Below are 57,671 nucleotides of genomic sequence, written 5' to 3' on the forward strand. Positions count from 1 at the left end.
GATAAAGGATTATTACCATATTACGGACAGGGATAATAGTGCAGAGAGAGTATACTCATTTTCTTCACAGAACAAATACAGCGGAGCAGTATTAGATGGCAGATGTTATATATTCGGTGCACCTGAATATGTACTGCTTGATACATATGCAGAATATGAGGATATATTTGAAAGATATTCAGGACACGGAGAAAGAATACTTGTATTTGGCGAGTGTGTGGGTGACCCTTGCGGTAATATTATAGAAGAAGCAGTTAATCCTTATGCTTTTATAATATTGGAGAATGAGATAAGGGATACAGCCAAAGAAACATTTGGATACTTTGCTTCGCAAGGTGTGGATATAGTTGTTATATCCGGAGATAATCCGGTCACAGCTTCAAAGGTGGCTGTGAGGGCAGGAATTAACAATGCAGAGAATTATATAGATGCAACGACACTTAAGAGCAGACAGGATATAAGGGAAGCGATAACTAAGTATACTGTATTCGGAAGAGTTGTTCCAAGCCAGAAGAAGGAGATTATAGAAGCCTATAAAGAAAGCGGCAAGGTTGTAGCTATGACAGGAGATGGAGTTAATGATGTGCTAGCGTTAAAATGTGCTGACTGTAGTGTGGCTATGGCATCGGGAAGCGAGGCAGCAAGCAATGCGGCACAGGTAGTTCTTTTAGACTCAGATTTTTCCAAAATGCCTCAGGTTGTGCTTGAGGGCAGGCGTGTGGTTAATAATATACAGAGGTCAGCTTCTCTATTTCTTGTTAAAAATATATTCTCGATATTAACGACAATATTTACACTTATAGCGGCTAACCTTTATCCGCTTTATCCAACTCAATTGTCACTGCTTGGAGCATTTACAATTGGAACACCGGCATTCTTTCTGGCATTACAGCCTAATAAGAATATAATACGTGGGGATTTCCTTACGAATGTCATTATAAAGGCACTGCCCGCAGGAATAACTGATTTTATTATGCTGGCGGTGATATCGATACATGGTGCAGTTATTGGAATGAGCAATGAGCAGATATCAACAGTTGCAATAATAGTACTTCTTATAATCGGAATGATGTCACTTATAAGAATATGCAGGCCATTTGACTGGCTGAGGGCATTGGTATGTATTGCGATGGGGGTTGGAATTGCAATATGTCTATTATTCTTTAAGAAGATATTTGCAATCGCAGCTATCAATATGGTAATGCTTAATATGATTATTGTGTATGCAGTTGTTGCAGTTGGACTGTTTGTACTGATGTGCAGGATTGTAGGCACAGTAATAGAATATATTGAAGGTCATAGCAGAAGATTTAGAAAGCTTCTTAAGGGGTAGCTGCAAGATTTATAAAGATTGGTGGAGCTCTTGGTTGTATCGGATTGAATATATAAAATGTATATAATATGCAAAGATATATAATATGCAAAAGATATATAATGTATAAAATGTATGGATTATGCCGCTGTGGCTGGATTATAATCCATACATTTTTAATTTTAAAAGGCAGATTTATTTTCCAGCCGCCTTTTTAGAATAGTCAGTTGTTACAAGCTTTTCATAAGGCACATCACTGCCAAGCTCGCCAGACTGCTTTAATATGTCTTTAAGAAGCTCAAAGCTTTTCTTTTCAAAGATAGTGTCGCCATTCCATGTATCCTGCGTCTTGTAACGGTCAACAATGGTTGTTATAGTATCAAGGTCGGTTTCAGGAAACTGTGGAGCGATAACTTCTGCGATTTCACTGCTGGTGTGGGAATTGACGTAGTCAAGGCCTTTCTGGATAGCGTTAGTAAAGCCTTGGATTACATCAGGGTGTTTTTCAATAAAGCTTTTGTTAGCACAGTAGGCAGTATAAGGAACATATCCGCTGTCAGTACCAAGAGAAGCTACTACATAGCCTTCCTTCTGCTGTTCAAGGAGCGTTGCAGAAGGCTCAAATTCTACAGTGTAATCAGCTATTCCTGATGTGAAAGCGGCTGCTGTAGAACCAAAGTCAACATTTTGAAGTATTGTAAGGTCATCTACAGGAGATATTCCATTTTTCTTAAGGATATATTCGAAAAGCATCTGAGGCATACCGCCGGCTCTGCCACCAAGAACTGTCCTGCCTTTAAGATTATCCCATTTAAAATCAGTTTCATTATCGCGGGATACAAGAAAATTGCCTGCACGTTGGGTAAGCTGGGCGAAGTTGACAGCGTAGTCAGTAGAACCTTCCTGATATACATATATAGAACTTTCTGAACCCATAAAACCGATATCAGCTTCTTTTGATACAAGAGCGGTCATTACCTTATCAGCACCAAAGCCTGTGACAAGATTAAGGTCAATGCTCTCATCTTCAAAATATCCAAGCTCAATAGATACATATTGTGGTGCGTAGAATATAGAATGGGCAACCTCGCTGAGTGTAATCTTAACTGTAGAATTATCGGTATCTTTTCTGCACGCAAATGCACTCATTATCATCATTACACATAACAGCATAGCAATGACACGTTTGATTGTCTTCAATAAAATCCTCCATTCTAAATGTATAAAACACATTTTTATCTGTTCAATAATTATATTATTCAGATGAATTAATATATGTGATTAAATCTGTGAAAAATGTTAAAAAAGCTAATTATTTAGTTGGCTAAATATATTAAATATGTTAAAATAAACTATAAAAAGTAGCAATGAATGGAGGTCGTTTTGTTATGTTTGGAAAAAATAGAACAGCACAAGACACATTAGGCAATGACAGAGAATTATTATTGCAGGCTATGGATAAGATAATAGCCGGCGATTTCAGTGAGGTCTCTGCTGAAGGTTTTAGAGATCCTATATATGCAGAAAAGCTTAACCAGATGATTGGTGCATATAAGAAAGCTAATAATAATTATATTATGAGACTTAATGAGGCAATGCAGTCTATAGGAGATAATTCATATGTTAAGAATATGCTTGATCAGGTGTATACACAACAGCAGTCTATAACAGATATGAATTCTTCAAGCCAGATACTTAAGGAGTCAATTGGTAATATTTCAGACGCAATGGGTGAGATTCGTGATAATACCCACGATATGTTACAGGTGTCACAGAGTAGTGCTGCTAATATGAACGACAGTATAACAGTCGTTAATGAATCATCACAGAAGATAGCAGATATTAATAACCAGGTTAATGCATTCCACGAGAAGATTAATAAGATCGGCGAGATTGTTGATATCGTTAAGAAGGTAGCAAGCCAGAGTAATCTTCTTGCACTTAATGCTTCAATTGAGGCTGCAAGAGCAGGTGAAGCAGGAAAGGGCTTTGCAGTAGTTGCTGATCAGGTAAGACAACTTTCAAGCAATACATCTGAGTCGGCAGAAGATATTGTTAAATATGTCAATGAACTTAAGCAGGATATTGAAGTGCTTGCTAATTCAATGAATGAGACAACGGTCAAGTTATCAGAAGGTAATGAAAAGGTAGAGATATCATTAAGAGATATTGAGCGAATGAATGAACAGATGGTAGCAATCAATGCTTCTGTAGAAAGCATTTTCAATGACATTGACAGACAGTCAGAGACAACAACAGAATTTACTAATCAGGTACAGACAATAGCAGATTCTTACGGAATGCTGACTAAGGAATGTACAGAGACTGGTACCCATATATTCAAGATAGGAAGATACATAGATACCTGCCGAAGCGATATGTTCAGGGAAGCTGGTAAAGTAACAACTCAGGATATGTTAAAAATATTCGAGATTGACCACTTTATTGTTATGTGGAGAGTGTATAACAATGTCGCAGATTTCGAGAGATTAAAGATAACACAGCTTAACAATCAAGACAGTTGTAAGCTTGGTAAGTGGATGCATGCACAGACAGATCCTAAGATTACAGGAAGTCAGGAATTCAAGAAGCTTGATTCTGCACACAGACTTGTTCACAAGTATGCTTGTGATTCTTGGATGGCTAAGGATAAGGGAGATGCTGCTGCAGCTATTGCGGCATTTGAAAAGTGCCGTGAAGCTTATGGAGAATTCAAGAAGGCTATCGGTGAGATGAGGAGCTATATGAGAACAATTGGATATACAGATGAGACTAAGATAGTTATCTTCAGGAATTAGTTAAATATAATCACAGATTATAAGATAAGCTGGAATTTACATAGCTGTCTTTAATGCAGGATATGCCTTAAGGATATAAGCTTGTAGAATTCCAGCTTTTTTTTATTTATAAAATTTAATTATTTATATACTATTTATATATGGGATTTAATTAACAAAATTTAACCACATATATAATGGATTTTAATAATAAAACTCAATCATCTATATACTGGACTTTTTAATAATAAGAGTTCATAATATAAGTTATGAATAAATAATGATATATTCGTGATTACTATGACAAGCAGGTATGCATTAAGACTGCCTGTTGTCCCTTCGCAATACAGCAATGTTGTATTAAATTGCGTAAGAATGGAGATTGTTATGAGAGAGGTATATGTAATAGGACATAAGAACCCGGATACAGATTCGGTGTGCTCAGCAATATGCTATTCCAGACTGAAAAATCTGATTACTGGAAGTGAGGATTATATTCCTAAAAGAGCAGGACATCTTAACGAAGAAACTCAGTATGTTCTTGAAAAATGTGGTGTAAAACCTCCTGCATATATTAAAGATGTTAGACCTCAGGTAAGAGATATTGATGTCAGGAAGATAAGTGGAATATCGGAAGATCTTTCAGTAAGAAATGCGTGGAAATTAATGAAAGAAAGAGGTGTTGAGACACTTCCTATCATTGAAGATGATAAGCTGAAAGGACTTGTTACAATCAGTGATGTTGCTAAGTCATATTTTGAAATGTATGACAGTGATATATTATCTGTTTCAGGCACAAGTCTCAGTAATATCGTGGATACCCTTAAGGGCGAAGTTATAACTGGTGATATAGATAAGCATTTTAATAAGGGGAAGATGATTATTGCTGCCGCCAATCCTGATATGATGGAAAATATGATTGAAGAGGGTGATTTTGTAATTCTTGGCAATAGATATGAGTCACAATTATGTGCTATTGAGATGGAGGCGGGATGTCTTATAATATGTGAGGGTGCAAAGGTATCAAGCACAATAACCAAGATAGCTGCACAGCATAATTGTGTTATAATATCGACAGCGTATGATACATATACAGTTGCAAGACTTATTAATCAGGCCATTCCTGTAAGTTTCTTTATGAAGCAGGAAGCACTTATTAAGTTCAAGCTAAACGATTTTATTGAAGATATACAGGATATAATGGCTAAGAAGCGTTACAGGGATTTCCCAATTGAGGACGATACAGGCAGATATGTCGGTATGATTTCAAGAAGAAATATTATTAAGACCGATAAGAAGAAGATAATTCTTGTAGACCATAATGAAAAAAATCAGGCTGTATTTGGTATTGAGGATACTGATATATTAGAGATAATAGATCATCACAGACTTGGCTGCATACAGACGATAACACCTGTATTTTTCAGAAATCAGCCGCTTGGCTGTACTGCAACAATAATATATCAGATGTACTGTGAGCATAATATAGATATTGATAAGACGACAGCCGCACTGTTATGTTCGGCAATAATATCAGATACGCTTATATTAAAATCACCAACCTGCACACACTATGATGTTGATGCCTGTCAGGTATTAGCTGATATAGCTGGTATTGATATAGAAGAATACGGCAGGGAAATGTTCAGGGCAGGAAGTAATCTTTCCGACAAATCAGAAGAAGAGATATTCTATAGGGATTACAAGAAGTTCTCAATTGGAGAGATAACTGTAGGTGTTGGACAAGTAAATTGTATGAGTCAGGAAGAGATAGAGGGGCTTATTAAGAAAGAAGCTTCTTATATCACAAGTGTTACGGATAAGTCAGATGAGATAAATATTGCATATCTTCTTCTGACAGATGTAATGAAAGAGACATCTTATGTTATGTTATCAGGTAAGAATGCTGAACAGGTGCTTATGCAGGCATTTAACCTTGATGAGATAACCAACAATTATGTAATACTTCCTGGTGTTGTTTCGCGTAAAAAGCAGTTCCTGCCAGCTATAGTTGAGGTATTACAGCAATAATGTGAAGATGAGGATATATAGCAGTAATTGGTAATTTGCAGGTATAGTTGATGTAGATATATAGTGGTAATGCACAGGTATAGCTGATGTAAATATATAGCAGTAATTAGTAATTTACAGGTATAGCTGATGCAGATATATTGTGGTATTGCATATGTATAACAGTATTATAAATTGGTATTGTATATATAGTAATATTACAGATTAGAAAGTGTATATATGCACAGAAATGAGGAGTAACAACAATGAAGAAGTTAATGAGAAATGACCCTTGCTGGTGTGGCAGTAAAAAGCCTTATTGTGAATGCCATATGGATTTTGATAAGAAAATTGAAATGTACAGAAAGAAATTCCACAAAGTTCCACCAAGAAGCATTATAAAGAATGAAGAACAGCTTCAGGGTATGAGAGAGAGCAGTAAGATTAATATTGCTGTACTTGATTATGTAGCTGAGAACATTAAAGTGGGTATGACAACACAGGAAATTGATGAGATGGTGTATGAAAAGACAACAGCTATGGGTGGAATTCCAGCACCTCTTAATTATGAAGGATTTCCAAAGAGTGTGTGTACATCTATTAACAATGAAGTATGTCACGGTATTCCATCATCTAATATAGTATTAGCAGATGGTGATATCGTAAATGTTGACTGCTCAACAATTCTTAATGGCTATTTTTCAGATTCTTCAAGAATGTTCTGTTTAGGAAATGTTGCACCAGAGCATAAGAAGCTTGTAGATGTTGCAAAGGAATGTGTGGAGCTTGGACTTGCACAGGTTAAGCCCTGGGGACATCTGGGGGATGTTGCAGATGCAATAAGCAAGCACGCCAAGGAAAATGGATATTCAGTGGTTCGTGAAGTGGGCGGACACGGAATTGGTCTTGAATTCCACGAAACACCATTTGTCAGTTATGTTATTAAGAAGGGAACAGGTATGGTTATGGCACCCGGTATGGTATTCACTATTGAGCCAATGATTAATGCCGGTTACCCGGATGTATATGTTGATGATGACAATGGCTGGACAATATACACAGAAGATGATTCATATTCAGCACAGTGGGAAATAATGGTTCACGTTACTGATGATGGATATGAGGTTATGACATACTAATTAAGAATATATAATTATTATTTGATACAAATTATTATTGGATATAGAAGCTATCTGATGTGGAAGAATTCGTATGGTTCACACGCAGCTTGTATAGACAGGAAATATAAGGAAGATACAGGAGAGCGTACACCTGCCAGACAGCTTTATATATTAATAAAGGGGCTGCCGCACTAAGAAATGTATATATTATATAGATTGATAGTTAAGTCGGTATATCTATATAGTTATATTTTCTTATTGCGACAGTCCAATTTTATGCTATAGACTATGATTTCATATTGGCATAATTATTTCTTGATACAGTTGCAGTTTTTATCAAATTCAGGATTGTATAGATAGTAATTATTACAGTCAAGCTTGCTCTGTATTATAGATAAGGCTTCACCAAAACGTTGGAAGTGGACGATTTCACGCTCTCTTAAGAATTTAAGTGGGTCGAGAACATCGGGGTCATCTTTGGCAAGCCTTATAAGGTTATCGTAAGTTGTGCGTGCCTTTTGTTCTGCCGCCATATCTTCAACGATATCTGTTATAGAATCACCTTTTGATTGGAATTCGCACGCATTAAATGGAATACCACCTGCCGCCTGAGGCCACACGGCTGATGTATGGTCTACATAGTAGGCTTCAAAAGGAGTTCCTTTAATCTGTTCCATTGTAAGGTTTCTTGTGAGCTGATGAACCATTGTGCTAATCATTTCAAAATGCCCCAGCTCCTCAGTGCCGATATCTGTAAGCAGCCCGGCAACTTCCCTGTATGGCATAGAATATCTTTGCGAGATGTAACGCATAGAAGCACCAAGCTCGCCGTCCGGTCCACCATACTTCAATAAGGTATACTGCTGAAAAGCCAGCATATATGCGGGTTTGACAACTTGGTAAAAATATAGTAAGTAAAATGTTTGCTATTTATTTTTGCAGGAAGAAGTACACTTCCAATTTATCATTTTCTTTATCATATACCATATGGTCAACAACACTTCTTATAGCATTAGCCCTTGTAAGAGTATTATTAGAGGTATCTTTTATAATGTCATATACAGTTGATATGCTCTTAAGCATAGCAGCATTGGAGTCTGTACTGGAAGTATTATTAAATGCTTCTAACTGCTTTTCAAGTGCAGCACGTTCATCCTTAAGAAGCTGCTTATTCTCTTTGTATTCCTCTAAGGTGTCGATTCCATCCCGGTATGCCTGTTTAATTCTTGCTTCTTTATCCTCTAGTTTAGATAACTGACTTAAGATAACACTTCTGTCATCTGTATCAGGCTCATTTGAGCCTTTTTTAAGTTCGTAATGCAATTCCACACTTCCATTTAAAGCACGTTCAAATGCTTCATATACAGCCTGTTCAAGTGCGACAGTTTTAATATAGTGACTATGTGAACATTTTCCTTTGCTGTAATTGCCACACTGGTAACGTGTAGCATTAAGTCCAGCCATTAGCGATGCACCACAATCTGAACATTTGACAATTCCACCCAGCCAGTGTTTCATATGCCCTGCAGCTCTTGCTTTGTAAGGACGGCTTCTCAGTGCTATAAGATGCTGGACTTCATCCCAAGTCTCTTTATCAATCAGAGATTCATGTTTGCCTTCTGCTATGATCCAGTCGCTAACAGATTTAATAGTATGGTCATCATGTTTCTGTCTGTTCCATCTTACAGCACCGTAGTAGAATGGATTGGATAATATGTATTCCACAGTACGTCCTTCATATGTCGAACCACGTTTAGTCCGGTACCCAAGAGAATTAAGCTCTCTGGCAATCTCTAAGTAACTATGGCCGGATATATAATCATGATAAATCTTACGTACGATAACAGCCTCATCATCATATATGTATGGAATGCCAGTGTCTTTATTCATCTTATAACCCAGCGGAAGGGAAGACTGGTAGCCACCTCTTAATGCTTTTTCTGTCATGCCACGTAGAACTTCTCCGGAGAGACGGATAGAGTAGTATTCATCCATCCATTCAATTATTCTTTCAATAAGACTTCCAAAAGGACCATCAATCAAAGGCTCTGATATGCTCACAACCTCAACGTGGTTCTTTTTCAGTAAAGACTTATATACGATAGACTCTTCCTGGTTACGCGCAAATCGGCTGAATTTCCATACAAGAATGACATCAAAAGGGTGTTCTTTGCTTTTTGCCATTCCTATCATTTTCATAAATTCTGGTCTTTTATCAGCTTTCTTGCCGGAAATACCATTATCAAGATAGATATTACTTGCCAGAAGTGACATATTATTCTTTTTAGCAAAGTCTATCAGAAGACGTTTTTGTGCATCCGGAGAAAGTTCTTCCTGTTTGTCAGTAGATACACGGATATAAGCACATGCAGATTTCATATTAAGTATATCCTTAGCCATATTAATCATCCTTTCTGTAAAATATATGCAAGTTGCACCGGTGCAACTCAAAAATGGGTACAAAAATAACACCACTTGCAAAAGCGGTGCTATGAATGATATAATATAGCTTGTCTAGGGCGGTATTATATCATAAGCACAGCTTATGTAAGTATCGTGGTAAAAGCTCTTGTGTTGGTAGCACAGGGGCTTTTATTTATTTTTAAATCATAACGGCATTATCACCGAGATGGTATAAAAAGACTCTGGACCCGAAGGACACCAGAGTACATTCAAGAGTAGTGTATCTTGAATGTATATTAGTGTCAATAGTCATTCCCACATCTCCAACACATAAAATGTTGGTTTAAAGCTGATAATTATTCGTCTTCATCATCATCAAGAGAGTATGAGTTAGTATAGTTAGAATCAGAAGAAAGAGATTGACGATATTCGCCAGCTACCATTGTTTTGTTAAATTCTGCCGTTGGTTCTATTTCATCAACTATCTTTTCAAGCTCATCTATAGATATCTTGAAAAATTCCTTACGCATATTAACTTTATTTACACGTCTATCATTAAGTATTTCGTGCATCTTATTTTCAAGAGCTACAGCATCTTTAGAGAATATGAAGCTATGTACATCAAATTTAAAAGGAACGCTGGCGTTTCCGAGCTCATTAATTCTGTCTTGAGGTTCAAGCCTACGTGTCATACCTACTTTAAATACATCTTCACCAAAAGCTCCTAAGTTACTTATTATATAAACAGTACCGGCTTTACCATTTTGTAAGTTAGTTATTTCATCCTTTTTAATAATTACTTCACCTAATTGAGATTGAAGTTCAAGGATTCTTGCCTTGAGTTTATCAATTTCTGATTCATCAGTAGTATTTAACATAGTATCTTGCAACTTACTAATTTCAGTATTGAACTTTTCTTCTTCCTGTTGAATATGTTTCTTTTCACGTTCAAGAGCTTTACGTTCTTCAGCTTCCTGTCGCATTTGTTCTTTAAGAGCCATCTGTTCTTGCTTAGCTTGCTCACGTTTAACATAGTAATTATATTCAATTTTAACAGCATTAATAAAGAGATATTCTAATTCGCCTATGAACTTTGTAAGAGTACCAGCAATAGTCTGATTGCCTTCGCCAGCAATCTTAAGGTATTTTGCAGAAATATCTTTTACATGTTCGATTGCAGTATCTAGCTTTTCATATTTTAGTGCATATAATACATTCTGTAATTCAGCTCTTAATGCTATTACCATTAGGTTGTAGATAGCTTTATTAGCTTTGGTTGTATATCTGGCAGAATATTGCTTTAAAAGATTGTCTATAAGCTTTTCATTATCTTTATAAGCTTTTCGCAGACTCTTTATGTCCATACAATGTAATTTAAGAATTACTGAAGGAGCAATTTCTTCGGCATCTTTTAAATCACTTGTGCTTAATATGCAACTATTATAAGGGATTTCTAAATTTATGAAGTTATCAAATGCATAAGCAAAACTTTTATACAATTCTTTGGAACGTGATATTTTACGCTGCTGGGTTGCAAGAGATTTTTTTAGTTTATCATCCTGTTGTTGCAATTCATTAATTTCAGTTCTCAGTTTATCAATTAATACATTATTACTCTGTATTTCTTCATTGAGAGAATCAAGGTTAGCTTTTGCTTCGCTTTCAGCAGAAGCAATCTTTGTGGATGATTCCTGTTCTATTTGTTCAATCTTTTTCTTTGTTTCTATATATTCAGTAACACCTAGCTCATCACATGTTTGTTTCATTTCAGAATATTCCTGCGATAGTTGATTGTTCTGATTGAATGTTTGTGTAAATAGTTCTTTTTGTTTCTTATCATTTACAGCTTTTATGATAAGAAGAATAATGCCGATTATAGGCGGAATAATAAGAAACCAGCATGCACATAAAAGTGCAATAAACCAAGTGCTTAAGTACCATTTTTGTTTTGTGTTCATAATAAATATCCCCCTATTCTTCTCTATGTGCAAATATTTCAACTACCTGAACATCTTTGTCTGGCTTGTCGTAATCGCCATTTTCAATATGCTTCATCTCGTGATGATAAGCCAACATTAGTTGTTCCATTGAGTGTCTGGCATTTAAGACTATGGTATAGGTATCATCATCACAGCAAACAGTATATGCCTTAATTGTGGTAGGCATATCTACATATAAAATATTAGTATCCAATTCCTCACCCTCTTATCTTTAATCATTTTTGTTAGACATTCGGTCAATCATCTCCTTTACAAACTGAATATCTTCTTTTTTAACCTTGCGTGATGCATCAAAGAGAACTTTATAGTCAGGGTTCTCATATAAGAACTGAGCCATATCTCTTGCATCATCATCAAGATAATATATATTATTATCTTCATTAGTATTATAAGAGAGTTTTTTTGTAGCTAAATCATTCATATCTATATTAAATATTTCAGATAATTTTTTTAAGGCTTTAAGTGGTGGTTCAGAAACACCAGACTCCCATTTTTGTATTGTAGTAAATGATTTATAACCAAGCATATTGGCTATGTCATCTTGAGAATATCCTTTTTTAGTTCTTAAAAAACGTATGTTTTCACCAAGGCACATATTAATGTCACCGCCCTTCTTAATTTATATTTGAATAATATAATATAATTGAAGAAAATTCAAGTAGAATTGATAAAAAGATAAAAAAACTTGAAATAAATTCAAAAAAGGTATTGACACTTGAATAAAAATCAAGTAACATATGCTTGAAAATAATTCAAGTTGAAATGAGGTGATGAAAAGTTGAATACAAATGAAATGCAGTTCTCCGTTAAAGAATTAAGAGCAAGAAAAAATGAAACACAGGAGCAAGTTGCCAACAAAATCGGTATTTCTCCCCAAACATACTGCTCATGGGAAAAAGATATATCTAATGTGGCAGTAAGCAAAGTTAGAGCTCTTGCTGAGCATTTCGGTGTAACTCTTAATCAGATAAAATTTTAATTTTTTTTTGAATTTAAACTTGAAATAAATTCAAGTAAATATTCAAAGCAAGTAATATAACAAGGAGGTATTTATATGGTAACAGCAATAGTATATGTATCAATGATACTTATTTTAATTGGTATAGCAGTTCAAATAAGTAAGAACATCCTAAGAAAAGAATTTGGCTTACATGATGAAGCAGGAGGGGAGTTTTATAAAAGAATACGAAAACGTTGCCTTGTTTTAGGGTGCAGAAACAAGGCAACGATATTCTTTGGATGGCGAGCAGGAGTTTGCCGAAAACATTATGATGAGATGCATAAGACTAAGAATTTAGAAAATCGTCAATAAAATTATCAGGGTCTGAAATTTGAGCATCTACTATAATGAATAAGCGCCTAAGGAGAATATTTATCTCTGAATTATTACTGTCAGAAGCGGTGATTAATTCAGAATATGCTTCTAAGCTTTTTTGAACATATAAAAATATAGTACCTTCTTGTAGAAAAGATAACTGTGCAGACTGAGTGCTTTGTTTTAAAAAGAAAAAGCCATTTTTATATTTAGCATAATAAGCACTAGAAAAATTAAGAGGGATAGTTAATGACCTTGTTGAAGTTATGTTATTTAAACTAAGAGGCTTAGTCTTCTCTAAAGTGGGATTAGACGATAATAATTTCCAATATAATTTGTTTTGTTTTGTGTCATCAATACACTTTTGTATAACTTTAATAATAGTTTCAGTGTCCATAGTTACTCCTTTTTTGTAGCCTTGCAACAATGTAATTCAAATCATTGCGAATTATTTTATTATTTACATCCAATTCGTTTTTTTGTAATTGTTTAATACAATGTCTTATTTTGTAATGATAAAAAAATGAAAGCATTAATGAAAAGTTTAATTTTATAGATAATAATTCTTGGATTAATGAGTCACAAATTTGGGGTGTGATAATTTCATCTTGATAAATACAATCTAAGATGGATTGTAACTTTTCGTAATGTATAGTGCTGTTTTTATTATATTCCTGTTTTTGAGAATTAAGGATTTTAATTATAAAGATATTAAAAAATATAGAGCAAATGGAAATTAAAAATCCAAGAATACCACAAATAGCAGATATTTTATTAATAAGCTCCCACATTTTTACATAACTCCTTTCTTAATTACTAGGCTAAGGTAATAGCCTGCGATTAAAGTATAGAAGTTATAACGGAATTAATCAAGATATTCCAAGCAAGTAATATACAAGGAGGTGAGAGCAATTGCGAAGAAAACATATAAGTACATTATCCGTAGCTACGAACCATTCATAGAAGAGAAAGCCAAGACATTTATACAGGCGGTATCAGCTATAAAGAAAATGAAAGTATCTGACATTAAGCATTATGAAGTTATAAGGATACCATTCAGAGAGAGGCATCCTAACTTCCCAATATATTTTTCAATAGCTGCGCTAATGATTATTAGTTTAAGAGGTTAAGAATGAATAGCATAAAAATTAATTACGATAAAGAAGAACTTGAAATAGATGGAGAGAAAATCACAAAGCCATTTATTGTAAAAGTTCCATATGATGATGGCTATCAAAGGGCAAAAGTATTTAATCATAAGAATGGATGGAAAGCAGGAGAGAAACTTCCCTGTATTTCAATAACAAGGAATTGATACAGGGAAGAATAAGTTATTCATAGAAAAATTTTATTGCTCTCAATTCATTGTTTTCAAGAACATAGTCATTCATATAAATTTTTAGGTATTGTCCATCAGGAGAAACAAGAGTGTCACCAACAGATACTACACCTAGATATGAAGGATGTATTAAAACAAAAGGTCGTCCTTGTTCGGTTACAGGAAGACCTTCACAAGTTCCAATTTCAGTAAAGTTGCTGATGATAGTGTATGTAATTGGCATAAACAAACTCCTTTCAAAAATACTCGGCTACGGCAATAGCCTGTGATTAAAGTATAGGAGCTGTGACAGAATTAGGCAAGATATTCTAGCAAGTAACATACAAGGAGGTGAGAGCGTGAGAGAGAATACAGATGAATTAATAGACAAGCTGGCAGACAATATTGTTGGTGAGGTTTTAAATGAAACAGGCACTAAGGAAAATGAACAGAAGTGCTTATCTCAAGGAATGGAAAATGCAGTTGGATTACAACAATGGAGAGATTTGAGAACAGGTGAGTTTAAAGTGGGTGGCAAGTTATTTACTGGTGAAAGTGCCAAAAGAGCTACTCAGATTGTTAAAGCATTAGATGGTTTAACAATCCGAGAAGCTCAGGACTTGTTAGAGAGAGTAAATATACATTTACTTAACTTTGTAGTTACCACAGATAGATGAGATCAGCTTAAGGAGTGAAGAATGATAAAGAGAAAAAACACAATAATAGCAGCTTTAATATTAGGTGCATCATTAACAATGACAGGTTGTAGTGAAGCGGATAAGGTTAATTACAATATGTCCAAGCAGGCAGATTATTTTGAGTGCGAACGAAAAATAACAGTATACAATGCGCGTACAGACAAAATCATTATGGAAGCAGAAGGCTATATGAGCATAAGTAATGATAGTGAAAATGAGCTGGTGTGTACAGTTAAGACAGGTGCAGATGAATACAGAAAGAATTACATATATCTCAATGATTACACAATGTATGTTGTTGAGGATATAACAGGAACACATTCTGACCCATATCATTACAAGATGTATTTTCATACAGAAAGTCTTATTGATGTGGATACAAGACCATAAAAAGGAGAAGATATGAACACAACAGCAGTAGCAATAACAACTATTATCTGTATAACAATATTAGTTTTATGCAGAGATGATAAGAAGAGGTGATACTATGGAGCATTTTAATTCAAGCGAAGCAAGAGTAGCACAGGATAAATATTGCGATAGAGAAGGTTATCCACATTTTGCACCCCGAGATGGTAAATGCTGGAACTGTAATAAAGACATTTATACAGAGCAGGACCACGGAGGATATAAAACAGGTATCTCTGTAGAAAAGGCAGGTTCAACACTGATTACTGGGTGTCCACACTGCAACAGGACATATTGTGATTAAAAGATGTAATCAGGACATTCAGTGTAAGCATATAAGACAGTAACCACAAGTCAGAGGTGAGAGTGTGAACATAGTAATAAAGATTATAGATGGTGACAAGATTATTGATTACGATTCACTGTCAGACAAAGAGAAGAAAGAGTACGGACAGCGGCTTAATGAACAGGCTTTGACTTCGTTAGGTTATGTCAGAAAGGAGTAGATTTGTTATATACACAGGCACAACAGCATATCGAGAAAGAACCAAGGGATAAGAACTGGATAACATCTTTTGTGGCAGTTCCGTATAATAACCTGTATGACAGATTGTTCAGGCTGGCAGAAGAGTATGGAAAGATAAAGGCGGAAGTCTATATAGATAAAACAATAACAGACACTATATATGTAAAAGTAAGCAAAGTATAGATGAATAATAGAAAAAGAGCTGGTACAAGGAATACCGGCTCTTTCTCAAAACACATATAGATAAATCTCATATTTATTATATGTGTAAGTTCACTGAAAGTCAAGCGGGTGCAGGCTCGTCTTTGTAACTTTATAAATATATTAAAGTTAGGACATTTAAGGAGACAGGTATGGCTTACAGAAAAGATGTATGGCGCTTCCCTGGCTCTAATGAGTATGAGTATAAATTTATTGGTAATTATGGAGCTAAGGGCGAGAAACGCCATAAAAGACAGAAAGCAACACAGGAGCAGATTAGAAATCAGAACCAGAGGAATAAAGAAAAGAGAGTAAGAAGATTAATAAAAGCAAACTTTAAGGAGGGAGATCTATGGACAACCTTAAAGTATCCGAAGGGAACAAGGAAAAGCATCGACGAAGTAAGGAAAGACCTTAACAGTTTCTTAAGAAGTCTCAGGACAAGATATAAGAGCATCGATGAGATTGTGAAGTATATATACAGAATTGAGGTAGGAGCACTCGGAGGTGTGCATATACATATCCTTATAAACAGGGTTACAGGTGCAGATAAGATTATAACAAAATGCTGGGAAAGGTTTGGCCACGTTAACTATCAAAACATATATGAAACTGGCGGATATGCAGATCTGGCAGAGTATATCGTTAAACAGCCGGAAGAAAATACGGAAGAATACGAACAGCTTAATATGTTCAGCGTACAGGAACAGAAAGAACTTGTTAAGTATTCCTGTTCAAGGAATTTGGTACGTCCTGAGCCAGAACGCACTGATTACAGCAGAAGGACGATGAGAAAGATTATAGAAAATGGTCCGGAGCCGACACCAGGATATTTTATAGATCCATTGTCGATAGTAATGGGGACAAACCCTTATACAGGAATGAATTATCTGCATTATACAGAGTACAAGCTATTACGATTACAGGATGACCCATAAGGAGGAGCAATGAGACAGGTAAACATATATACAGCAACAACCTTTAAGGGACTAAATGTACAGAATGGCATTATAGGCTACATATTGGAGCTTGTAACAGACACGGAGCCGATAACACTGGACAGCACAGAACTGCTGTACGATATGAAGCCTAATAGGGCAGAACTAATAGCAGTTATTAAAGCACTACAACGGATGAAAGAAAAATGTGAACTGGTTATATATACAGAGTCTCCTTATGTGGCAAATGCTTTTAATGCTGGCTGGCCAGACAAGTGGAAGCAGAATAATTATAAAACAGCAAAAGGCGGTGATGTGGCAAACGCAGATGAATGGAGAAAGCTGGATGAACTGCTTGCAGGACATAAGTATGAATTTTGCCTGCAAGAGGAACATTCATACAGAAACTGGTTAAAAGGGCATATAGAGAAAGTAAAGGAGTATGAAGATGTTTGATATATTCGGAGAGTTTAACAGTGCAGAAGAAATAAACGAAGCGGCAGCAGCACAATTACAGGAAGGTGATACTGATGCAGTTATGACAATAGCAAGAGAAAATGGCATAGATGAAGATGATGCGCAGGACTATATAGATGGAATGGTGGATAAATTATGTTCTCCGCTTATGGCCGCATTTGGAAAAATAGAGGTTGAGACAGAGGAGCTACAGCCTAAAGAGATAATAGAAGACTGGGTTACCTACATAAAAAAGAGGTGTACAGAGTGCGAAGATATGGCTGTGGCGGTAAGAACAAAAGGTAAGAGCATTAAAGGCTGTATAGCGGCACTTCTAAAATGGAGTTTCACCAATTCGTATGATGTAGACAAAAATATAGTAAAACAGGCGGGCATAAGAAATAGTAATGTAAAAATGGGTATCCCCGGAATGGCAACAGCGTACAGGCTTATAGATGAATATTATCTTGGAGGCAGCAGATAGTGAAAAAGCAGAAAATATTAGCATATGAAGGCAGAATACCTGTATCAGATAGAGAACTGACAGCAGCTGTTATTGATATTGATAATAAAAAGCATCTGATAATAGACCTATATATCGCAGGGGCAATAAAGTACAGAATGGCAGTGAATGACAAAGAATATGTACATTTTAATTATGAAAATCAAAAATGGGACTGCATATCAACTTGCTGGAACAGACCATATTCAGGAGAGTTGAGTAAAGCTAGTATAGACAGAGTGGATAAGCAGTTATTAAAAGAATGGTATGCAAAGGAAATACCTGCTGGATGGGATAATGAAGATTTAATATATGCAATAGAGCAGAAAGCATTTGATATTAAAACATCAGAAAGAATGTTAAAAGAAGAAAATGAAAAAGAAAAGTTATTTGCTATTATGCCTGAAAAACCAAAGCTCTTAGATGAAACTATTAACAGATACATAGAAGCTGGAAATATTATTTATTACAAGCGCAAGGGCAGTTATGCAGATTATTATTGCTGTCAGTGTGGAGAAAAATTTACAAGGCGAATAAAAGCCACAGAAGCTTATGCAGGTCCATCGGTGGATATTGTGCCACGAAGATATCAATCAAAAGAGTGTCCAAAATGCAAAAGAAAAGGGACACTGCTTAACTGGGGGCGTGCAAAGATTACAAATCAGGTGTTTGAAGTGCTTTTGTATCAGGCAGCAGAAGATGAAACACTTGTAATAAGAGCTTACGCAGTAAGAGCAGTACGAAGCCCAGGCAGTATATTAACTAAAAAGATACTGGAGTATGGCAGGGTGTTCTTAAGAAGAGATTATGAGAGGATATATGACAATAGCTGTAATACAGGAAAATGGTGGAAGAGTAAAAAGCTTGACATATACAGGTCAGGCAAGCTGTGTGAAGTTAATTACAGTGAGGCAGTTGAAAAAAGTGATTTAAGACATATCCCAGCAACAGCATATAAGCTTATAAGTGAGGTAGGTGCAAGAGAGGAAAGGCATATATTGGCCAGATATGATACTCTTACTGCTTATGCACACGCACCGCAGATAGAACAGTTATACAAAATAGGCCTTATGCAGATATGCAGGAGATTAATTTTTGCGAAGGGACAAACAAGAGATATTAATAAAAAAGCAAAAACAGCCGCAGGAATTTTAAGAATAACAACTGAACAGTTAAGGTATTTAAGAGAGTCCGAACAGGAACTGCTTGCATTAAGTGTAATTAAAATTATGAATTACAGAAAAATACCATTTACACAGCATAATGCAGAGATTGTTACAAGATTGTATATAGCTGCACCTACGGAAGATAAGCTAAAGCACATTTTAAAGTACCAAAGCCCTGAAAAGCTATTGAACTATCTTAATAAGAATATACCAGAACACGCCATTCTGGCAGATGCTATTACAGAATATGATGATTACTTAAGAGCGAGGGAAGCTAATGGAGATGATCTTAGCAATACAGTGTATTTAAGACCGAGAGAACTTCACAAAACATACATAGAGTTAAGAGAGAAGATGGAACGTGCAAAGAGTGCCAAATACATTAAACAGATGAATGAGAAATATGCAAAGATAAAGGTTAATTCAGCGAAAGTTACAACAAAATATACCTGGCAGCAGTCGGGACTGCTTATAAGACCAGCAAGAGATGCAGGAGAAGTTGTTATGGAAGGACGTATTTTACATCATTGTGTGGGTGATGACCATCAGAGGTATTTAAGCAACTATAACCAGAATAAAGCAATAATACTTGTAATAAGGCACGAAAATGAGCCAGATAAACCATATATTACAGTGGAATATGAAAATAACAAGGTACAGCAGTGGTATGGAATAAGGGATACCAAGCCAGACAAAGAGACAATAGACAGCTTCTTAAAGGCTTATGTAGCTCACATTGCAGGAAAGGCAGGGAAAGCAGGATGAATGAATTAGAAGAAATTAGGAATTATGATGAATATAAGACGGCACTTGATAAGCAGATGAAAGAAACTGCTGAGGGGTTCGTAAGAATTGGCTATTTGTTAAAGCTGGCAAGAGATACAGATATTCTAAAATGGTCTGCATATACTAACGTAATCGAATTTGCCAGGGTGGAGTATGGTCTGGATAAGACAATGGTATCACGTTTTATAAGCATTAATGACAGGTTCTCGGAAAATGGCAACAGTCCAGTGCTTAAGACGTCATATAAAGGTTTTGGGTATGCCAAGCTTGTTATTATGCTCCAGCTTCCGGATGAACTTAATGAGGAGCTTACACCAGAGTATTCCAAGAGGGAAATACAGACACTCAAAGCGGAAGTTGATGAGGAAAAGAAAATAAGTGATCTGGAAATATATGCTGAGGGCACAGATACCGAAAAGACAGAGCTTGAGCAGATTATATACAAAATATGTGAAGAGAATATAGAGGTATATGAAAGCATATATGATGCAGTTACACACGAGAAATTAAATGCTGACAACATTGTGGATATGTTTGCACCTGCGGGAGATATGATTTATTCAGTACGAATACAGGGAGCAGGAAGAAAAGCAGTTTCTTTCAAGCAGGGAGAGGATATAGCAGTTGTAAGCCTTAGGACATCAGAGAAGGATACATACAATCCACAGGAAGTATACATTGCCACAATGAACATAGCAGGCAGGAACATAATAAATAGTGAGGCTGATGCCAAGACAGTATGGCAGCAGATATATGCTAAAGAATATCCTGAGAAAAAACCCCTAGTTGCACCGGTGCAACACAGTTCCAAAGCTGATATAAAAAAGTCAGAAAAGAAAACAAAGGTTGTAAAGGCAAAGCAGGAGGAAATCCACGATATAGAAAAGACAGTTCCCAAATCATCTCCTATAGAGACTCAGGAGCCTGAAAAGCCGATAAAGACAGAAGCTGAGCCTATAGATGAGCAGGTTGAAGGACAGAAGAATATTGCAGATTATCCTGATGTTATGCCAGTAGAACGTGTTGAGGGGACAGTTGAATCTCTCACATCAGAAGCTGATATAAAGAACAATATTATAACTGCGGCATCAAATATTAAATTCACATTGGAAGCTAACAGTTATATTACAGACAACATTATAGACAGGCTTATAGCATTAGCAGAAAACATAAAGACAGAGCTTGAACAGCTAAAAGGAGGCAGCAGATGAAAGTATATATAAGTTTACCGGTAACAGGAACATCCGACTATAAGGAGAGAGCAGAGGCAATCGAAAAAGTTCTTACAGAGCAGGGACATACAGTAATTAACCCAGTAAAGGTGTGTGAGAACCTTCCCAAGGATACAACACACAAAGAAATTATGAATATATGCATTTCTATGCTTGATATGTGTGATGTGGCAGTATTTGCACCAGGGTGGGAACATTCAACAGGCTGTACGCTTGAGATGTGCAGGGCAATGAATAATAAAATTACAATTGGTTTTGTAGGAGAGTTAGAAGAGAAATGGGAAAATCAAAACAGGCAAGAGCACACGAATTTACAGAAAAAGCAAGAAAGGAAATCTATGCAAGAGACTTCGGTCAGTGTATTTTCTGCATTAAGAAATACAATATGCAGGGTTCAACGTGGTATTCAGAGCAAATACTAAGCGTTATGCACTATATACCAAGGTCAAGAGGCGGCTTAGGAATACCGCAGAATGGAGCTATAGGATGTCAGTTCCATCACAATATGTTAGACAATGGAAATCAAGGAAAGAGAAAGGAGATGTTGGAGATATTCAGACAGTATTTGCAGGAGCTTTATCCGGAATGGAATGAGGATGAGCTTGTATACAGAAAATGGTAAAAAGGGAGGTGATTCATAATGCTAACATTGCCAATCAAGAAAAAATGGTTTGATATGATTGCTTCAGGCGAGAAGAAAGAAGAATATAGGGAAATAAAAGAATATTATGAAACACGTTTCCAGAATCTTTTTGGTGCGATAACAATATACCCATCAAGTATTTTTAGCGAAAGATATGAGTATGAATTGCTACAAGGCAATGACGTTCCAGAGGAAATAAGACAAGATAGAGTACAAGAGATAATTTTTCGTAATGGATATTCTAAGAATTCTCCTCAGCTTAAATGTAAATGCATATTACGACTAGGAAAGGGTAAAGAAGAATGGGGAGCTGAAAAAGGAAAAGTGTATTATATAATTGAAATTTTGGAAAAAGAAAAGTTTGATAAAGAGATTAGTATGAAACAATGATAGGTCAGTTAAAGTTTGAAGAGTGTATGACATTTAAAGAAAAAATGGAAGCACAAGGGTGGCATAATTGCTATGATGCAGAACCAGATAAGCCAGGAATATATCAGATATACAGACGGAACGGAAGTAAAGGAAAGGCATATTACAAAGGTAATCATATATGGCAGCAGTTAACTAATAATGGCTGGGATTTTAATTGGTGGAGAGAGACGAAAGGAAGTGATTATATTGAAAGAAGTTAAACATTACATATGTGAGATATGTGGAACGGAATACAATGATAAAACTAAAGCACAGCATTGTGAAAAGGGACATTGTAAGCCATTGGAAATAATAAAGGAACGTTATTTAAGTGTAGGTTATGACGCTAAGGGATATCCATTAGAAATAACAGTAAAGATGGCGGATGGCACAGAACAGAAATACAGGAGATAAAAGAAAAATAGAACTATTAACAAATACTTATTCAATACAAAATAATATCACACAAAAAAAGAGAAGCTGATAGCCAAACTCACCACGCTGTCAGCTTCCTTTCTCAAAAACAGAACATATGTATTGTATCATAGAGATATATATTGTGCAAGAAAATAAAACGGGAAGGGAAGTAAAGAGATATGGCAGCAGATATTAGGGAAGCGTTAATACAGTATTGTGACATAAAACAGGAATATGATTACATAAGAACAAGAAGAGATAAGTTAATAAGAGAGATTGAGAAAATGGAAAAGGAACAAATGAGTGTAATTGATTCTGTTACAGGTGGGGATGGAGGTATACAGCATTATAAGATAGAGGGATATCCATATCCTGAGTATAGCAGGAAGAGGACATTGCTTATAGCAAGAGAGAGTCAGTTACAAAAGTATGAAATAAAATTATTAAAGATAACAAATGAAGTTGAGGAATTTATAGAAAAAATTGAAAATAGCAGAATAAGAAGAATGATTGAGTATAGATTTCTTGATGATTTAACCTGGATTCAGGTGGCACAGAGAATGGGAAAACATCACACAGAAGAAAGTTGCAGAAAAGCTATAGAGAGATTTTTAAAAGAAATTTGAAGTTTGTCCGATTTGTCCGCTTTTTCTGTGTTAATATATAAACTGGAACAAACAAAGAGAAATGTTGAACCACGGACTAGCATATAGTACGAATAAATTTTCTCAGATAGAGTCAGTAAGAACTGACAATATTACTCCGAATATGAGAACTATCCACCTCTAAAAGGTACTGGCATTAAGTTGTCAGTACCTTTTATTGTGCTTAAGTAAGAGAAAATAAAAAATGTTAATAAATGTTAATAGAAAGGGGGTACATAAGAAATGAAACCAAAGCAGATAAAGTGCCTGGAATTAATGGTTCAGGGCGAATTAACAGACAAAGAAATTGCAGAGGCAATTAACATTTCTCCTAAAACGATATGTGACTGGAAGAAAAATAACGAAGAATTCCGCAACGAATACAACAGAATGATGCGCTCAAGCTTGCAATATGCTGCCCCTAAAGCGTTTAGAAAGCAGGAAAAATTACTAAATTCAAAAAATGAGATGGTTGCATATCTTGCGGCAAAGGATCTAATGGATAGAGCAGGACTTAATCCTATTGAGAGAATAGAAGCAAATGTAAATGACACAGCTAAAAATGAACTCGCAGAGCTATTAGCACAGCGTAAAGCAAGGGGTGAGCCAGATGCTTCTAAGTGATAAGTACTGGGATTACATAGACACACCAGCAAGAGCAGAGTTCTTAGAGGGTTCAACTGCATCCGGAAAGACAACAACAGTAGCTGTTAAGTTCATTATGAATGTAGCTGAATCAGATATGAAGTTGCACGTTATAGCAGGTAATACAACAGGTGTTATTGAGAAGAATATAATAAATGCTGATATGGGATTGTTACAGATATTCCCCAATCTGGAATACTGTGGTAATGGCGATAAAGAAAATAAACTTCCGCACATTAAATTCAAAACTGGCAGCAGTACTAAGATAATATATATTCTTGGCTATGATAATGCCAGTAAATGGAAGAATGCCTTGGGTTCACAGTTTGGATGTGTGTGGGTAGATGAGTGCAATACAGCTAACATAGACTTCATACGAGAGATATTCGGACGTTCTGAATACTTTGTAGGTACGCTTAACCCGGATGCGCCTACACTTCCTATATATTCAGAATACATCAATCATGCAAGGCCTATAGATAAGTACAGGGCAGATGTGCCGGAAGAAATATGGAAGGACCTTAACGGTTGTGAGCCTATTAAAGGCTGGGTGTACTGGTTCTTTAATATGACAGACAATATATCTATGACACCAGAGAAGATAGAACAGAAAAAAATGAGCTATCCTCCTGGCACTAAGATATATAAAAACAAGATATTAGGATTACGAGGCAAGGCTACCGGTCTTGTCTTTTCTAATTTCTGCAATAGGCATATCATTACTAGAGATCAGGCAAAGTCATACATCAGACGTGAGGTTGATGAAATGCAGGGCGAATATTTCATAATATTCACCAGCGGACTTGATACAGCTTATTCAACCAAGAGCCCGGATACGATTGCTATGTCCTTTATGGGAATAACAAACAAGGGCAAGCTGATAGTGCTGGATGAAAAGGTGTATAACAATGCAGAACTTGATATACCAATAGCTCCGTCTGATACGGTAAGGAATTACATTGACTTCCTGGAGCGTAACAGAAAAGAATGGGGTGGAATGTCAAAAAATGTGTTTATAGATAACGCTGATCAGGCAACGATAACAGAGTTTGCCAAGTACAAGAGAGAACACATTGACTGCCAGTATATATTTAATAATGCGTATAAGAAAGTAACCATAATAGATAGAATTAACTTACAGCTTGGCTGGATGTCCTTTAATGACGAAAAGGGCAGAGAGCCAAGCTTTTATATTGTCGATACTTGCACGAATTACAAGACAGAGTTAGAAACGTATTCGTGGCTTGAAGATAAGGACTGTGAGCCTGAGGATGGCAATGACCATATGGTAAACAGCGTACAGTATGGCTGGATTCCTTATCGAAGCAGGATAGGTATAGAGAATAAGAAATAATTCCAGATAGGAGAGTGAGAGAGGTGAACATATTTACAAGTATGGCAGAGAAGATAAAAACAGGAATAAGAACGTGGCTGCACATCCAGCCGGCTGTTAATGGATCCATAAGCATACAGGAAACTCTTGATTACGAGGGAAATGCCATAAAGAACAAGATATGGTACAGAGGTGAGAGTGAAGAATTGTCACAGCTATACAGCCAGATAGATGGTGACAAGACAAGGTTCTGGTCTGCATCCTGTACAATAGGTATGGAGATAAGAAAGATACACGTAGGTCTCCCTGCTATGTTATGCGATATGCTGGCCAGTATAGTAACAGATGATATGAATTTAATAGATGCTGGCAGCAGGCAGACAGAATGGGATAAGATAGCAGAGGAAAATGATTTCATTGAGCTTGTTAAGCAGGCAATAACAGAAACACTTTATATCGGTGATGGAGCATTCAAGATATCGTTCGATACGAACCTTAGCAAGTATCCTATATTGGAATTCTACTCTGGTGATAAGACAGAGATTATCAAGGACAGGGGAAGAGTTAAGGAGATAGTGTTTAAGACTGTGTATAACGTGCAGAGACAGGAATATGTATTACTTGAACATTATGGCATAGGCTACATACATTATGAGCTTACAAGAGGCGGCAGGGAATATGATTTAAGTGTTATACCGGAGCTGGCACATCTTAGTGATGTTACCTGGAATGACAAGTTTATAATGGCTGTTCCTCTTCTGTTTTATAAGTCAGCCAAGTATAAAGGACGAGGCAAGAGCATATTTGATGCAAAGATAGATAACTTTGATGCGCTGGATGAAGCATGGTCACAATGGATGGATGCCTTAAGGAGGAATAGAACAAAGGAATATATACCGGAGAATATGTTACCAAGGAATCCCCTGGATGGAAAAGTGCTAAAGCCTAATGCTTTTGATAATGCTTATATAAAAACAGATGGCAGCATGGCAGAAGGTACAGTTAATAAGATAGAGCTTGTACAGGGCAATATCCCACACGAAAGCTATCTTGCAACATATATCACAGCGTTGGATCTTTGTTTACAGGGGATTATGAGCCCATCAACATTAGGCATAGATGTTAAGAAACTGGATAATGCGGATGCACAGAGGGAGAAAGAGAAAGCAACGCTTTACAGCAGAAATAACATTGTAGAGCGGCTTCAGAAGGTTCTTCCAAAGCTTGTTACAGCAACATTTAATGCCATAGACACGCTTAATAAGACAGCTATTAAGGATATAGATATTGATGTGACATTTGGCGAATATGCTAACCCATCTTTTGAAAGCCAGGTAGAAACAGTCAGCAAGGCAAAGCAGGGCGGTATTATGAGCATAGAGGCATCTGTTGATGAGCTGTATGGAGATACTAAGGATGACGAATGGAAGCAGGAAGAGATAGCAAGGCTTAAGGCTGAGCAGGGTATATCTGATATGGAAGAGCCGGCACTTAATATGCAGGCAGATGGCTTTACAGTTGATGGTGCTGATAATAGTTTTACAGGCTTTGATAACAAGTGAGGTAGCTTATGGCACTTAATACAGAATATGACATAGAGAAAGCTTTTAGAGCCATAGAAGATGAGCTGATAGCTTCAATGATACGGAATCTTGACAGACACAGAGCGGAAGAAGATGAACTTGGATTCAACTGGACACAATGGCAGGTAGAACAGCTTAAAGCCTTAGAAAAATATAAAGCAGATAACAAGACACGTTTTGCGGGCAGATTTAGTGATATAAACAGTTCAATTGATGCAATGATATTTACAGCAAGGCAGACAGGCGGCACAGAGCAGGAACAGAAGATATTAAGAGCATTGAAAAAGGGATTAAAAGCATCCAAGGTGTCACAAGGCACTGAGGGTGCTTTTTTCAAGCTTAACACAAGAAAGCTTAATGCCCTGATTAAAGCTACGAAGTCAGATTTTAACAGGGCGGAAAAAGCAATGCTTAGAATGTCGGAAGATAAATACCGGCAGATAATATTCAATGCTCAGGTGTATGCGAATACGGGTGCAGGAACATATGAGAAGGCAGTTGATATGGCTACAAAGGATTTTCTTAAAGCTGGTATTAATTGTATTGAATATGCGAATGGCAGCAGGCACACAGTAAAAGATTATGCTAAGATGGCTATTCAGACAGCTAACAAGCGTGCATATCTAACCGGAGAGGGTGAAATGAGACAGTCGTGGGGAATTAGCACTGTTATTATGAATAAGCGTGCTAATGCCTGTCCTAAGTGCCTTCCATTTGTTGGGAAGGTGCTTATAGATGATGTATGGAGTGGAGGTAAGGCATCTGATGGTCCTTATCCGCTTATGTCATCTGCTATGGCAGCAGGGCTTTATCATCCAAACTGTAAGGATATACATACAACATACTTCCCAGAGCTTGACGAAGAGCCGGATAGCAAGTTTACCAAGAAAGAACTGGAAAAGGTCAAAGAAGATTACAGACAGGACCAGAAACAGCAATATGCTGGCAGAATGGTTGAACAGTTTGACAGGTTGGCTAAGTACTCATTAGATAAGGACAACCGTAAGATGTATGCGGCTAGAAAGGAACAGTGGGAAAATGAAGTATTAAAACAGAAAAATAGAGGCAAAAAGGTTATAATAACGGAGCAGGCAATAGATAAAGTAAATGAAATTAATCCTAAGGGCTTTACTTCTGATAATAATAAATTTATAAAAGAGGTACATAAGGACTTACTTAAAGTTGCGAGAGATGAAAATAACAGTAATGAAGTTGCATGTGTAGTAGATTTAATAACAAATAAAAAAACTAAATTTATAAAAGGTGGAAGGCATGAGGTAGATGTATATTCTGATTCAGATATGTTTCATTTATTGCATTCGGCAAAAGATAAGTCTTTGGTATTATGTCACAACCATCCTGGATTAACAGATTTTTCAGCAAATGATATTGGAGTATTTATGAGACACGACACAATAAAAACTATGACCATTGTGACAAATCAAGGAGATGTACGATATATTTCAAAAGGAGAACATTTTGATTATAATGGAGCGGTTGAATTGATGAGAGAGTGTCAGGAAAAATATAGTGATAATATTAATAAGTGTATTGATTTGTTTTTAAAAAAATGCTATTCTGTTGGCATACAGAGAGGGTAATATTGAGGCAGGAGGTGTTTCAATGGATGGTATATTAGATGGAAAACCGGGAATGACAATTGATGAATTGATTGCATTATTGGAAAAAGGACCAATAAAGGCAGAAAGCAATAATGAAGATAAAGCAGAAATAAAAGAAAACAAGTAACAGCCACCAGTCGAAATATTGGTGGTATTTTTATACCCAATTTTAAGAAAGTGAGGACAAGACAGTATGAAAAAACTATTTATTAGCCAGCCTATGGCAGGTAAAACAGACGAGGAAATAAAAGAAACAAGGAAAAAGGCAATAGAATATGCAGAGCTGCTATTAGGTGAGAAAGTAGAAGTTATAGAGTCTTTTTTTGAAGGAGCACCAGCAGAAGCTAAGCCATTGTGGTTTTTAGGAAAATCAATAGAACTTCTATCACAGGCTGATGTTGTATATTTTGTTAAAGGCTGGGATAAGGCTAGAGGTTGTAAAATAGAACATCAGTGTGCAGTAGCATATGATATTAAGAAAATTGAAGATTAGATTGAATAAACAGCTATAGAGCTGTTATTTTTATACCCAAGTTGCACCGGTGCAACAGAAAGGAAACGTATGTTGAAAAGATATTCACCGCCACCAGAGCCAGTGAAAAAAGAAAAATCACAATCTGAAATATTTATGGAAGATGATGATTTTGTAATGACACAGCTTAAAAGGCATGTATTAATATTACAGAATAGATTAACAATGGGAATGTATCAGGATGATGTAGATATTAAACTATATCATCAGGCTATAATAGATACTTTATATGAAATAGAAAAAAGGAAGAAATAAGCACGCATAGCAATACGCTGTGGGTGCTATTTTTATGCCCAAAAGAAAGGAAGATATGAAATATTTAATTGAATATAGGGGAGAAGTCCTGTCAGGGAAGGCTCCTGACCTCCCCAAGAATAAGCTAAGACGTGGCGAAAGGCTGCGTCTTTTTTGATTGCAGAGGTAGGCTGCAATAATAATTATTTAATAAAATTTATAAAATGGCAGTATTTTTATAATGTATTACATTATGCGTATCTTGCTAGATTTTTATTCATAAAAATTATAATAAAAAAGTATAAACTGACGAGAAATATAGAGAAATACAGCGGTTTACAAGCTTTTAATAAAGTGATAAGGTGAGCATACGATATATCGCAAAATAATTTTAAAAACCTCTTGACTTATGGTCGACCAAAAGTTATAATAAGATTGCAGTTGAGGAATACTTAACGAGTAAAGCAGGCAAGTAGCTGGAAAGGAGAAAAGAATGGAAGACGATATGAATATTGGTGAATTGCTTAAGGAAACAGCAGAAGAAAATCAGACAAGAAAAATTCTTGCAATACTCAATGAATGTAAAGACATTGAAGAAGCTAGAGAAAAAGTAAAAGCCCTGCTTAATAAATAAGCAAGGCTGACAACGAAAAATTCGGGCGGTACTTGCCACCGCTCGATACCAAATAGATAATATCATTTATTTGGTTACAAGGCAAGAGTCAAGAGGTGATTAAAGTAGATAAGAAGAAAATGGGTAGACCCACAGACAATCCTAGAACAGAAAAGATAGGCTTCAGAATGTCAAAAGAAGAAATTGAAGATATACAAGAATGTGCTAATGCATTGAATACTCAAAGAGTTAATGCAGTTGTTGAGGGAATAAAACTACTAAAAGAAAAATTGGGAATTAAATAACAAAAAAGAAGTTCGCCCACCTACCAAGCAAAACGAACTTCTTCAACACACCAATACCAAAGTACTGGTATTAATATTATATCTTACTTTTGGAATTGGTCAACATAATTTTAAAAGGAGATTGATTTAAAAATGAATAAGATAGAGCAGACGATAACAAGCATTGAAGTAGCCGAAATGGTTGGAAAAGAACATAGTAAATTATTAAGGGACATAAGAAATTATGTAGAGCAGTTTAACCAATCCAAGATTGGCTTCGTTGATTTCTTTACAGAAAGTACATACAAGGATAATAAAGGAGAAATAAGACCTTGCTACAATGTAACCAAGAAAGGCTGTGAGTTTATAGCACATAAGCTTACAGGCACAAAGGGAACAGAATTTACAGCAAGATACATCAATCGTTTTCACGATATGGAAGAACATATAAACAACAGCAAGCCACGCACAGCACTTGAACAACTTCAGTTGCAGAGTCGGGCAATTCTTGAAGTTAATGATAAGATTGATGAAGTTAAGCAGGAACTTGAAGACTTCAAGCAGGATATGCCACTTATGAATATAGAATGTGACAGAATAACAACAGCAGTACGCAAGGTTGGAACACGCGCTTTAGGCGGTAAAGACAGCAATGCATATCACGATAAGTCTTTAAGCGGTAAGGTATACACAGATATCTACAGAGAGTTGAAAAGACAGTTTCAGGTTACTTCCTACAAGTCAATCAAGCGTAGACAGTGTGACATAGCAATATCTATAATTGAAGAGTATCAGCTGCCTGTGGTTCTGAAAGAACAGATACAGAACACTAACGCACAGATGAATATGGAGGTGTAATATGTCTGCTAAAATTGATTTTGAGAATGCTTTGTATGAACTGGAACAGACAACAGCAACATTAGGATTTGTTCAGACAGCATTTGCAGAGGGCGAATCTCTTATAGATAATGACGAATCTGCAGCAACTATATATATGTTATATTCAAGACAAAGGTCTATAGTGAATAAGCTCAAAGAAGTATTGAATACAATAAAATAAATAATATCATATTGATATCTGGGACGTTCAGCAATGGACGTCCTTTTTATATGCCCAAAACTTAATGGCACTAAACTTTAGGAAAATGCCGACGGGCGGTAAACGGAAGAAAGGAGATAGAGTGATGAGAAAGACATTACCTATTAATTTACAGTTCTTCGCAGAGGGCGGAGATGGTAACGGCGACCAGAACGCTGGAAGTAACAATAACGGACAGGCAGGACAGCAAGGTGGTCAGAATAATCAGCAGGCGGCTGGAATTGACTATGACAAAATACAGAGCATGTTAGACACCGCAACTGCCAAGAAAGAAAATGCTGTGCTTAAAAGCTATTTCCAGCAGCAGGGACTATCCGAGGAGGAAGTAAGCCAGGCTATTGCAACATTTAAGCAGAATAAACAGCAGCAGGTAGAACAGCAGCAGAATGCTAATGCTAATCTTCAGAATGAAGTAACAACAGCGCAGAAAGATGCTGAACAGGCTCGTATAGAGCTAGCGGCTACACAGGTAGCAATGACACTTGGTATTAATGCCAAGACACTTCCATATGTGCTTAAGATGGCTGATTTCAGCAAGGCAAAGGGCACAGATGGAAAGATATCAGAGGACAATGTTAAAGCTGCACTTGAACAGGTTCTAAAGGATGTACCTGCACTTAAGCCAAGCACAGAGAACAATGAGGGATTCCAGATTGGCGCAGGGCAGCAGACTAATGGACAGCAGTCTTCTGCAGGTAGCAATGTAAATGTTCCTACAAAGAGATGGAATAGATTCAATTAAGAAAGGTTAAAAAGGTAAAATAATATGCCAAATTTAAATTATGCAGAACAGTGGAGTCCTGAATTATTAGCAATTCTTATTCAGGGCACACTTACATCACCATTTATCACAAACAATGTCAGATGGTTAGATGCAAAGACTTTCCATTTTACACAGATGAGTGTAAGTGGTTATAAGAACCATAAGAGATCAGGTGGATGGAACACAGGAGAATATAACCAGAAAGATGTTCCTTACACAGTAACACATGACAGAGATGTACAGTTTATGGTTGATAAGGCAGATGTTGATGAAACAAATCAGACAGCATCTATTCAGAATATTTCACACATATTTGAACAGACACAGGTAGTACCAGAGACAGATGCATTATTTTTCAGTAAGGTAGCACAGGCTGCACAGAAGACAGAATTATATCATACTGAAACAGCTTCCACAGAATATACATCAGAGAATGTATTTGCTAAGCTTAAGCATATTCTGGCAGCAGGCAAGCTTAGAAGATATAAGGCAAATGGAAGTCTCATTATGTATGTATCTTCTGACATTATGGATAAGCTTGAGGTATCAAAGGAATTTACACGTAAGATTGAAATGACACAGATTGCAGAAGGTGGTCTTGGCATTGAAACACGTGTAACTGATATTGATGGCGTGACACTTATGGAAGTTGTGGATGATGAAAGATTCTATGACAGATTCGATTGGGATGTTGCAGAGGGCGGCTTTGCTCCGCTTAAGTCAAAGTATACCATAACAACTGATACAGATGTGGTAGAAGGAAAGACATACTACACTAAGAGCGACAGCACTTATACAGTTGTGTCAAAGCCTACAAAGACTAATATAGCCACATATTATGAAAAGACTGTTCAGGGTTCACGCAAGATTAATGTACTTGTCGCATGTGGCCAGACATGTAAGACAGTACCTAAGATTTCATCTATTTATTTCTTCGCACCAGGAGCACATACAGAAGGAGACGGATTCCTTTATCAGAATCGCCAGTTAAGTGATACATTTGTATTCCCTAATGGCAAGGATGGTAAGGTTGATTCTGTATTCGTTGATGTAGATCCTGCAGAAGAGATTGCAGAGTAAGCCTATGGTATATGCAAGTAAAGAACAGTACCTGAGCGAGCATAATCTTATCACGGATGAACAGATAGAACGAAGATTAAAACAGGCGAGCCGTCATATCGACTCGCTTACTTTTAATCGTATAACATCAAGAGGCTTTGATAATCTGACAGAGTTCCAGCAGGCAATAATCATAGATGTATGCTGCGATATGGCTGATTTTGAGTATGAGAATGAAGACATGATTAATTGTGTCTTACAGAATTATGCTGTAAATGGAGTATCTATGCAGTTTGGCAGCAGTTGGAATGTTCTTGTGCAGAATGGAATTGCTGTAAAGCGTGATACATACCGGGTGCTTTGCCAGACAGGCTTGTGCTGCTTAAGTCTGGGGGTGTGAGTATGAGATACCCTTGCTTGATATTAAAGAGCATGTGTAAGACAGAAATACATGTAGAGATAGAGCAGGAAGGCAGGAATGTCTACGGAGAGCCTCTTGAACCTGTTATATGGGATGGTTTATGTAACTATCAGGACAGCGGTAAGACAGTATTAACAGCAGAAAAGGTTCTTATACAACTTGAAGGATGTGCTTTGATACCTGGAGATATTGCACCGGAGCTTCCTGTTATTACTAAAGGTGATATAAAGGTGTTCGGTGTAACAAGGCATATATACAAGGGTACGAAGTGTCGTAATCCGGATGGTACGGTTAATTATGTAAGATTGGATGTGATGTAATGGCAAAGAATGTTAAGTCAACAGTTAAGCTTAATATGCCTATGGTAAGGAAGCTTACGGCAGCAGCACAGGTGTCATTAGTACAGACAGCAGAAGCAATACATACGAATGTAGTTCAAAGTCAGGTAATGCCTAGAGATACAGGTACACTGCAAAACGAAAGCACATTTGTATATACACAGGATATAGCCAATGGCAAGGTAGAGCTTATATCAAGCACGCCATATGTAAGAAGGTTATATTATCATCCTGAATATAACTTCCATCAATCACCTTGGGTAGATGATAAAGGTAAAAGACACGAAGGAAACGCAAATGCCAAGGGCAGGTGGCTCGATGATTATCTTAAAGATGGTAAGAAAAGAAATTTTGCTCCTGATACGTTTGCTAAGTTATACAAGAAGAATGCGGGGTTATGATGTTAGGAATAGGTGATGTAAGAGATTATATAGCAGGTCTTGGCATTGCAGACAATAATAATGTATATTGCGGCAAGCTTGACAATAAAAAAGATAAGAGCATAGGAGTATATAATCTTAACAGACAAAGACCACCACAGACTGCTGTAGGAGGCTTAAATAACAGCTCTTATCGTATTAAGTCTATAAGTATATTAGTTCATTGGAATACAAGTGTCAGAGACACCGAGAAGGCAGCAGAACAGCTCTATAATATGCTTAGAGACACCAACAATAAAATAATCAATGATACAAAGCTGCTATTCAATAAAATGCAGGTTGATGGACCTGTGGATGTAGGGACAGATGATAAAGGTATCTTTGAGAGTGTAATAGAATTAGATATTTATTATGAAAGGTAGGTAAAGGTATGGCACAGAATACTAAATTAGCTGGATATAATGCAGGGGCAACACCTCTTACTGGAGTTAATCCGGTGCATACAATTCAGTTCGGTGTATGCATAACAGGAAGAAAGAGCACAGATACACCGGAAACAGTAGAAACAAAGGTTGTAAAAGATGCAGAGAGCTTAAGCATATCCGTAGATGGAACAATTGAAGAATGGAATCCAATGGATCAGGCAGGCTGGACAAGAAGACTTACAACAGGTAAATCATTGGGTATGACTATGGGTGGTAAGCGTAATTATGGTGATGAAGGTAATGATTATATCGCAAGCCTGGCTTTAAAGACAGGACAGGAATGCAATACCTGGGTTTCAATTATTTTCCCAAACCTTGACCAGCTTCTTATCCCAGCAGTTATAAATGTAACTTCCCTTGGAGGAGACTCAACAAGCATTGATGCACTCGAATGGGAAGCACAGAGCGATGGAAAACCAACATATATTCCATATACAGAATAAAAAAGAAAGAGAGAATTTGAATAATGGCAAAGACAGATTTTAAAGTAATAGACATATCAATGAAGATTACAAACCAGTTACCTATGGTTCGTATTACTGATGACTTAGTGGTAACTGTGAATAACAGAAAGAACACAATTCTTAATGTACAGGCTATGGCTGCTGAGGCTGAAAAGAAGAAAGATAGTGACAACGGAATGGGATTTATAACAAAGGCTCTTGAAATGCTTATTGGCAAAGAGGCAGCAGATAAGATTGAGGCTATGGACTTACCGCTTCCGGAATATAAGGAAATGTATAATGCAATAATGGGCGTTGCTACAGGCACATATGGAGAGGAGAATACACCCTCATAGTGAAATATATTATGACATATATGATGACTGGGAATTGATAGAGTCAAGTTTCCTGTCACAGTATGGCATACGATTGCGGACGGAAGATGATATGTCCTGGGCGGAATTTTGTTCTTTATTATCAGGAATAATGCCTGAAACACCACTTGGAAGAGTGGTAAGTATAAGGGCAGAGAAAGACATTAAAGTTATCAATAGCTTTACTAAGGAACAGAAAAAGATACATGATGACTGGCTTCTGAAGCGTAATAGGAAAATGGTGGGAACACCACAGTATATAGAATATTGGACACGATTACAAAGAGATTTTAAGGCTGCTTACTCGAAGAAGTAGACAGTCTTTTTTTCGTGCCGGAAAGGAGGGGGAATGTCAGATACAGCAGGACAGATAGCTCTGGAGCTTGGTATAGATAGTTCACAGATAATTAACCAGCTTACAGGAGCTTCCAATAAGGCGGCTAAGCAGGCTACAAGCATATTTAGTGGTTTTGGAAAGAAGATAGCCGCAGGATTAAGCATAGCGGCAGTTACTAAGTTCACGAAAGACTGTATAGAAGTTGGTTCAAATGTCACAGAAGTGCAGAATGTAGTTGATACAGCATTTAAGGACTTAAGCTGGCAGGCAGACCAGTGGGCTTCCAATGCTATGACTAACTTCGGCTTATCGGAATTGTCGGCTAAGAAGTATATGGGCGTATTTGGCCAGATGAGTAATGCTATGGGTATTACAGGTAAGGCGGCGCTTGATATGGCTGAAAATGTCACAGGATTAACCGGTGATGTTGCATCATTTTATAATCTTGGGACAGATGAGGCATATACAAAGCTTAAGTCTATATGGACTGGTGAGACTGAAACACTCAAGGACTTGGGCGTGATTATGACTCAGACTAACTTAGACCAGTATGCACTTAATAATGGCTTCGGTAAAACTACAGCCAAGATGACAGAGCAGGAAAAAGTAATGCTGCGTTATCAGTATGTTACAAGTGCTTTGTCCAATGCCACAGGAGACTTTGTTAAAACACAGGACTCCTGGGCGAACCAGACAAGAATACTTACATTAAGGTTTCAGCAGTTAAAGGCTAGTCTTGGTAAAGGCTTCATAGCATTGTTTACACCTATTCTGCGTGGATTTAATAGTCTGCTTGCAGGATTGCAGAAAGTGGCAGATGGATTTGCCAGTTTCGTGCAGATGCTTACAGGTGCCGATATATCATCCTCTATGGGAAGTATAAGTGCTGATATAGCAGGCATAGGAGATGATGCTGGAGGTGTTGCAGATAATGTAAGTGGAATAGGAGATGCAGCTAAGAAGACAGCAAAGGATATTGAGAAGTCCCTTGCAGGCTTTGACCAGATAAATAAGCTGACAGAGCCAACAGATGATAGCAGTTTGTCTGGTTCATCAGGTACTGGCACAGCATCGGGTTCAGTATCCGGAATGGGTACTAATGTATCTAATGAAATTGGAAAAGCGGGAGATGAACTTAACAAGTTCAAGCGGATAATAGAAGATATTGCTGCAACATTCAAGGAAGGCTTTAAAAAAGGTTTAGGTACTGACTTTGAGAAAAGCATCAAGAGACAGCGAAAACTGCTTTTAAGCATTAAAGATAGTCTTATAGATATATTTACAGATAGAAATGTAGTTGCTTCTGCGAAGAATTACTTTGACAGCATAGTAATGAATGCGGGTAGAATAACAGGCTCTTTTGTAAATATTGGTGCTTCAATAAGTGAGAATCTGTTAGGTGGAATAGATAAATATTTATCAGCTAATAAGGATTTTATTAAGATAAGATTATCTGAAATGTTTGATGCAAGGGCTGTATTGTGGAATAAGATTGGTGATTTTTCAGAGTTCCTTTCACAAATATCTGAAATATTCAGAGGCGATGCAGCACAGGGAATATCTGCTGATTTGATAGCAATTTTTGTTAATCCATTTATCACAATAGTGTCCCTGTGTAACCAATTCGTGGCAGATTTGATTTCAACGCTTGTAGACCCGATTGTCGAAAATACGGATAAAATCAAGCTGGCATTTGAATCAACGCTGGAACCTATTAGGAATGTATTAGATGAGATAACGGCTGTAATTGAAGAAACCTGTAATAAAGCTGTACAGATGTATGATGAGCATATCTCACCATTATTTGACACTGTAAAAACAGGTCTTAGCGATACATTTGGCAAGCTGTTAGATGTATATAATACATATTTTGTTCCGGTACTTAACAACATAGCTGACAAACTAAAAGAAATATGGGGCTCACACATTGAACCTTTGATGACAAAGATAATTGACATTATAGGTCATGTTGCAGATGTTATTAAAGTATTGTGGGAGAATATATTGAAACCGGTTATTGACTGGATTGTAGAAAATGTTATCCCTAAATTAGCACCAGTAATGGACTGGATATCAGATATTGCAACGGAAAAGTTTGGAAATGTAATAGATATTATCAAGGATGTATTATCAGTCTTTGATGATGTATTGGTATTCGTGAAAGATGTCTTTAGTGGAAACTGGTCGGATGCGTGGAATGATATTGTTAATACATTTAGCGATATATTCTCAACAATAGGCGATATTGCAAAGGGTCCTATTAATATGGTGATTGGACTTATAAATGGTATGCTTGACGGATTAGAAAGTGGAATTAACTGGATGGTTCGTAAGGTAAATAGTTTGAGTTTTGATGTGCCTGACTGGGTACCTGTTATAGGTGGTGACCATTTCGGGTTTGATTTACCGGAAGTTGGGTTTGGTAATGTTCCATATCTTGCAGAAGGTGGATATGTAAAACCAAATACTCCACAGCTTGCAATGATAGGTGATAACAGACACCAGGGCGAAGTTGTAGCTCCAGAGGATAAGCTTATTGATATGGCACAGAAGGCAGCAGCTATGGCATCAAGTGCTGAATTGTTGTCTGAGGCTATAAGTATTCTTAAGCAGATACTTAAAGTGTTGGAAACATTAGATCTTGATATACAGCTAGATGGAAAGAGCCTTAAGAAGTATGTAGTTGATAAGATTAACGAGCATACAAAGCAGACAGGAAAATGTGAGATTATACATTAAGGATGTGATGAATTGATACTAAGATGTGACAATCAGGAGCTTCCGGCTCCTGTGTCCATCAAAGTGGATGATGAGATTATATGGTCTTCTTCAACAGGACGAGCACTTGACGGAACAATGTTAGGTGATGTAGTTGCTGAAAAGAAGACCTTATCTATATCCTGGGGAGTTCTTCAGGAAGATGAGCTGATTCTTATTAAGAGTAAGCTTGTTGCCGGATTCTTCCCAATAACATTTCATGATGATGGACAGGATATAACAATAACAAGTTACAGAGGTACACTAAGCAAGGAAGTAATTGGGGAGCTTGATGATGGTATTTTCTATTACAGAAGTGCAAGTGTGTCTATTATTCAACAATAAAGGAGATTTATAATATGAAATTTACAATCAAACAGATTGACAGATGTGCAGCAGAATTACAGAAGTTACAGAATTCAAAGAGACATTGGCCAGTTAAGGTTAATTATGCAATTGCTAAAAATCTTAAAGCATTATTGGCAGAATTAGAGGTATATAACGCTGAAAGAACACGAGTATTAAAGGAAAATGCTTTAAAGGATGAAAATGGGAATGCAGTCGTAGAAGATGGCTCTTACAAGTTTGCAGAAGATAAGGAGCAGGAGGTAATTAAAGAAATTGATGATATGTATAACATTGAAACAGAACTTGATGTGTATATGATTAAGCTGGAAGATGTTAATGAGTGCGATTCAGAAGGATATGACGGAACTACATTAGAAGATATTACTGCAATAGAGTTTATGATACAGGAGTAAGTGTATGTATAACAATGTAACGGAAGCTTTTAAAGAAACAATAAGAAGTCCATCGAGGACTTTTGAAGCCAGATTAAGAATTAATGGAAAATGGTATAATTCCCGATTTAAAAAATTGGGCTATGAGACGTCCAGCACAGCAGATGAAGCATTACAGCTAGGGTCGGCGGTATCTGCTAAGATAGAGATTACTCTTAAGAAGATAGATGAATTATTTGAAAACACAGAGATACCAGTAGAGATAGGTTTAAAGCTGCCAAGTGGAAAGTATGAATATATTCCACTTGGCTTTTTTACAGCAGAGCACCCACAAAGTGATCAGGCAACAACGACATTTACAGCATATGACAGAATGATGAAGACTACAGGGCTGTATATATCTAATCTGACATATCCAGCAAGTGCTGCTTCGGTTTTAAGTGAGATAAGTACAAGCTGTGGTGTTCCAGCAGACGTAAGTGGTCTGGATTACATAATGATACAGACTAAACCAGTTGGATATACATACAGAGAGGTGATAGGCTATATAGCTGGATTAGCTGGTGGATTTGCATGTGTGGACAGAGCCGGAACTATTGTTATTAAGTGGTATAAAGAATGTGAGTATTCTATAGATAAAACAAGAATTATGTCGTTTGAGCATAATGAAAGCAACTTTCATCTAGACTATGTTAACTGTAATGTGGATAGCCAGACTGAATTAACGCAGGGCGGTGGACAACTGGGAATAACCTTTTCCAACCCATTTATGACGTCAGACAGATTAAGTTATATATATCAGAGCATTAAAGGATTTACTTATAGAGGAGCTTCGTTAAAGACACTTGGAGATATACGCCTGGATCCGTGGGATATCATAACTGTCAATGATGGTACTGGTGAATATAAAATGCCGGTTATGAATTTGGTACAGGAATATGATGGCGGTATGGCTATGACTGTTACATCTTATGGGAAGACGGAAACTGAGACTGAAACAGATTTTAAAGGTCCGACAACACAGCAGAACGAAAGAATATATTCTGATTTGATATTAGCAAAGGAATTAATAGCAAAGAAGGTTGATGCCGACTGGGTTAAGGCTAATACAGTTACGGCAGAAAAAATCACCGCTGTAAATGCAGAGATAATTGATATAAAGACTAATTATCTAAAAGCCGAGGATGCAGATTTGAAGTATGCTAACATAAAGCTTAGTAATATCGAGGCCGGCTCTATAAAGACAGCAATGATAGACAAAGGCGCGGTTGGTACAGCTCAGATTGCAGACGGAAGCATAACAGATGCAAAGATAGTAGATTTAACTGCTAATAAAATAACAAGTGGAACTATAGATGCCGCTAACATCGAGGTAATCAATCTTAAGGCTGCCAATATCACGGTAGGAACAATTAATGGTAAGCAGATAGCTGAAGGAGCAATAGATACATCTAAGTTTGGAACAGATGTCACAGACTGGATGAATACAACAGACAAAGATATAGAAAATGCAGCACAAAAGGCGGATACAGCTAATACAAATGCGGCGGGTGCATTAAGCGCGGCGGAAGCGGCTAAAATTTTATCAGCGGCGGCTTCTAAGACCGCGGAAGGAGCACAGCTTACAGCAGATGGCAAGAATACAGTATTTTATCAGACAACAGCACCATTGGCGGAGAATAGAAAAACTAATGATATATGGTTTAATACAGCAGATTCAAATAAGATGTATTACTTTAATGGTACAGGCTGGGTATTACGTCAATTTGGAACAAATGCCATTGCGAATGCCTCTATAACCAATGCCTTAATAGCAGATGCAACAATACAGAATGCCAAGATTGCCAATATAGATGCAGGAAAGATTACAAGTGGATATATATCTGCTGACAGATTGGCAGCGGGCTCAGTTACAATAGGGAAATTAGATTCCACTACGCAGAATGATATAGCCTCCGCCAAGAAAAGATATCAGATAACTGTAGATTTAAGAGATGCAAAATATAACACGGATACATATTATCCAGTATTAATAAGTCCCTCTATACCATATAACGGTTTACATAACTATGAATGTAATGTTCAGCTTAATAGCGGTTCTAAACCTGTATGGTCTACGCATAATCAAGGTTTTACTTGCAATCTTATTTTAAGAGTATTAGCAGGTGGCTGGGGAACAACGGATGCCGCTGGCTATTTAGAGGAGAATAATTATCGTTTTTGTAATAAAATGCCTGCGTTTGTAGGGCAGGTACAACAACATAGCCAGATATACTTTATGTTGCGTGGTGGGGCACGATATTACATTTATACACCTAATAAAAGTGACGTAACAATATATACTGTTAAAACTAATATAGCAAGAAATACGTCATATACAGTGTATCTTGAACCTACCCAATCGCCAAAGAATGATTATGCGGAGGCTAAAGGATCTACAATTGCAAGCTGGTGTGCTGCAAATAATAAGACCCTTATTAATGGTGGAAAGATATATACAGGCAGTGTTACGGCAACACAGATATCGGTCAATGCAATAACAACAGAAAAGATAGCGGCAAATGCAGTTAATGCAGATAAAATAGCAGCAAGTGCTATAACTTCGGCAAAAATAGCCGCAAATGCAGTAACCTCGGATAAGATTGTTGCCAATGCAGTTACAGCCGCAAAGATAGCTTCCAAGACAATAACAGCTAATCAGATAGCTGCTAATTCAGTTACAGCCGCAGAGTTAAGTGTATCTACATTGTCTGCAATATCCGCAAACCTGGGAACAGTTACAGCCGGAGTGCTTAAAAGTACCAATTATGTTGCTAATAGTACAGGAAGTACATTTAATCTGAATAATGGTTATTTGGAAATAAATAATGGAAGTGTAAATTTAAAAAATTCGGTTGCATCAACAAAAATAAATGCATCTGGTTTTATAACTTCTCAATTTTTAGGGCATACGTTAGACTGCACAGGAACCATTTTTAATGGAGTTACAATATATAAAACAAATAATAAAAGTGACTATAAAATAATGCTTGGTAATGAGGCAATTTCGATATTTAAAGAAGAATCTGAAATTATTTCAGGAAAAAATGGTGCCAAATATTATAAAGATGGATTTGATTATTATAGAAATAGTAAATTAGTTACAAGAGCAGGATTTGAGGACAATGGCGGCGCTTTCTGGTTAGCTAATAGCCAAGGTGCTAATACAATTGGTTTGATAGGAAGTCAAGGTTTAATCTATGGTAGAAAAATAAGTGCTGATTATGGGATTCCGTTTGTTCAATGGGGAACTAACTGGAATTTTGGTAGTGGATCCTGGAAAGAATATATTATTACATTTCAAAAATCATATGCTGCACCACCATTAATTTCAGTTATGCCTACGACATTATTCTCTAATGAAAATATTTGTTTGACTGAAGTTACAGAAACTTATTTTAAGTATTCGGTGTATGAACCAACAACATCATTTGCATATGGAACCAGATGGATGGCAATAGGTGTTAATAATGGATAAAATCCACAGAAGTGGTAGAAAGAGGTAAAAATGTTAAATGTAAACAAATCTATAACATTAAATGGAACAAGCAGTGTAGAGGAGAATGGTGCAGTTACAGATATTATGTATATGAATGCTACAATCTCCGCCAATGGAGGGTTGTCTATAAATCGTAACATAGCTAATGCCCAGGCATATATAGCAAATAAGGCAACATATACGAAAGATGTAACGGAATTTGAAAATAAATTAAATGAGCTGGTAACAGAATTTAGTAAATAAAGGAGAGTAATAGAGATGATTAGAGCACCCAATAAGTAAAATTAAAGTAAATATATATAAATCAGGAGGAAACAAATGGAAAGAGCAAAAACAATTATAGTGGCAATATGGAGCATAATAATGAGTGCGTTAGGTATACTGGCAATACCAGTTATGTTATTGATAACCTGCAATGTAATAGATTATATAACAGGTCTTATAGCATCTAAATTTAGAAATCAGGAAATAGACAGCTATAAAGGAATAAGAGGCATAGCAAAGAAAATATGTATGTGGCTTTTAGTAGGAGTTGGTGTAATAGTTGACCAGCTCCTTTCTTATTCAGCGGATGTTGTTGGAATAACATTGCCATTTACATTTTTAGTTGCTTGCATAGTGGCAATATGGCTGATTTGCAATGAAATTATATCTATATTAGAAAACATCAATGATATAGGTGTTACACTTCCACCATTTTTACAGCCTATTGTAAGCAATCTTAAGAGTCAGGTGGAAAAGAAAGCAGAATTAGAAAATATTAAAGATAAAAATGAAAGCGAGGAATAGTTATGAAAAGAGGAATAGACATAAGCAGATATCAGGGAAATCTTGATTTTGATTACATTAAGGAGAATTTTGATTTTGTTATAATCCGTTGTGCCTATGGCAGTGACTTAAGCGAGGATGACAGCGAGTGCAGACAGTGTGATTCTATGGCACAGACATATATAGATGAATGCAAGAAGAGAGGTATTCCGTATGGACTTTATCTATATCAGTATGCTGGCAACAATGATGAATCGTTAAGCGAAGCTGCACATATCAGGGAATGGTATAATAAATGTAATCCAACAATGGGATTGTATCTTGATATCGAGGATGCAGACCGATACAAGGCTGAAAATGGCATTGATTATCATTATACACAGGAGCTTGCACTTGTATGGCTTGATGCATTATCAGACATAACTGCAAAGGGTATCTATGCAAGCCATAGTTGGTTAAATGATTATATGAACGTAGATGAACTTATAGAACACGGTGCTCTTATCTGGGAAGCTCATTGGGATGATAATGGTGAGATCTGTGAAGATAAATTTGCTATGTCCCAGGAGACTAGTGACTATTATTTAAACGATGGTACAAGAGTAGATTATGACATTATGCGTGACGAGTTATTTGACAGACTTATACAGGCTAATGAGTATGATCACAGGAATGATAATTTTGATTCAGATGATAATATCAGTGCTGATGAGACAGATACAGAGCATTTACAGTATCAGATAGGAGATTATGTTGAGTATAATGCAATATATGCTTCATCAACATCAGAATCAGGACTTACACCATCACAGGGATTTAATAGTGGAACAATCACAAGGGTTATTCCTTGGGCGGCCAATCCTTACTTAATCAATGATGGAACAGGTTGGGTCAACGATGGTTGTATTATATCAAGCGACAATTCGAATGTTGAAGGCTGTGATAATACAGATATAAAAGTTGGCGATAAAGTAAGAGTTATTCTTAATGTCGATTATGACACTGACCGAGCATTTAACCTTTACTATGATGAATATGATGTTATTCAGATTAATGGTGATCGAGCAGTAATTGGTATTGGCAATACAGTAACAAGTGCAATAGATGTACATAATATCGAAAGAATATAATGCTATTGTATATTTAAAAACACTATGATAATATACCTATATAAATAAGAAGGGAAACTGTATACCTTATTGAAGTATGGTCCACCATATTGACTGATTATCATAGCCGCCAGAGTAGGGTTCGTCTGTTTTATTTTAATAGGGTATTCAAGTCGTTTTTCATAATTCCACATATCAGCAGCCCTCCATTTCCCAAGGCATTGGAGTTGCTACCCACATCCAGTAATTGTCGTTGGAAATGTGTAATTTATCGAGAGGTCCATAATAATCTGCGTACTGTGTCATATAATCGCAGTATTTATCTTTAATCTGTGCATAATATTCAATTGCTTCAAGGTCATCGGGGTGAGTATCAAGGTAGAGATTGACTTCTGTTAGTACAAATCCCAGTTCATAAATATTCTGCATAAGCCCACGTTTGTCGGCTGTTAAAGTACAACTGGACTGTCGGGTTGGAGTGAGGGTACTGTTGGAATTGCCGCTGTTGCACAGATTGTTATTGTAATTGCGGTTGTTATTGCAGCTATTATTAGAATAGCCATTATTGCAATTCTGCTGGCAATTGCAGGAAGACCTCTGGTTCATAGATGGCTGGTTAGTCATATTATTCATACTCTGCCTCCTGTAAAAGGTTTGGATAATACAGGAAATAATGTTCCACATTTAAGGGCTTTGCAAGGGTCATACAAATCTCCCCATTTCTGCCACGGTACATAACACATAGCAATCGCCCACGTATTCTGCGTTCTCATAATCGAAAAAACTCCATATATTAAATTTACTAATATTATATGTATGAAATGACTTGATGACACTGTGCAGAGTTGATTATGATTATCTGGAATTAATATATGTTGAAGATTATATTAAAATTGACATATAGTGTGTAATTAAATATAATCTCATTAAAGCCTAATCACAAATATAAAGATGGATACTGACATAATAAATATATTGTCAGGTTTTGCTTTAAATAGATACATTAGTTGTAAGATGCTAAGTGCTTTGAATAATTTCTACTGAAATATACAGATTGTAGATTAAATAGGTTAGGTTATTAAATAACACGAAAGTGTTATTTTTTTGCAAGTTATTAAAATGATATTAACACCTATTTACAAAAAAGTATAAACGATGTTATATTATCATTAAATATAAAAATACTGACAAGAATGATATATTAATTGATATAAATAGATGGAGATGATGGAGGTATGATAATGAATAATGTAACAGGTGATTTCAGTGAATTTGTAGCAATATCGAAGGTTCAAAAGACATTAAGAAATGAGCTGAGACCAACACCATTAACGATGAAACATATTAAGCAGAAGGGAATTATCACGGAAGATGAATACAAAACACAGCAAAGTCTGGAGTTGAAGCGGATAGCTGATGGATATTATAGAGATTATATTACACATAAGTTGAATGATACCAATAATCTGGATTTTAGGAATCTGTTTGAAGCAATAGAAGAAAAATATAAGAAAAATGATAAAGACAACAGAGATAAGCTGGATTTGGTGGAAAAATCAAAGCGAGGAGAGATAGCTAAACTGTTATCAGCAGATGATAATTTTAAATCAATGTTTGAAGCTAAATTGATAACACAGCTTCTTCCTGTTTATGTAGAACAGAATTATATCGGTGAAGATAAGGAGAAAGCACTTGAAACAATTGCGCTTTTTAAAGGCTTTACTACATATTTTACTGATTATTTTAATATAAGAAAAAATATGTTTAAAGAAAATGGAGGAGCATCATCTATATGCTATAGGATTGTTAATGTTAATGCTTCGATATTTTACGATAATTTGAAGACATTTATGTGTATAAAGGAAAAAGCCGAAACCGAAATTGCGCTAATTGAAGAAGAATTAACAGAGTTGCTTGATAGCTGGAGATTAGAGCATATTTTTTCTGAGGATTATTATAATGAGCTACTTGCGCAGAAGGGCATAGATTATTACAATCAGATATGTGGGGATGTCAACAAACATATGAATTTGTACTGCCAGCAGAATAAGCTTAAAGCTAATGTATTTAAGATGACGAAGCTTCAAAAACAGATAATGGGTATATCAGAAAAGGCATTTGAAATTCCTCCAATGTATCAGAATGATGAAGAAGTATATGCTGCATTTAATGGATTTATTAGCAGGCTTGAAGAAGTTAAGCTGATAGACAGGCTTGGAAATGTTTTGCAGAATAGTAATATATATGATACAGCAAAGATTTATATTAATGCAAGATGTTATACGAATGTGTCAAGTTATGTGTATGGCGGTTGGGGTGTGATAGAATCAGCTATAGAAAGATATTGGTATAATACAATAGCGGGAAAAGGTCAAAGCAAGGCTAAGAAAATTGAAAAGGCTAAGAAAGACAATAAATTTATGAGTGTTAAAGAACTGGACAGTATTGTATCAGATTATGAGCCAGATTATTTTAATGCTTCTAATATGGATGATGATAATTCGGGCAGGGCGTTTAGCGGACATGGAGTGCTTGGATATTTTAATAAAATGTCAAAATTATTAGCCAATATGAGTCTGCATACAATAACTTATGATTCAGGTGATAGTCTTATAGAGAATAAGGAAACTGCACTTAATATAAAGAAAGATCTTGATGATATAATGTCGATATATCATTGGCTGCAGACATTTATCATAGATGAGGTTGTGGAAAAAGATAACGCATTTTATGCTGAGCTTGAAGATATATATTATGAATTGGAAAATGTAGTGACACTTTATGACAGAATTCGTAATTATGTCACCAGGAAGCCTTACAGTACACAGAAGTTTAAGCTTAATTTTGCTTCACCAACACTTGCCAGTGGCTGGTCAAGGAGTAAGGAATTTGATAATAATGCAATAATATTGCTTAGGAACAACAAATATTATATAGCGATATTTAATGTGAATAATAAGCCTGATAAACAGATAATAAAAGGTAGTGAAGAGCAGCGATTATCGACAGATTATAAAAAAATGGTATATAATCTCCTGCCGGGTCCTAATAAAATGCTTCCATGGGTATTTATTAAATCGAATACAGGAAAAAGAGATTATAACCCATCATCATATATATTAGAAGGATATGAGAAGAACAGGCATATCAAATCAAGTGGTAATTTTGATATTAATTACTGCCACGATTTAATAGATTATTATAAAGCGTGTATAAATAAACATCCTGAATGGAAGAATTATGGATTCAAATTCAAGGAAACTACTCAATATAATGATATAGGCCAGTTCTATAAAGATGTTGAGAAGCAAGGATACTCAATTTCGTGGGCATATATAAGTGAAGCAGATATTAACAGGCTTGATGAGGAAGGAAAAATATATCTATTTGAGATATATAATAAAGATTTATCATCGCATAGTACAGGAAAAGACAATCTTCATACAATGTATCTAAAGAACATATTTAGTGAGGATAACCTTAAGAATATCTGCATTGAATTAAATGGTAATGCTGAGCTTTTCTATCGTAAATCGAGTATGAAAAGAAATATAACTCATAAGAAAGATACAGTTCTTGTTAATAAGACATATATTAATGAAGCTGGAGTAAGGGTATCTTTAACTGATGAGGATTATATAAAAGTTTATAATTATTATAATAATGATTATGTTATTGATGTAGAAAAAGATAAAAAACTTGTTGAAATACTTGAAAGAATCGGACATCGTAAGAACCCAATAGATATTATTAAAGATAAGAGATATACAGAAGATAAATATTTCCTTCATTTTCCAATAACAATTAATTATGGAGTAGATGACGAAAATATTAATGCTAAGATGATTGAATACATAGCTAAGCATAATAATATGAATGTTATTGGAATAGATCGTGGCGAGAGAAATCTTATATACATTTCTGTCATTAATAATAAAGGAAATATTATAGAACAGAAATCATTTAATCTTGTCAATAATTATGACTATAAGAATAAACTTAAAAATATGGAAAAGACAAGAGATAATGCAAGAAAGAACTGGCAGGAAATTGGTAAGATTAAAGATGTTAAAAATGGTTATCTGTCAGGTGTTATATCTAAGATAGCAAGAATGGTAGTAGATTATAATGCGATAATTGTAATGGAAGATTTAAATAGAGGATTTAAGAGAGGAAGATTTAAGGTTGAACGTCAAGTGTATCAGAAATTTGAAAATATGCTGATTAGCAAGCTTAATTATCTTGTGTTTAAAGAAAAAAAGGCTGATGAGAATGGAGGAATATTAAAGGGATACCAGCTTACATATCTTCCTAAGAGTGCATTGCAGATAGGAAAGCAGTGCGGCTGTATATTCTATGTGCCGGCAGCTTATACATCAAAGATAGACCCAGCTACAGGATTCATTAATATATTTGACTTTAAGAAATATTCGGGAAGTGCTATTAACGCTAAAGTTAAGGATAAAAAAGAATTTCTTATGAGTATGAATTCAATCAGATATGTTAATGAAGGTTCTGCGGAATATGAAAAAATCGGACATAGACAACTATTTGCTTTCTCTTTTGATTATAATAACTTTAAAACTTATAATGTAAGTATTCCAGTAAATGAATGGACGACCTATACATATGGAGAAAGAATTAAGAAATTATATAAAGATGGCAGATGGTCAGGTTCAGAAGTGTTAAATCTTACCGAAGATTTAATTGAGCTTATGGAACAATACGGTATTGAATATAAAGATGGACACGATATAAGGGAAGATATATCACATATGGATGAAATGCGAAATGCTGATTTTATATGTAACTTGTTTGAAAAATTCAAGTATACAGTTCAGCTAAGGAATAGTAAGAGTGAAGCAGAAGGCGATGATTATGACAGGCTTGTATCGCCAGTCTTAAATTCGCATAATGGATTTTTTGATTCATCTGATTATAAAGAAAATGAAAAATCAGATGATATTATTGATGATAAACAAATAATGCCAAAAGATGCAGATGCTAATGGAGCATATTGTATTGCATTAAAAGGACTATATGAGATTAATAAAATTAAAGAAAATTGGAGTGATGATAAGAAGTTAAAAGAAAGCGAATTGTATATAGGTGTTACTGAATGGCTTGATTATATTCAGAATAGAAGGTTTGAGTAGATGGAAGATTTGATATTAATTTCTAATCTCAATGATTTTATATTTTGTCCGGTTTCCATATATTTTCATAAATTATATGGAAATCAGGACAATTTGACATATCAATCACAGTATCAGATTAATGGTACGAAGGCACACGAGAAAGTAGATAATAAAAAATATTCTACGAGAAAAAGCGTAAAAATGGCATTAGATGTGTATTCAGATGAATATAAGATTGTTGGGAAAATAGATTTGTATGATGAAATTAGTAAGACACTTATAGAACGGAAAAAGTTTGTTAAGAAAATATATGACGGATATATTTTTCAATTATATGCCCAATATTATGCAATGACAGAGATGGGGTATGAGATTAATCATTTAGAAGTAAGAAGTCTTGATGATAATAAAAAATATAAAATTGCACTTCCAGATGATGATGTGGCAATGAAAAATAAATTTAAACAATTAATTAACCAGATTAGGTTATTTGATATGGATAAATTTGAGCAGACTAATAAAGAAAAATGTAGTAAATGTATATATGAGCAGGCGTGTGATAAGTCATTAATTAAAGAGGAATAATTATGTTGAGTGCTAATGATTTCAAGAAGAAACAAGTGATTTTTTTATTGACTAATATTGGTGATAAATTATCATTTTCAAACGATAATGTTATAGTGAAAGACCAAGATGGAAAGATAAAGTTTCAGTCGACTTGTTATAGATTGTTTATGTTATGTGTTGTTGGAAATATATCTATTACGAGTGGATTGATACAGAGAAGTAAAAAGTTTGGGTTTTCTATATGTTTAATGAGTACAACATTTAAAGTATATGATGTTATAGGCGCAAGAATGGAAGGTAATACGCTTTTGAGAAAACATCAATATCAATATGATGGTAACGATATAGGTAGACTTATTGAACAAAATAAAATAAAAAATCAGGCACAGGTATTAAAAAACATAAGAAAAAAGACTGAGTATCAAAACGAAGCAATACAACTATTAAATGAGATGGTGATTGAACTTAATAACCCAAAAGAATATTTAGAAATTATGGGGATTGAGGGAAATGCTGCAAGAGTTTACTTTCCGAGAATGTTTGATAATGTTCAATGGAATGGGAGAAAGCCAAGAATTAAAAGTGACTATGTGAATGTTGTATTAGACATAGGTTATACAATGCTTTTTAATATTGTTGATGCAATGTTGCAAGTTTATGGATTTGATACATATTATGGGGGGTTTCATAAGTGTTTCTATATGAGGAAATCATTAGTTTGCGATATAATGGAACCAATAAGACCTATTATTGACTATGAAGTGCGAAAAGCTATTAATCTAGGTCAATGTAAAATTGATGATTTCGAAAAATATGATGAACACTGGTGTTTAAAATATAAGAATAATCCACAATATATTCAATTTTTAATGCAGGCAATTATGGAATATAAAGATGAAATATTTATGTATATACAAAGCTATTATAGATATTTTATGAAAATGAAAAGTGTATCAGAATTTCCGCAGTTTAATATATAACTAGATTGGAGGTATTATGGTAGTTGTAAGTTATGATATATCAAATGACAAATTAAGAACTAAATTTGCTAAATATCTTTCAAGATTTGGACATAGATTACAATATTCCGTGTTTGAAATTGACAACAGTGAAAAAATCGTTAATAATATAGTAAATGACTTGAAGAACAAATATGAGAAATCTTTTTCGCAAGAGGATAGTGTTATTATATTTAAACTTTCATCAAGTTGTGAAGTACTGAGGTTTGGATATGCAAAGAATGATGAGAAGGACTTTATTATAATAAGCTGAAACATTTGAGAATGCAAACCTTGACCTTAATATTTAAAATTAGATGGGTTACTTAATATAATATGTGCGTATTGCACAAAAAATAATCAAAAAATGTTACTTAACAAAGGAATAATTATATAATATGACGATATAAGAGTTAAGTAACCTAAATAATTTCTACTGTGTGTAGATTTTTCCGGCTTTTATGTTATATCCGGGTTAAGTAACCTAAATAATTTCTACTGTGTGTAGATGTAAGTATCTGTTCGATTTTCTCTGATGTTAAGTAACCTAAATAATTTCTACTGTGTGTAGATTTAAAGGATATTCTGTGTATGTGCCATGTTAAGTAACCTAAATAATTTCTACTGTGTGTAGATATGTTATTAAAGAATTTCTACTATTGTGTTAAGTAACCTAAATAATTTCTGCTGTGTGTAGATTGTGGCAGATAATCCGCACCATTTATCGTTAAGTAACCTAAATAATTTCTACTATGTGTAAATTCCGGTTCAGATTGATGACAAGACAAGTTAAGTAACCTAAATAACTTGGCTTCCCCAATATATTGAATATTCTCCCTATTCTTGCTAAAATACCACTACAAGATTAATAGAAAAGGATATCCAATTATGAAAGAAAAGATATATACAGTTCCAGTTAATGATGCGTTTGCGTTGGATAGTGAATGTCCGATTTGTTCAATGTTTGAAAAGCTGGAGAATGATGCGGTTGAGTATGCAATGGGTCCGAGCTATATGGAAGATGACATAAGAGAAAAGACTGATAAAATTGGATTTTGCAGTCGCCACATTAAGAAGATATATGAGCAGAATAACAGACTTGGTTATGCGCTTGTTATGAAGACACATATGGATTATGTCATTAAGCAGATAGAAAGCTATAGTGATGATAAGGGCGCAGGAAAGACATTACTTAAAAAGGGCAAAGAGGCACAGGTGTGCAGTTATATTGATGAGCTTGAAGGAAAATGCTTTGTGTGCGATAAAGTAGAAGATACAATTGAAAGATACATAGATACAGTGTTTTATATGTATAAACACGACAAAGATTTTGTCGATAAGCTTAAGAGCTGCAAAGGCTTTTGTACCAGCCACTATGGACTTTTGATGAAAAGGGCGAGCGGCAAGCTTTCAGGAGCACAGTATACGGAATTCACAGAACTTATCACTAAGCTTTACATAGATAATATGAAGAGAGTGAGAGACGATGTGGCTTGGTTTATTAATAAATTTGACCACAAATATGCCAATGAGCCTTGGAAAAATGCCAAAGACTCACTCGTAAGAGCAACATTAAAAGATACAGGAGTTAATATCCAATAACATAATAATGTGTTATTTTCCGGAAGAAGATAAGTTCATTATGGTATAATGAGCACAAAAGTGCTCATCTTAAAAGTTCCTTATGGAACTTTATATGTGCAGAAAAGCCGCACAAGATTTATGGTATGATATATACATTATATTAAGAAATTAATTGATATTAATAAAAGCTGATTACCCTCATTAATAAAAATGGAGATAATCAGCTTTTTGTTGATATATAAATGTAATAATTATTACATTTATATATCAATTAATAGGTAAATGTAACAGAATATAACGTGTAATTAACACGATCAATATTCTTATAAGAATAGGATAACTGCTGTCCGGTTCTTGATATTGCCTCTTTAAGATCTGCATTATAAGTTGTAGTGAATTCAATATGTGCAGTTTTATTTTTAACTGTTGAATATATGAGTTTATTTAGTTGGTTGACATTGCTTATTAAAGGTAGTTTTTTGTATCTGCAGTAGGAATATTTTGCACCACATTTTTCATAAGCGGAGTAACGGCTTCTGTCCCAAGTATGGTCGAGTGCCATATCGTCAGCACTGATATTAAAATATGAGTGGTCGATATAATCAGATGATGAGCCAACAGGGTCATCCCACGTTACATCAACGTGATACCAGTGATTATCAAGGTTGACAACATTCCATATGTGCTGCTGTCCGCCAGCCTCTCCTGAAATCGTTGCATTTTCTATTCCAAGCATATCTAACAATGTCTTAAAACATTCAGTATAGCCGCTACATACGGCAATTCCGTTGATTAATGCACTGTAGGCGTTGTAGGAAGAGTCGCCGGTATCAACATAATTGATGTTATCAACGAGATAATCGTGTATGGCAATCTCTTTTTCTATATCAGATTGATTTGGCGAAATAATCTCTTCAAGTATTTTGGTATATTTGTCATAAAGCACAAGCTGGCGTTCATTAAGATTATATGTTGACTCACTTCTGTAAGCTTTAATAATTGCAAAATTGTCCCAACATTCATAAGTTATCCGCACATTGAAACCATTTTTAATGCGCCTGTATTCACATCTTAACTGTTCTATGCCGTTAATTAATGAAAGCCATTTGTTGGCATCAATTAACTCCTCATCAGTAATGAATAATTCGCAGACATTATTATCACTATCCATACTTGCAATTATAGCCTGCACAATCTCCTCCGTTGTATCTGCGGACTGGGAAAATGCAGCCTTAGGTATTGTCATAGCTGAATTGGAAGACATATTAAACGATATTGGAATTGTACAGCCTGTCAATGCGACAGATAAAAGCACAAGTGTGAGTATAACGCAGACACGCTTATGGATAGGCTTATATAAATTTTTCATATATGTTAATAAATCTTTCTATAATAATTTAGGTTTATTACTTTGTTAAATTAAATGTAATTTGGTATTATTACATCATATATTATAATTATATTACATTATAAAATAATACACAACTGCTAGATATATGGATATTTATGGCAGTCTGATAATAAATATACCGTGCATTTTATTTTGTACAGGGAGGAGAATTAATATGAGCGATTATATTATTAACAAACCTGATGATTTTGAATTGAATGAAACACTTGAATGTGGACAGTGCTTCCATTTTAATAAGCTTGATGAAAATGATTATGTCCTTACAGCATTTGGACATATGTTACATATAATACAGACTGAAAAAGAAATTGTATTTTATGATACTGACGAGAAGCTGTATATGGATTTGTGGAGAAATTATTTTGATATAGACAGGAATTATGGTCTTATAAAGGAAAGGCTTCTAAAGAAAGATGATAAGCTTAAGGAAGCAATTGAGGCAATGTCAGGTGTCAGAATTCTTAATCAGGAATTTTTTGAGACACTTATTTCATTTATTATATCGCAGAACAAACAGATACCACATATAAAGAAGATTGTTGCAGATATTTCTGCAAAGTATGGCGATTATGCGGGTGAGGTGAAAGGTGTACCTATGTATACATTTCCTGATGTAAGGAAGTTAGCCAAAGCAGAAGTAGAGGATTTGAAGGAATTAAAGACAGGCTTTAGAGCACCTTACATATATGATGCCGTAAAATGTGTCGGCGAGGGAAAAATCAGCTATGATGAGCTTATTGCACTGGATAGTGAGCAGGGCATTGAGAAAATGTGTCAGATAAAAGGGGTTGGCAACAAGGTCGCAAGCTGTGTAAGCCTTTTTGCATTGGGTAAAAGGGACAGCTTTCCTATTGATGTGTGGATAAAAAGAATAATGGAATATCTGTATTTTGACGGAAATGATACTTCCAAAGATGTTATAGCTGCATTTGCTAAGGAAAGATTTGGCGAGCTTGGCGGATATGCACAGCAGTATCTTTTCTATTATGGAAAGACTGTCAAGATGGGTGTCGCTAATAAGAATAAAAAATAAAAAAAGTATAATCAAAATGTTAAATCATTAATATATTTAGAAATAGCTGTTGACAAATTATTAGCCGGGTGCTATCTTAATTTTATTGAAATTAGCACTCGGTTGAAATGAGTGCTAACAAGCAAAAAACAAATTGCTGCCATATACATTTCAGACAGCGGAATGGAGGATATATATGAAATTAGTACCATTAGGAGACAGAGTTGTAATTAAAGCATTAGTTGCAGAAGAAACTACAAAGTCAGGTATCGTATTACCAGGACAGGCAAAGGAGAAACCATCTCAGGCAGAGGTAGTTGCAGTTGGACCTGGCGGGGTTGTTGATGGCAAGGAAGTTACAATGCAGGTTAAGCCTGGTGATAAGGTAATATATTCTAAGTATGCTGGAACAGAAGTTAAGCTTGATGATGAAGAATACATCGTTGTAAAGCAGAATGATATTCTTGCGGTAATCGAGGACTAATCAGATACAGCCAGTTTACTGGCGGATATATGAAAAGTGATAGTTAGTTGATATCAGATATATTTTTATTACAGATAATAATGGAGGTAATAGCAATGGCAAAGGAAATTAAATACGGAATTGAAGCAAGAAAAGCTCTTGAAGAGGGTGTTAATAAATTAGCTAATACTGTAAGGGTTACAATCGGACCAAAGGGACGTAACGTAGTTCTTGATAAATCATATGGTGCACCACTTATCACTAACGATGGTGTTACAATCGCTAAGGATATCGAACTTGAAGATGCATTTGAGAATATGGGTGCCCAGCTTGTAAAGGAAGTTGCTACTAAGACTAATGATGTAGCAGGTGATGGTACAACAACAGCTACAGTTCTTGCACAGGCTATGGTTAATGCAGGTATGAAGAACTTAGCAGCAGGTGCTAACCCAATCATCTTAAGAAAAGGTATGAAGAAGGCTACTGATTGTGCAGTTGAAGCTATTGCACATATGAGCGAGAAGGTTACAGGAAAAGACCAGATTGCAAAGGTTGCATCTATCTCAGCTGGTGATGAAGAAGTAGGTCAGATGGTAGCTGATGCTATGGAAAAGGTTTCTAATGATGGTGTTATCACAATCGAAGAATCTAAGACAATGAAGACAGAACTTGATCTTGTAGAAGGTATGCAGTTCGATAGAGGATATATTTCAGCATATATGGCAACGGATATGGATAAGATGGAAGCTAACCTTGATAACCCATATATCCTTATCACAGATAAGAAGATTTCTAATATTCAGGAAATCTTACCAGTTCTTGAACAGATAGTCCAGAGCGGTGCTAAGCTTCTTATCATTGCAGAAGATGTTGAAGGTGAAGCTCTTACGACACTTATCGTTAATAAGTTAAGAGGTACATTCAATGTTGTAGCTGTCAAAGCACCTGGATATGGTGACAGACGTAAGGAAATGCTTAAGGATATCGCTATTCTTACAGGTGGTCAGGTTATCTCAGAAGAACTTGGTCTTGAACTTAAGGATACAACAATGGATATGCTTGGTAGAGCTAAGTCAGTTAAGGTTCAGAAAGAAAATACAGTTATCGTTGACGGCGAAGGTGCTAAGGAAGATATCGAAGCAAGAGTTGCACAGATTCGTGCACAGCTTGAAGAAACAACATCTGACTTTGATAAGGAAAAGTTACAGGAAAGACTTGCTAAGCTTGCAGGCGGCGTAGCTGTTATCAGAGTTGGTGCTGCAACAGAAACAGAGATGAAGGAAGCTAAGCTTCGTATGGAAGATGCCCTTAATGCAACAAGAGCTGCTGTAGAAGAAGGCGTTATCTCAGGTGGTGGTTCTGCTTATATCCACGCTTCTAAGAAGGTTGCTGAACTTGCTGCTACACTCAGTGGTGATGAGAAGACAGGTGCAGAGATTATTCTTAAGGCACTTGAAGCTCCTTTATACCACATTGCTCACAATGCAGGTCTTGAAGGTGCAGTTATCATCAACAAAGTAAGAGAGTCAGAAGTAGGAACAGGTTACGATGCTCTTAATGATGAATACGTTAATATGATTGATGCTGGTATTCTTGACCCAGCTAAGGTTACAAGAAGTGCATTACAGAATGCTACAAGTGTAGCTTCAACACTCCTTACAACAGAGTCAGTTGTAGCTGATATCAAAGAAGATACACCAGCAATGCCAGCAGGAGCTGCCGGTATGGGCGGAATGATGTAATAAGTAATAATTTGC

At 35.7% G+C, this 57,671-nt stretch carries 70 protein-coding genes, 1 pseudogene and 1 CRISPR repeat array (1 of these 72 only partly in view); of the genes and pseudogenes, 59 read left to right on the forward strand and 12 right to left on the reverse strand.

Annotated elements, in window-relative coordinates:
* On the forward strand, positions 1-1,333 hold the 3' portion of the coding sequence (locus WMO14_RS06360) for an HAD-IC family P-type ATPase (RefSeq protein ID WP_349153488.1). The gene continues 1,019 nt to the left of window position 1, outside the view; the window shows 1,333 of its 2,352 coding nt (coding positions 1,020-2,352); the start codon falls outside the window, past its left edge; it ends in the stop codon at positions 1,331-1,333.
* Positions 1,334-1,507: 174 nt separating this feature from the next.
* Here WMO14_RS06360 and WMO14_RS06365 read toward each other — a convergent pair whose 3' ends face one another.
* Positions 1,508-2,467 carry an ABC transporter substrate-binding protein gene (locus WMO14_RS06365; RefSeq protein WP_439655295.1) on the reverse strand — a complete coding sequence of 320 codons (960 nt, stop codon included), beginning with the start codon at positions 2,465-2,467 and terminating at the stop codon, positions 1,508-1,510.
* Positions 2,468-2,700: 233 nt separating this feature from the next.
* On the opposite strand from WMO14_RS06365, the gene WMO14_RS06370 reads away from it, so the two are divergent.
* The 3 genes from WMO14_RS06370 to WMO14_RS06380 all read left to right on the forward strand — a co-directional run bounded on the left by WMO14_RS06370 (position 2,701) and on the right by WMO14_RS06380 (position 7,238).
* Positions 2,701-4,110: a methyl-accepting chemotaxis protein gene (locus WMO14_RS06370; RefSeq protein ID WP_022501483.1), complete on the forward strand. Its 1,410-nt coding sequence runs from the start codon at positions 2,701-2,703 to the stop codon at positions 4,108-4,110.
* 366 nt (positions 4,111-4,476) lie between these two features.
* A complete protein-coding gene (locus WMO14_RS06375) occupies positions 4,477-6,120 on the forward strand; it encodes a putative manganese-dependent inorganic diphosphatase (protein WP_022501482.1) in 1,644 nt (547 codons plus the stop codon).
* Positions 6,121-6,365: 245 nt separating this feature from the next.
* The gene (locus WMO14_RS06380; protein WP_022501481.1) at positions 6,366-7,238 is read left to right on the forward strand and encodes a methionyl aminopeptidase; all 873 of its coding nucleotides are present in this window, start codon (positions 6,366-6,368) and stop codon (positions 7,236-7,238) included.
* Between the two features lie 290 nt (positions 7,239-7,528).
* Here the strand turns inward: WMO14_RS06380 and WMO14_RS06385 are convergent, their stop codons facing one another.
* The 5 genes from WMO14_RS06385 to WMO14_RS06405 form a co-directional block, all read right to left on the reverse strand.
* Positions 7,529-8,098, reverse strand: a complete 570-nt coding sequence (locus tag WMO14_RS06385; RefSeq protein ID WP_349153489.1) for a manganese catalase family protein — start codon at positions 8,096-8,098, stop codon at positions 7,529-7,531.
* Between the two features lie 52 nt (positions 8,099-8,150).
* The gene (locus WMO14_RS06390) at positions 8,151-9,620 is read right to left on the reverse strand and encodes a recombinase family protein (RefSeq protein ID WP_349153490.1); all 1,470 of its coding nucleotides are present in this window, start codon (positions 9,618-9,620) and stop codon (positions 8,151-8,153) included.
* A gap of 359 nt (positions 9,621-9,979) precedes the next feature.
* Positions 9,980-11,581, reverse strand: coding sequence for a GIY-YIG nuclease family protein (locus tag WMO14_RS06395; protein WP_349153491.1), 1,602 nt, complete (start codon positions 11,579-11,581; stop codon positions 9,980-9,982).
* Positions 11,582-11,594: 13 nt separating this feature from the next.
* Positions 11,595-11,816 (reverse strand): hypothetical protein, encoded by a 222-nt coding sequence (locus tag WMO14_RS06400; RefSeq protein ID WP_349153492.1) that lies wholly within the window; start codon positions 11,814-11,816, stop codon positions 11,595-11,597.
* Between the two features lie 18 nt (positions 11,817-11,834).
* Positions 11,835-12,218 (reverse strand): helix-turn-helix domain-containing protein, encoded by a 384-nt coding sequence (locus tag WMO14_RS06405; protein ID WP_349153493.1) that lies wholly within the window; start codon positions 12,216-12,218, stop codon positions 11,835-11,837.
* A 183-nt stretch (positions 12,219-12,401) separates the two neighbouring features.
* On the opposite strand from WMO14_RS06405, the gene WMO14_RS06410 reads away from it, so the two are divergent.
* Both WMO14_RS06410 and WMO14_RS06415 read left to right on the forward strand, forming a co-directional pair.
* Complete coding sequence (locus WMO14_RS06410) at positions 12,402-12,602, forward strand: helix-turn-helix domain-containing protein (protein ID WP_349153494.1); 201 nt, start codon at positions 12,402-12,404, stop codon at positions 12,600-12,602.
* A 75-nt stretch (positions 12,603-12,677) separates the two neighbouring features.
* The gene (locus WMO14_RS06415) at positions 12,678-12,935 is read left to right on the forward strand and encodes a hypothetical protein (protein WP_349153495.1); all 258 of its coding nucleotides are present in this window, start codon (positions 12,678-12,680) and stop codon (positions 12,933-12,935) included.
* Here WMO14_RS06415 and WMO14_RS06420 read toward each other — a convergent pair.
* Entirely contained in the window at positions 12,910-13,335 is a 426-nt protein-coding gene (locus WMO14_RS06420) for a hypothetical protein (protein WP_349153496.1), read from the reverse strand. The genes WMO14_RS06415 and WMO14_RS06420 overlap by 26 nt on opposite strands.
* Positions 13,336-13,840: 505 nt before the next feature.
* Here WMO14_RS06420 and WMO14_RS06425 point away from each other — a divergent pair.
* Positions 13,841-14,068 carry a hypothetical protein gene (locus WMO14_RS06425; RefSeq protein ID WP_349153497.1) on the forward strand — a complete coding sequence of 76 codons (228 nt, stop codon included), beginning with the start codon at positions 13,841-13,843 and terminating at the stop codon, positions 14,066-14,068.
* 2 nt (positions 14,069-14,070) lie between these two features.
* Positions 14,071-14,253: a hypothetical protein gene (locus WMO14_RS06430; RefSeq protein ID WP_349153498.1), complete on the forward strand. Its 183-nt coding sequence runs from the start codon at positions 14,071-14,073 to the stop codon at positions 14,251-14,253.
* Positions 14,254-14,269: 16 nt separating this feature from the next.
* On the opposite strand, the gene WMO14_RS06435 is transcribed toward WMO14_RS06430, so the two are convergent.
* Positions 14,270-14,500 carry a hypothetical protein gene (locus tag WMO14_RS06435; protein ID WP_349153499.1) on the reverse strand — a complete coding sequence of 77 codons (231 nt, stop codon included), beginning with the start codon at positions 14,498-14,500 and terminating at the stop codon, positions 14,270-14,272.
* 115 nt (positions 14,501-14,615) lie between these two features.
* Here WMO14_RS06435 and WMO14_RS06440 point away from each other — a divergent pair, with 115 nt between their 5' ends.
* The 43 genes from WMO14_RS06440 (at position 14,616) to WMO14_RS06650 (ending at position 44,762) form a co-directional block, all read left to right on the forward strand.
* Complete coding sequence (locus tag WMO14_RS06440; protein ID WP_349153500.1) at positions 14,616-14,933, forward strand: hypothetical protein; 318 nt, start codon at positions 14,616-14,618, stop codon at positions 14,931-14,933.
* A gap of 21 nt (positions 14,934-14,954) precedes the next feature.
* The gene (locus WMO14_RS06445; protein ID WP_349153501.1) at positions 14,955-15,344 is read left to right on the forward strand and encodes a beta-sandwich lipoprotein; all 390 of its coding nucleotides are present in this window, start codon (positions 14,955-14,957) and stop codon (positions 15,342-15,344) included.
* Between the two features lie 97 nt (positions 15,345-15,441).
* Positions 15,442-15,666 (forward strand): hypothetical protein, encoded by a 225-nt coding sequence (locus tag WMO14_RS06450; protein ID WP_349153502.1) that lies wholly within the window; start codon positions 15,442-15,444, stop codon positions 15,664-15,666.
* Positions 15,667-15,730: 64 nt separating this feature from the next.
* Complete coding sequence (locus WMO14_RS06455) at positions 15,731-15,868, forward strand: hypothetical protein (RefSeq protein ID WP_349153503.1); 138 nt, start codon at positions 15,731-15,733, stop codon at positions 15,866-15,868.
* Between the two features lie 2 nt (positions 15,869-15,870).
* Positions 15,871-16,071 carry a hypothetical protein gene (locus WMO14_RS06460; RefSeq protein ID WP_349153504.1) on the forward strand — a complete coding sequence of 67 codons (201 nt, stop codon included), beginning with the start codon at positions 15,871-15,873 and terminating at the stop codon, positions 16,069-16,071.
* 170 nt (positions 16,072-16,241) lie between these two features.
* Positions 16,242-17,027 (forward strand): rolling circle replication-associated protein, encoded by a 786-nt coding sequence (locus WMO14_RS06465; protein ID WP_349153505.1) that lies wholly within the window; start codon positions 16,242-16,244, stop codon positions 17,025-17,027.
* 9 nt (positions 17,028-17,036) lie between these two features.
* Positions 17,037-17,483, forward strand: a complete 447-nt coding sequence (locus WMO14_RS06470; protein ID WP_349153506.1) for an RNase H family protein — start codon at positions 17,037-17,039, stop codon at positions 17,481-17,483.
* Positions 17,476-17,967: a hypothetical protein gene (locus WMO14_RS06475; protein WP_349153507.1), complete on the forward strand. Its 492-nt coding sequence runs from the start codon at positions 17,476-17,478 to the stop codon at positions 17,965-17,967. The genes WMO14_RS06470 and WMO14_RS06475 overlap by 8 nt, the downstream gene beginning before the upstream one ends.
* Positions 17,967-19,916, forward strand: coding sequence for a PcfJ domain-containing protein (locus tag WMO14_RS06480; protein ID WP_349153508.1), 1,950 nt, complete (start codon positions 17,967-17,969; stop codon positions 19,914-19,916). The genes WMO14_RS06475 and WMO14_RS06480 overlap by 1 nt, the downstream gene beginning before the upstream one ends.
* On the forward strand, positions 19,913-21,148 hold the full coding sequence (locus WMO14_RS06485; protein ID WP_349153509.1) for a hypothetical protein: 1,236 nt from the start codon (positions 19,913-19,915) through the stop codon (positions 21,146-21,148). Before WMO14_RS06480 ends, WMO14_RS06485 begins: the two co-directional genes overlap by 4 nt.
* Entirely contained in the window at positions 21,145-21,591 is a 447-nt protein-coding gene (locus WMO14_RS06490) for a DUF4406 domain-containing protein (RefSeq protein WP_349153510.1), read from the forward strand. The genes WMO14_RS06485 and WMO14_RS06490 overlap by 4 nt, the downstream gene beginning before the upstream one ends.
* Positions 21,555-21,791, forward strand: a complete 237-nt coding sequence (locus tag WMO14_RS06495) for a hypothetical protein (RefSeq protein WP_349153511.1) — start codon at positions 21,555-21,557, stop codon at positions 21,789-21,791. Before WMO14_RS06490 ends, WMO14_RS06495 begins: the two co-directional genes overlap by 37 nt.
* Positions 21,792-21,809: 18 nt before the next feature.
* A complete protein-coding gene (locus WMO14_RS06500) occupies positions 21,810-22,202 on the forward strand; it encodes an ASCH domain-containing protein (RefSeq protein ID WP_349153512.1) in 393 nt (130 codons plus the stop codon).
* Positions 22,199-22,444, forward strand: a complete 246-nt coding sequence (locus WMO14_RS06505) for a hypothetical protein (protein ID WP_349153513.1) — start codon at positions 22,199-22,201, stop codon at positions 22,442-22,444. Before WMO14_RS06500 ends, WMO14_RS06505 begins: the two co-directional genes overlap by 4 nt.
* Positions 22,431-22,637, forward strand: a complete 207-nt coding sequence (locus WMO14_RS06510; protein WP_349153514.1) for a hypothetical protein — start codon at positions 22,431-22,433, stop codon at positions 22,635-22,637. The genes WMO14_RS06505 and WMO14_RS06510 overlap by 14 nt, the downstream gene beginning before the upstream one ends.
* A 182-nt stretch (positions 22,638-22,819) precedes the next feature.
* Positions 22,820-23,266: a hypothetical protein gene (locus WMO14_RS06515; protein ID WP_116443940.1), complete on the forward strand. Its 447-nt coding sequence runs from the start codon at positions 22,820-22,822 to the stop codon at positions 23,264-23,266.
* A gap of 261 nt (positions 23,267-23,527) precedes the next feature.
* The gene (locus tag WMO14_RS06520; RefSeq protein ID WP_116443939.1) at positions 23,528-23,908 is read left to right on the forward strand and encodes a phBC6A51 family helix-turn-helix protein; all 381 of its coding nucleotides are present in this window, start codon (positions 23,528-23,530) and stop codon (positions 23,906-23,908) included.
* A complete protein-coding gene (locus WMO14_RS06525) occupies positions 23,895-25,283 on the forward strand; it encodes a terminase large subunit domain-containing protein (protein ID WP_349153515.1) in 1,389 nt (462 codons plus the stop codon). Before WMO14_RS06520 ends, WMO14_RS06525 begins: the two co-directional genes overlap by 14 nt.
* Positions 25,284-25,306: 23 nt before the next feature.
* Positions 25,307-26,824, forward strand: a complete 1,518-nt coding sequence (locus tag WMO14_RS06530) for a capsid protein (RefSeq protein WP_349153516.1) — start codon at positions 25,307-25,309, stop codon at positions 26,822-26,824.
* Between the two features lie 8 nt (positions 26,825-26,832).
* Positions 26,833-28,446 (forward strand): phage minor capsid protein, encoded by a 1,614-nt coding sequence (locus WMO14_RS06535; RefSeq protein WP_349153517.1) that lies wholly within the window; start codon positions 26,833-26,835, stop codon positions 28,444-28,446.
* 22 nt (positions 28,447-28,468) lie between these two features.
* Positions 28,469-28,594: a hypothetical protein gene (locus WMO14_RS06540; RefSeq protein WP_349153518.1), complete on the forward strand. Its 126-nt coding sequence runs from the start codon at positions 28,469-28,471 to the stop codon at positions 28,592-28,594.
* Between the two features lie 66 nt (positions 28,595-28,660).
* The gene (locus WMO14_RS06545) at positions 28,661-28,960 is read left to right on the forward strand and encodes a DUF4406 domain-containing protein (protein WP_116443935.1); all 300 of its coding nucleotides are present in this window, start codon (positions 28,661-28,663) and stop codon (positions 28,958-28,960) included.
* Positions 28,961-29,029: 69 nt separating this feature from the next.
* Positions 29,030-29,254 carry a hypothetical protein gene (locus WMO14_RS06550; RefSeq protein ID WP_116443934.1) on the forward strand — a complete coding sequence of 75 codons (225 nt, stop codon included), beginning with the start codon at positions 29,030-29,032 and terminating at the stop codon, positions 29,252-29,254.
* A gap of 472 nt (positions 29,255-29,726) precedes the next feature.
* On the forward strand, positions 29,727-29,867 hold the full coding sequence (locus WMO14_RS06555) for a protein phosphatase (protein ID WP_116443933.1): 141 nt from the start codon (positions 29,727-29,729) through the stop codon (positions 29,865-29,867).
* A 95-nt stretch (positions 29,868-29,962) separates the two neighbouring features.
* Positions 29,963-30,151 (forward strand): CopG family transcriptional regulator, encoded by a 189-nt coding sequence (locus tag WMO14_RS06560; protein ID WP_116443932.1) that lies wholly within the window; start codon positions 29,963-29,965, stop codon positions 30,149-30,151.
* Between the two features lie 132 nt (positions 30,152-30,283).
* Positions 30,284-30,988, forward strand: coding sequence for an ORF6C domain-containing protein (locus tag WMO14_RS06565; protein ID WP_349153519.1), 705 nt, complete (start codon positions 30,284-30,286; stop codon positions 30,986-30,988).
* Position 30,989: 1 nt separating this feature from the next.
* On the forward strand, positions 30,990-31,190 hold the full coding sequence (locus WMO14_RS06570) for a hypothetical protein (protein WP_116443930.1): 201 nt from the start codon (positions 30,990-30,992) through the stop codon (positions 31,188-31,190).
* Between the two features lie 124 nt (positions 31,191-31,314).
* Positions 31,315-31,971, forward strand: a complete 657-nt coding sequence (locus WMO14_RS06575; protein WP_349153520.1) for a hypothetical protein — start codon at positions 31,315-31,317, stop codon at positions 31,969-31,971.
* A 24-nt stretch (positions 31,972-31,995) separates the two neighbouring features.
* Complete coding sequence (locus WMO14_RS06580) at positions 31,996-33,072, forward strand: hypothetical protein (RefSeq protein ID WP_349153521.1); 1,077 nt, start codon at positions 31,996-31,998, stop codon at positions 33,070-33,072.
* A 4-nt stretch (positions 33,073-33,076) separates the two neighbouring features.
* Positions 33,077-33,451 (forward strand): head-tail connector protein, encoded by a 375-nt coding sequence (locus WMO14_RS06585; protein WP_349153522.1) that lies wholly within the window; start codon positions 33,077-33,079, stop codon positions 33,449-33,451.
* A gap of 2 nt (positions 33,452-33,453) precedes the next feature.
* Positions 33,454-33,792, forward strand: a complete 339-nt coding sequence (locus tag WMO14_RS06590) for a hypothetical protein (protein WP_349153523.1) — start codon at positions 33,454-33,456, stop codon at positions 33,790-33,792.
* Positions 33,792-34,211, forward strand: coding sequence for a hypothetical protein (locus WMO14_RS06595; RefSeq protein ID WP_349153524.1), 420 nt, complete (start codon positions 33,792-33,794; stop codon positions 34,209-34,211). The genes WMO14_RS06590 and WMO14_RS06595 overlap by 1 nt, the downstream gene beginning before the upstream one ends.
* Entirely contained in the window at positions 34,208-34,612 is a 405-nt protein-coding gene (locus tag WMO14_RS06600; RefSeq protein WP_349153525.1) for a phage tail terminator protein, read from the forward strand. The genes WMO14_RS06595 and WMO14_RS06600 overlap by 4 nt, the downstream gene beginning before the upstream one ends.
* A gap of 8 nt (positions 34,613-34,620) precedes the next feature.
* Entirely contained in the window at positions 34,621-35,118 is a 498-nt protein-coding gene (locus WMO14_RS06605) for a phage tail tube protein (RefSeq protein ID WP_349153526.1), read from the forward strand.
* Between the two features lie 23 nt (positions 35,119-35,141).
* On the forward strand, positions 35,142-35,474 hold the full coding sequence (locus tag WMO14_RS06610; protein ID WP_349153527.1) for a hypothetical protein: 333 nt from the start codon (positions 35,142-35,144) through the stop codon (positions 35,472-35,474).
* Complete coding sequence (locus tag WMO14_RS06615) at positions 35,449-35,808, forward strand: Gp15 family bacteriophage protein (protein ID WP_318295613.1); 360 nt, start codon at positions 35,449-35,451, stop codon at positions 35,806-35,808. The genes WMO14_RS06610 and WMO14_RS06615 overlap by 26 nt, the downstream gene beginning before the upstream one ends.
* A 33-nt stretch (positions 35,809-35,841) precedes the next feature.
* Positions 35,842-38,568 carry a hypothetical protein gene (locus WMO14_RS06620; protein ID WP_349153528.1) on the forward strand — a complete coding sequence of 909 codons (2,727 nt, stop codon included), beginning with the start codon at positions 35,842-35,844 and terminating at the stop codon, positions 38,566-38,568.
* Between the two features lie 12 nt (positions 38,569-38,580).
* The gene (locus WMO14_RS06625) at positions 38,581-38,931 is read left to right on the forward strand and encodes a hypothetical protein (RefSeq protein WP_349153529.1); all 351 of its coding nucleotides are present in this window, start codon (positions 38,581-38,583) and stop codon (positions 38,929-38,931) included.
* A 14-nt stretch (positions 38,932-38,945) separates the two neighbouring features.
* Positions 38,946-39,347 carry a hypothetical protein gene (locus WMO14_RS06630; protein WP_349153530.1) on the forward strand — a complete coding sequence of 134 codons (402 nt, stop codon included), beginning with the start codon at positions 38,946-38,948 and terminating at the stop codon, positions 39,345-39,347.
* 4 nt (positions 39,348-39,351) lie between these two features.
* Positions 39,352-42,843, forward strand: a complete 3,492-nt coding sequence (locus tag WMO14_RS06635; RefSeq protein WP_349153531.1) for a hypothetical protein — start codon at positions 39,352-39,354, stop codon at positions 42,841-42,843.
* A gap of 30 nt (positions 42,844-42,873) precedes the next feature.
* On the forward strand, positions 42,874-43,107 hold the full coding sequence (locus WMO14_RS06640) for a hypothetical protein (protein WP_116443919.1): 234 nt from the start codon (positions 42,874-42,876) through the stop codon (positions 43,105-43,107).
* Positions 43,108-43,182: 75 nt separating this feature from the next.
* Complete coding sequence (locus WMO14_RS06645) at positions 43,183-43,653, forward strand: phage holin family protein (RefSeq protein WP_116443918.1); 471 nt, start codon at positions 43,183-43,185, stop codon at positions 43,651-43,653.
* A gap of 2 nt (positions 43,654-43,655) precedes the next feature.
* A complete protein-coding gene (locus WMO14_RS06650) occupies positions 43,656-44,762 on the forward strand; it encodes a GH25 family lysozyme (protein ID WP_349153532.1) in 1,107 nt (368 codons plus the stop codon).
* A 50-nt stretch (positions 44,763-44,812) separates the two neighbouring features.
* On the opposite strand, the pseudogene WMO14_RS06655 reads toward WMO14_RS06650, so the two are convergent.
* The 3 genes and pseudogenes from WMO14_RS06655 to WMO14_RS06665 form a co-directional block, all read right to left on the reverse strand.
* A pseudogene (locus WMO14_RS06655) lies at positions 44,813-44,935 on the reverse strand (manganese catalase family protein); the annotation flags it as partial.
* Position 44,936: 1 nt separating this feature from the next.
* Positions 44,937-45,374 carry a spore coat protein CotJB gene (locus WMO14_RS06660; protein WP_055306763.1) on the reverse strand — a complete coding sequence of 146 codons (438 nt, stop codon included), beginning with the start codon at positions 45,372-45,374 and terminating at the stop codon, positions 44,937-44,939.
* Complete coding sequence (locus tag WMO14_RS06665) at positions 45,371-45,514, reverse strand: spore coat associated protein CotJA (protein ID WP_349153533.1); 144 nt, start codon at positions 45,512-45,514, stop codon at positions 45,371-45,373. Before WMO14_RS06665 ends, WMO14_RS06660 begins: the two co-directional genes overlap by 4 nt.
* Positions 45,515-45,982: 468 nt before the next feature.
* Here WMO14_RS06665 and cas12a point away from each other — a divergent pair, with 468 nt between their 5' ends.
* The 5 genes from cas12a (at position 45,983) to WMO14_RS06690 (ending at position 53,046) form a co-directional block, all read left to right on the forward strand.
* Complete coding sequence (gene cas12a / locus WMO14_RS06670) at positions 45,983-49,897, forward strand: type V CRISPR-associated protein Cas12a/Cpf1 (protein WP_055176369.1); 3,915 nt, start codon at positions 45,983-45,985, stop codon at positions 49,895-49,897.
* On the forward strand, positions 49,898-50,464 hold the full coding sequence (gene cas4, locus WMO14_RS06675; protein WP_055176366.1) for a type V CRISPR-associated protein Cas4: 567 nt from the start codon (positions 49,898-49,900) through the stop codon (positions 50,462-50,464).
* Positions 50,465-50,466: 2 nt separating this feature from the next.
* The gene (gene cas1 / locus WMO14_RS06680; RefSeq protein WP_055176364.1) at positions 50,467-51,426 is read left to right on the forward strand and encodes a type V CRISPR-associated endonuclease Cas1; all 960 of its coding nucleotides are present in this window, start codon (positions 50,467-50,469) and stop codon (positions 51,424-51,426) included.
* A 16-nt stretch (positions 51,427-51,442) separates the two neighbouring features.
* Positions 51,443-51,718, forward strand: a complete 276-nt coding sequence (gene cas2, locus WMO14_RS06685; protein WP_055176361.1) for a CRISPR-associated endonuclease Cas2 — start codon at positions 51,443-51,445, stop codon at positions 51,716-51,718.
* Positions 51,719-51,856: 138 nt separating this feature from the next.
* A CRISPR array of direct repeats spans positions 51,857-52,206; the repeat unit is 36 nt; unit sequence GTTAAGTAACCTAAATAATTTCTACTGTGTGTAGAT.
* A 126-nt stretch (positions 52,207-52,332) separates the two neighbouring features.
* Positions 52,333-53,046, forward strand: coding sequence for a DUF6062 family protein (locus tag WMO14_RS06690; RefSeq protein WP_349153534.1), 714 nt, complete (start codon positions 52,333-52,335; stop codon positions 53,044-53,046).
* Between the two features lie 253 nt (positions 53,047-53,299).
* Here WMO14_RS06690 and WMO14_RS06695 read toward each other — a convergent pair whose 3' ends face one another.
* On the reverse strand, positions 53,300-54,397 hold the full coding sequence (locus WMO14_RS06695) for a transglutaminase domain-containing protein (protein WP_349153535.1): 1,098 nt from the start codon (positions 54,395-54,397) through the stop codon (positions 53,300-53,302).
* A gap of 196 nt (positions 54,398-54,593) precedes the next feature.
* Between WMO14_RS06695 and WMO14_RS06700 the strand changes: the two genes are divergently transcribed.
* From WMO14_RS06700 to groL, 3 genes are all read left to right on the forward strand, one after another.
* The gene (locus WMO14_RS06700) at positions 54,594-55,472 is read left to right on the forward strand and encodes a DNA-3-methyladenine glycosylase family protein (protein ID WP_055176353.1); all 879 of its coding nucleotides are present in this window, start codon (positions 54,594-54,596) and stop codon (positions 55,470-55,472) included.
* Positions 55,473-55,647: 175 nt separating this feature from the next.
* A complete protein-coding gene (locus tag WMO14_RS06705; RefSeq protein ID WP_022207095.1) occupies positions 55,648-55,935 on the forward strand; it encodes a co-chaperone GroES in 288 nt (95 codons plus the stop codon).
* Positions 55,936-56,030: 95 nt separating this feature from the next.
* The gene (gene groL, locus WMO14_RS06710; protein ID WP_022501568.1) at positions 56,031-57,656 is read left to right on the forward strand and encodes a chaperonin GroEL; all 1,626 of its coding nucleotides are present in this window, start codon (positions 56,031-56,033) and stop codon (positions 57,654-57,656) included.
* Positions 57,657-57,671: the final 15 nt, after the last annotated feature.

Source organism: Lachnospira rogosae (ex Hitch et al. 2025), from assembly GCF_040096455.1.
Taxonomy (GTDB): domain Bacteria; phylum Bacillota; class Clostridia; order Lachnospirales; family Lachnospiraceae; genus Lachnospira; species Lachnospira rogosae.

Coding starts and splice junctions, on each gene's coding strand:
- WMO14_RS06660 (WP_055306763.1), bottom strand. CDS start 45,374: ATGAATAATATGACTAACCAGCCATCTATGAACCAGAGGTCTTCCTGC.
- WMO14_RS06555 (WP_116443933.1), top strand. CDS start 29,727: ATGGAAGACGATATGAATATTGGTGAATTGCTTAAGGAAACAGCAGAA.
- WMO14_RS06615 (WP_318295613.1), top strand. CDS start 35,449: ATGGAGAGGAGAATACACCCTCATAGTGAAATATATTATGACATATAT.
- WMO14_RS06505 (WP_349153513.1), top strand. CDS start 22,199: ATGATAGGTCAGTTAAAGTTTGAAGAGTGTATGACATTTAAAGAAAAA.
- WMO14_RS06405 (WP_349153493.1), bottom strand. CDS start 12,218: ATGTGCCTTGGTGAAAACATACGTTTTTTAAGAACTAAAAAAGGATAT.
- WMO14_RS06385 (WP_349153489.1), bottom strand. CDS start 8,098: ATGCTGGCTTTTCAGCAGTATACCTTATTGAAGTATGGTGGACCGGAC.
- WMO14_RS06470 (WP_349153506.1), top strand. CDS start 17,037: ATGAGACAGGTAAACATATATACAGCAACAACCTTTAAGGGACTAAAT.
- WMO14_RS06570 (WP_116443930.1), top strand. CDS start 30,990: ATGTCTGCTAAAATTGATTTTGAGAATGCTTTGTATGAACTGGAACAG.
- WMO14_RS06415 (WP_349153495.1), top strand. CDS start 12,678: ATGGTAACAGCAATAGTATATGTATCAATGATACTTATTTTAATTGGT.
- WMO14_RS06650 (WP_349153532.1), top strand. CDS start 43,656: ATGAAAAGAGGAATAGACATAAGCAGATATCAGGGAAATCTTGATTTT.
- WMO14_RS06520 (WP_116443939.1), top strand. CDS start 23,528: ATGAAACCAAAGCAGATAAAGTGCCTGGAATTAATGGTTCAGGGCGAA.
- WMO14_RS06370 (WP_022501483.1), top strand. CDS start 2,701: ATGTTTGGAAAAAATAGAACAGCACAAGACACATTAGGCAATGACAGA.
- groL (WP_022501568.1), top strand. CDS start 56,031: ATGGCAAAGGAAATTAAATACGGAATTGAAGCAAGAAAAGCTCTTGAA.
- WMO14_RS06635 (WP_349153531.1), top strand. CDS start 39,352: ATGTATAACAATGTAACGGAAGCTTTTAAAGAAACAATAAGAAGTCCA.
- WMO14_RS06475 (WP_349153507.1), top strand. CDS start 17,476: ATGTTTGATATATTCGGAGAGTTTAACAGTGCAGAAGAAATAAACGAA.
- WMO14_RS06610 (WP_349153527.1), top strand. CDS start 35,142: ATGGCAAAGACAGATTTTAAAGTAATAGACATATCAATGAAGATTACA.
- WMO14_RS06620 (WP_349153528.1), top strand. CDS start 35,842: ATGTCAGATACAGCAGGACAGATAGCTCTGGAGCTTGGTATAGATAGT.
- WMO14_RS06420 (WP_349153496.1), bottom strand. CDS start 13,335: ATGGACACTGAAACTATTATTAAAGTTATACAAAAGTGTATTGATGAC.
- WMO14_RS06690 (WP_349153534.1), top strand. CDS start 52,333: ATGAAAGAAAAGATATATACAGTTCCAGTTAATGATGCGTTTGCGTTG.
- WMO14_RS06445 (WP_349153501.1), top strand. CDS start 14,955: ATGATAAAGAGAAAAAACACAATAATAGCAGCTTTAATATTAGGTGCA.
- WMO14_RS06485 (WP_349153509.1), top strand. CDS start 19,913: ATGAATGAATTAGAAGAAATTAGGAATTATGATGAATATAAGACGGCA.
- WMO14_RS06605 (WP_349153526.1), top strand. CDS start 34,621: ATGGCACAGAATACTAAATTAGCTGGATATAATGCAGGGGCAACACCT.
- WMO14_RS06580 (WP_349153521.1), top strand. CDS start 31,996: ATGCCAAATTTAAATTATGCAGAACAGTGGAGTCCTGAATTATTAGCA.
- WMO14_RS06540 (WP_349153518.1), top strand. CDS start 28,469: ATGGATGGTATATTAGATGGAAAACCGGGAATGACAATTGATGAATTG.
- WMO14_RS06695 (WP_349153535.1), bottom strand. CDS start 54,397: ATGAAAAATTTATATAAGCCTATCCATAAGCGTGTCTGCGTTATACTC.
- WMO14_RS06700 (WP_055176353.1), top strand. CDS start 54,594: ATGAGCGATTATATTATTAACAAACCTGATGATTTTGAATTGAATGAA.
- WMO14_RS06515 (WP_116443940.1), top strand. CDS start 22,820: ATGGCAGCAGATATTAGGGAAGCGTTAATACAGTATTGTGACATAAAA.
- cas12a (WP_055176369.1), top strand. CDS start 45,983: ATGAATAATGTAACAGGTGATTTCAGTGAATTTGTAGCAATATCGAAG.
- WMO14_RS06595 (WP_349153524.1), top strand. CDS start 33,792: ATGGCAAAGAATGTTAAGTCAACAGTTAAGCTTAATATGCCTATGGTA.
- WMO14_RS06665 (WP_349153533.1), bottom strand. CDS start 45,514: ATGAGAACGCAGAATACGTGGGCGATTGCTATGTGTTATGTACCGTGG.
- WMO14_RS06465 (WP_349153505.1), top strand. CDS start 16,242: ATGGCTTACAGAAAAGATGTATGGCGCTTCCCTGGCTCTAATGAGTAT.
- WMO14_RS06630 (WP_349153530.1), top strand. CDS start 38,946: ATGAAATTTACAATCAAACAGATTGACAGATGTGCAGCAGAATTACAG.
- WMO14_RS06490 (WP_349153510.1), top strand. CDS start 21,145: ATGAAAGTATATATAAGTTTACCGGTAACAGGAACATCCGACTATAAG.
- WMO14_RS06545 (WP_116443935.1), top strand. CDS start 28,661: ATGAAAAAACTATTTATTAGCCAGCCTATGGCAGGTAAAACAGACGAG.
- WMO14_RS06390 (WP_349153490.1), bottom strand. CDS start 9,620: ATGGCTAAGGATATACTTAATATGAAATCTGCATGTGCTTATATCCGT.
- cas1 (WP_055176364.1), top strand. CDS start 50,467: ATGTTGAGTGCTAATGATTTCAAGAAGAAACAAGTGATTTTTTTATTG.
- WMO14_RS06430 (WP_349153498.1), top strand. CDS start 14,071: ATGAATAGCATAAAAATTAATTACGATAAAGAAGAACTTGAAATAGAT.
- WMO14_RS06375 (WP_022501482.1), top strand. CDS start 4,477: ATGAGAGAGGTATATGTAATAGGACATAAGAACCCGGATACAGATTCG.
- WMO14_RS06365 (WP_439655295.1), bottom strand. CDS start 2,467: ATGATAATGAGTGCATTTGCGTGCAGAAAAGATACCGATAATTCTACA.
- WMO14_RS06600 (WP_349153525.1), top strand. CDS start 34,208: ATGATGTTAGGAATAGGTGATGTAAGAGATTATATAGCAGGTCTTGGC.
- cas2 (WP_055176361.1), top strand. CDS start 51,443: ATGGTAGTTGTAAGTTATGATATATCAAATGACAAATTAAGAACTAAA.
- WMO14_RS06495 (WP_349153511.1), top strand. CDS start 21,555: ATGCAGGGTTCAACGTGGTATTCAGAGCAAATACTAAGCGTTATGCAC.
- WMO14_RS06450 (WP_349153502.1), top strand. CDS start 15,442: ATGGAGCATTTTAATTCAAGCGAAGCAAGAGTAGCACAGGATAAATAT.
- WMO14_RS06380 (WP_022501481.1), top strand. CDS start 6,366: ATGAAGAAGTTAATGAGAAATGACCCTTGCTGGTGTGGCAGTAAAAAG.
- WMO14_RS06550 (WP_116443934.1), top strand. CDS start 29,030: ATGTTGAAAAGATATTCACCGCCACCAGAGCCAGTGAAAAAAGAAAAA.
- WMO14_RS06575 (WP_349153520.1), top strand. CDS start 31,315: ATGAGAAAGACATTACCTATTAATTTACAGTTCTTCGCAGAGGGCGGA.
- WMO14_RS06640 (WP_116443919.1), top strand. CDS start 42,874: ATGTTAAATGTAAACAAATCTATAACATTAAATGGAACAAGCAGTGTA.
- WMO14_RS06435 (WP_349153499.1), bottom strand. CDS start 14,500: ATGCCAATTACATACACTATCATCAGCAACTTTACTGAAATTGGAACT.
- WMO14_RS06500 (WP_349153512.1), top strand. CDS start 21,810: ATGCTAACATTGCCAATCAAGAAAAAATGGTTTGATATGATTGCTTCA.
- cas4 (WP_055176366.1), top strand. CDS start 49,898: ATGGAAGATTTGATATTAATTTCTAATCTCAATGATTTTATATTTTGT.
- WMO14_RS06535 (WP_349153517.1), top strand. CDS start 26,833: ATGGCACTTAATACAGAATATGACATAGAGAAAGCTTTTAGAGCCATA.
- WMO14_RS06525 (WP_349153515.1), top strand. CDS start 23,895: ATGCTTCTAAGTGATAAGTACTGGGATTACATAGACACACCAGCAAGA.
- WMO14_RS06565 (WP_349153519.1), top strand. CDS start 30,284: ATGAATAAGATAGAGCAGACGATAACAAGCATTGAAGTAGCCGAAATG.
- WMO14_RS06705 (WP_022207095.1), top strand. CDS start 55,648: ATGAAATTAGTACCATTAGGAGACAGAGTTGTAATTAAAGCATTAGTT.
- WMO14_RS06395 (WP_349153491.1), bottom strand. CDS start 11,581: ATGAACACAAAACAAAAATGGTACTTAAGCACTTGGTTTATTGCACTT.
- WMO14_RS06590 (WP_349153523.1), top strand. CDS start 33,454: ATGAGATACCCTTGCTTGATATTAAAGAGCATGTGTAAGACAGAAATA.
- WMO14_RS06585 (WP_349153522.1), top strand. CDS start 33,077: ATGGTATATGCAAGTAAAGAACAGTACCTGAGCGAGCATAATCTTATC.
- WMO14_RS06645 (WP_116443918.1), top strand. CDS start 43,183: ATGGAAAGAGCAAAAACAATTATAGTGGCAATATGGAGCATAATAATG.